We start from the raw sequence: 47458 nt of genomic DNA on the forward strand, positions 1-47458 counted from the left end.
CTTGTGTTTTTATCTGGCCGGTGTAAAAACTCGAGGATTTTATCTAAATTTGCGAAAAGCATCTTTAATGGCGGCTACAAAATACCAAATCAGTAAACCCAACGCATTTCTACGGAAGTATATAGATTATTTCTGGGCAGGGGAGACAGACCAATATTTTCACTATTTTTCGCCTGCGTCCACACTTACCGATTTGGTTTTCTTTTGCGAAGGAACGATGAAAAATGTTCAAAATCGGGAAGAGTTATCTGAGAGCGGAATGGTTTTCGGTCAAAAAACGATCGTTGACAACTATGAAGCTGTTTTTCCCAAAGCTAAACTTTTTGGGGTTCGCGTGCGTCCGTCTATTTTTCTCTTGACTCACAAAATTCCCGCAACGGTATTGGGTGGGCAACGCATCTCTTTGCAAGAATTATTTGGTTACGAGGGCGAACAGCTCACGGAGAAAATACTCAAATCCCATACCTTGTCGGAATTTATCCGGATTTTCTCGGATTTTCTGATGCAAAAAGCAACGGATTTGCCTCTGAAATACCAATCTGTCGAAAAATGGTTACCAAAAACCAATTTCCTAAGTCCCGATATTTCTACGAGGAATATTTGCCTTTCCCAGCGACAGTTCGAGCGAAACTTTAAAGAGTTTACGGGCTTTTCTCTACGAAAATACACTAAAATCAAGCGGTTTGAGCAGGCATTCCAATACTTGCAAAACACCAAAAATCAAGAAAACTTCACCGAAATCGCCTGCCGATTTGGTTACTATGACCAATCCCATTTCAACCGAGATTTCAAGGAGTTTACGGGTATTTCTCCAATGAAGTTACACAACCGGATATAAGAAAAACGTCGTTTCGGTACAATTTCAGTATATAAATTTGGGGTAGTTTTGCCTCGAATTTTAATTTACAGAAAAGTGACTGAAAAAGTAAATATTCCTCAAGGGAGTCATACCGTAAACGCTCTCATTGCCACACAAGATACGCGTGCATTAATCGCCTTTCTCGAAAAAGTTTTTGATGCTCAGGAAGATAAAAACGCATTGGCAATCAGTCAATCCGATGGGAAGATTTTCAATAGCAGTGTAAGGATTGGCGATACTTCGATGATTATTTTCGACCGAAAAGAAGGTTGGAAACATACGCCCTCACTACTTCAAATCTATGTGAATGATATAGATAGAAAACTCGCAACCGCCGAATCACTCGGAGCCACTATTGTTACCCAGCCTACCGATTTTTATGGAGGGAAATTAGCTCGCTTCATCGACCCGCAAGGCAATTTATGGTGGCTTTTTGAACTGTCGGAGTATGACGAATCGGATTGGAGTTCTTCGGAAGAGACGTCTGATGAAACGGACGCTGTGTGGGAATTAGAGTCTGATTCGGATATGACTTACATACACGATTCACTTGTAGAAGCAATGAAAAAAACTCAATGATTTTCAATAACTCTAAAGATAAAAAAACGGCACAGAGTTTAGATGAATACGTTTTGTTTCCACTCGGAGGAATTGTTTTAGGAGTTCATCCGTTGGAAGATTTGCAAAAAGATACTACTTTGCTGTATGAATTTTATCAATTTTCGGGATTGACCATTTCATATAATGCAAAATCGGAAGCAGAAGAGGATGAAGTCCTCAAAGAAGTCGAAAACTTGGGAGGAAAAATCGTTAAACCCGCTCAGAGAGTGTATTGGGGTGGATATAGTGGTTATTTCAAAGATTTAGATGGCTACCTGTTTGAAGTTGCCTACAATCCTTATTGGGAATTGGACGAAAATGATAATCTTGTTTTGTGATGGTTGTTGAAAAATAATATCGAAATAGGGCGGTGTGTCATAAAAAAAGCTAAAGCGGTCAAAAACCTTGCTCTAAGAACAAGGTTTCTGATTTTTAAGGGTTACTTTTCGGCTTTTTCGGCTTGCACTTTCCAGAAAGCATCTTCCTCCTCAATTCTTTCGGAAAAGAGCCAGACCTCTTTGATAAGTCCGTCCTCCAAACGAAGTAAATCCACGCCTCTCATCGCCATAGAAACTCCATTTTTATCCAACGCAAAACGGATAGAAGCCACCACCATAGCCCCATTGTCGGCAAGGTAATCTACTTTAATACCCAAATCGCCACCGCTCCATTTGGCCAATTTCCCCAAGTGGGCAAAGACAGCTTGTTTTCCGGTGAAAGTACCCGACTGAACGCCCTTGCCAGGCTGATGCCAAACCAAATCATCGGCGAAAAGCGACGCCACTTTTGCCATATCGCCATTTTCCAATGCAGAAAAATACTGCTGTACAATTTCTAAATTTGTCATTTTTAAATCTTTATTTTTAGATGAATTCTTGTTTTCACCGAATCGACAAGATGCAAATCCCATCAAAACAACTGCTAATAAAACTATCTTTCTCATTACCGATTGATTTTTATTTGAAAAGTTGAGTTTTTGATGGCAAAATTATATCTTTGCTCTCTATTTGTCAAGTACCTACAATATTGTATGATACTTACCATATTGTTAGATTTGTTGATAATCAATAAGAAAAAAATTGCTATGGAGAGAAAAAATTCAGACAACGAATGCCCTGTACGAAAGTCGATGCAGATTTTTGCAGGTAAATGGACTTTACTCATTATTTATCAAATCAACAGCAGAATAGTCCGCTATGGAGAGCTTAAGCGTGCCATTCCGGGGATAAGCGAGAAGATGCTCATAAACGAATTGAAATTCCTATGCGACAAAGGATTGATTGCCAAAAAACAGTACCCGGAAGTGCCTCCACGTGTAGAGTATTCGCTTACACCATTGGGCGAGAAGGTGCTGCCAATTATCGATGAAATTGCCAGATTCGGAATGGAAAATCTGTGAATCTTTGTTCTAATAGCACTCTCTGCTATATGCAGGTCATTTACCTTCGTCAAGTACTTCTCTTAATGCATTCATCCCGTTGATGGTGGATGGGAAACCCGAATAAACCCAAATTACGCGATACACTGTTCGGCGTTTACCATTAATAATGGATGTACGAATGTACGACGATGATTATGTCAGGCTTACAGCCCTCCGCCAAGATGCGATGCCTTTTTCCCCAACGCTTCGCATTGGGCTGAATTAAGGCGCCCTTTCAGGGCTTTTACAGCAATCAGCCTTCAGCCGGCCAACAACTCAAGGCCCGCAGGGCATACAAGGGCTGAAAGCCCGGATTATTTCAGCCCCATCCCGCAAGGGTGGGGGATCGACATCCGGACCTTGTTCGGAGGGCTGAAAGCCTGAATGAAATTCATTCTTATACTTTCTATTGCGGAATCCGGGATAAACAGTCATCAAAAGCATAATTTCCTTGATGCTTTCTTCGGAAAGTCCGACATTCAAGCCTGCTTTGATATGAAACTTCAACTGGGGTCGGGCATTACCCAAGGCTGTCAACGCTGCAATGGTGGCTATTTGACGATATTTTCTATCCAAATTTTCTCTTGAGAAAATATCTCCATATCCGTATTTTCGATAGCATTTGTTTCGTTTTATGCAATTTTTTCTGTACCGGCATCGTCTCTACCAGCTGAATACTTGACTCGTGACTACAGACAGGCCAAAACACGGCGAAGACAAGCACCCTCATCACCCCAATTGAGTCTAATACTTTTCGTTTCATGTATCTTCCTTTCTCTTTTTAGTGTATCATCCATTTCAGTCCTGCTCCGAATTGCGCATGAAACCGTCTGGTAGATGTGCCCCACAGCACCTGTTCACAGGCAGTCGGAGGCAGCACGATGCGGTTAGACAGATTCTTTTTATCCTATTTGCTTTAAAGATTAGCATAGTAGAGGCAACTGAAAGCTGCTCTTACAATCTCACGATTTATTGTAACTTTGCAAAAAAACGGCTCAAAATACATGACTACAAAATGCCCAATCATTAACCCCAACGTATTTCTACAGAAATACATAGACTATTTTTGGGCAGGGAAAACAAATGAATATTTTCACTATTTTTTGCCTGCGTCCTCTCTTACCGATTAGGTCTTCTTTTACGAATGACTTTGTTGCAACGGTATTGAAAAGTAGGAGTTATTGGAATATTTTTTGTATTTGCAAGTAGTTGTTTTTCAGTGGTTTGCTTCCGATTGTCAAAAGATATAAGATGTAGGTGTATATAAAAAACAACCTAAGAGAATCAGTCGTTTGATAGTCAGCGATATAGCAAGTCTGATGTTTTATTGCAGGGAAAAATATATCATTGTTTTTTAGGAATTTATCCGTTGTTACAAAGTCTTATTGCTTTATAAACATGATTTGCTAACAAACTCATTTATTCTTCGTTATTTTTTCAGACACCGCTTCTATCTTCTGCCGTGAATTTCGTACTTTTGCCTCCCGGAATGATAACACCTCAACACATACATATCGACGATTATGCCTATCCGCTCCCCGACGAGCGGATTGCCCGATACCCGTTGCCGCAACGTGACCGGTCGAAATTACTCGTCTACCGCAGCGGACAGATCGGCGAAACGGTCTTCGACCGGCTGCCCGACGAGCTGTCGCCCGACGCCCTGCTCGTTTTCAACAATACGCGCGTCATACGGGCAAGACTGCTCTTCCATAAAACGACGGGCGCACAGATCGAAATCTTTTGCCTCGAACCGGCCGAACCGGCCGACTATGCGCAAATATTTCAACAAACGGAGCAGTGCAGCTGGCATTGCCTCGTCGGGAATCTGAAAAAATGGAAAGACGGCACGCTGCCCCGTACGGTACACGTTGACGAGACATCCGTCCGCCTGACAGCCGAGCGGACAGAGACGCACGGAGCAAGTCACCTCGTGACGTTTCGGTGGGATAATCCGCGGTATACGTTTGCCGAAGTGCTCGAAGCAGCCGGAGTACTCCCGATCCCGCCTTACCTGCGGCGCGAAACGGAACCGACCGATCTGCAAACGTATCAGACGGTCTATTCGCGCATCAAAGGCTCGGTGGCCGCGCCTACGGCCGGGCTTCACTTCACGCCCGAAGTGCTGGCCGAATTAGACGCCCGGGGTATCGGACGCGAAGAGGTCACGCTCCATGTAGGAGCCGGCACGTTCAAGCCTGTCAAGAGCGAAACGATCGGATCGCACGAGATGCACACGGAGCATTTCGCCGTCAGTCGCCGAACGATTGAGCGCCTTATGACCGTGTCAGGATCTGTGATTGCCGTCGGTACCACGTCGGTACGCACGCTCGAAAGCCTCTACTACCTCGGTGCCGGGCTCTCGACAGCAGAACCGACCGACCAGACCGTCCTTCCGACCGTCGGGCAATGGACTCCCTATACGGGTGAGGCAGCCGGCATCTCCGTCCGCGAAGCGCTGCAACATCTCCTTACTTATCTGGATCGTCAGGGAACCGACCGGCTCGTAGCAGCCACCCGGATTCTGATCGCTCCGGGGTATGAGTTCAAGATCGTGCGGGGTATGATCACCAACTTCCATCAGCCGCAGAGCACGTTGCTGCTGCTCGTCTCGGCCTTCGTCGGAGGAGACTGGAAAGCGATCTACGATTACGCGCTCGACCATGACTTCCGTTTCCTCAGTTACGGCGACAGCTCTCTGCTGCTATAACACAATAAGATGGATACTGATCCGTTACCCATTAAGATGGTTCGATTTTTCAAAAGATACAACGTACTGCTCATGCTGGGCTGCCTGCTTCTCGGGCCGCTTGGCGCGTGCAAAACGGTCAAGCTCAAAGACGCCGAAGAGAAACAGCGCCTCGGCGAATACCACAGCGCGGCCGAGATATATCGCAAGCTCTACACCAAGGCGAAGCCCGAACAGAAAGACTTGCGCGCCTACATCGCGTTCCGTATGGGCTACTGCAACCAGCGCATCAGCAACACGGCACGCGCCATCAGCGCCTACCAGAATGCGCTGCGTTATGACTATCCGGACAGCATGCTCTTCCTTTACCTCGGACAAGTATATCAGAAAGACGGACGATACAGCGACGCCATCCAATACTACCAACAGTATGTAGCGCTCGATTCGTCCGACATGCGTGCGGCTAACGGCATCGCAGGATGCGAAATGGCCACCGGATGGTGCGACCGACCGACCCTCTATCAGGTGGGACGGATGGATATTTTCAACTCACGCCGCAGCGAATTCAGTCCGATGTTTTACGGCGAAAAGCACGACCAGCTCTATTTCTGCTCGTCACGCGGCATCGTACACAAAGACTCCATCAACGGCATCACCGGGCTCAAGAACAACGCGCTCTTTGTTTCGAACAAAGACGAAAACGGCGCGTGGCAAAAACCGGTCGAGGTAACAGACCCCGTTACGACAACGTATGACCAGGGCACCCCCTCGTTTTCGAAAGACGGCTCGACGATGTACTACTCCTACTGTGCCGAAGACGCCGTTGACCCGCGCACCTCCGAAATTTACGTCTCTTCGCGCAGCGGGGCGGCTTGGGGCAAGGGACAGCGCGCCAACATCGTCAAAGACTCGATCACGTTGCTGGCGCATCCGGCCGTCTCGCCCGACGGTAAATTCCTCTATTTCGTAGCCGACGCGGTGGGCGGATATGGAGGGAAAGACCTGTTCCGCACGCGAATCGTCGGAGCAAGTGACTTCGGCGGGATGGAAAACCTCGGTCCCGCGATCAATACCGAAGGCAACGAGCTCTTCCCCTATGTGCGCGATTCGGTGACGCTCTACTTCGCTTCCGACGGCCATCCCGGCATGGGCGGACTGGACTTGTTTAAGGCCACGCTCGACAGCGCGGGACAGTGGCATGTCGTCAACATGGGTGTCCCGGTCAACTCGGCAGCCGACGATTTCGGCATCACCTTCGAAGGGGAGAAAGAGCGCGGCTTCTTCTCCTCAAACCGAGGCGACGCGCGCGGATGGGATCACATCTACTCGTTCGAGTATCCGACGATTACGATACAAATCGAAGGCTACGTGTCCGACGTCGAAGAATACACGATCGAGAACGCCATCGTGCGCATCGTAGGTAAAGACGGTCTGAACGTGAAGGTTCCCGTCAAGCCCGACGGTTCGTACAAAGTGGAGTTGGCACGCGACGTCAGCTACGTAATGATGGCCGAAGCGCCCAACTTCCTGAACCAGTACTTTGAACTTAAAACAAGCGACGAAGAGAAAAACGAAACGTATTACGTCGATTTCTTCCTCTCACCCATCGACAAGCCCGTGGTGGTCGAAAACATCTTTTACGACTTTGACAAGGCTACGCTCCGTCCCGAATCGAAAGAAGCGCTCGACCAGCTCATCAAAATCCTGAACGAAAATCCGAACGTTACGATCGAGCTGGGAGCCCATACCGACCGCAAAGGAACCGACGCATACAACGAAAAACTGGCACAGCGGCGCGCCCAGTCCGTAGTGGATTACCTCATCGACTCAGGCATTGATGCGGCGCGACTTACCGCTAAAGGATACGGCGAGACCGTACCCAAAACAATCACCGCAAAACTTGCGGAGAAACACCCCTTTTTCCCCGAAGGAACCGTATTGGACGAGGCTTTTGTCAACACCCTCCCGCCGGAGCAGCAGGAAGTGGCCGACCAGTTGAACCGCCGCACCGAATTCCAAGTGACCGGACTCGATTACGAGCTTCGATAACGGATGACGAATTACGAGGTTTGAACACGAATGGCGCAAATCAACGTAAATACATTTTTTGTGTGATGTTAAAACAATAATGCACCACGCAAATCGGCGGTGTGTCATAACGGGCAAACTGCTTCGTTGCTTGCGGAATGAGAGCTCGGTCACATCCCTTAGTATGCTCCCTTACCCTCATTCTTAGCGCCTTGCTTTTTATCCATTCTTACACACCTAAAGAGGGTGTGCCCAGACATTGCATTTTGACACACCCTCATATTCATATCAACGCCATGGCGGGCGAACACAGAGGTTCGCCTCTACGCGGCAGACAACTCAACAATCAAACAACTCAACGCCCGAAAGGCATTCAACGCCTGAAAGGAGAGACACGCTACTTCTTCCGAACGTCAATGCCGATGCCCGGTTTATCGGTAGGTTTCATGATGCCGTCCTGCAATGTAGCGCCGCGGCACCAGTCCGATTCGGGCTTGATAAGCAGGCTGCCGTCGAGGTCGCAAAAATCGACGGCCGGAGCGAGTTGTGTGGCTGCCGAGATGGCGCATGAGCTTTCGGTCATGCAGCCGATCATCACCCGCATGTCAAGCGAGCGGGTCAGATTGGCCATCTTCCACGCTTCGCGCAGTCCGGTACATTTCATCAGTTTGATGTTAATACCGCTGTAAACGCCTTTCAGTCGCGGAATGTCCGTCAAACGTTGCACGGCTTCATCGGCAAAGACAGGCAGCGGACTATGTTCCGTAACCCACGCATTATCGTCAAGTTTCTTCTTCGACATGGGCTGTTCAACCATCACGATGCCTTTTTCTTTCAACCACAAAATCATATCGAGCGCATGATGCTTGTCTGTCCAGCCCTGATTGGCATCGACGGCGAGCGGGATGTCGGTTACTTCGCGGATCGTCTCGATCATCGTTTTATCATGCTCCGTTCCGAGTTTAACTTTCAGGATACGGAAATCGTTGAGGTACTCTTTCGTCTTTCTGCGAACGATATCAGGCTCGTCGATACCGATCGTGTACGTCGTCGGAGGAATATGATCGGGATTCAGTCCCCAAATCTTGTACCACGGCTGCCCCATAAGCTTGCCCACGAGGTCGTGCAGTGCAATATCGACGGCAGCTTTCGAAGCCGTATTGTTTTCGCCGAGACGATCGACATACGTCAGAATATCCTCCATTTCGAACGGCGTGCGGAAACGATCTAACTTCACCCGCTCCAGAAAAGCGCATACCGAAGCCTGCGACTCGCCCAGATACTGGGGCATGGAGGCTTCACCGTATCCCGTCACGCCGTCGTATTCGATCTTTGTGCGGACGGTAGGTGTCATGGTGCGCGAATAGGTAGATACGGTGAATGTATACCTCAGTTGTAAATCGACCGGTTCGAACGTCAGTTTCATTTTACCGTCGAGGGCTGCCGACTTCATCAGAGCGAACGGCGCGGCATGCGATGAGTCGAGCGACAGGCTGCCTGCCGCTGCCGCCAGCGCTGCCGTTTTCAAAAAATTCCTGCGATTCTGTTTCATTGTTTGTTCCATGTGTTTTGGTAATACGAATTATTTTTAATCGTGCTGATTCCGGGCCATTCACGAGCGCCGATGATACGACAGGCACGCACAAACTCCGACGCGTTCAGCGCATCGTAGTTCGAAGCGGACGGGTTAAGGCTGCCGACCTTTACCTGTGTAGCCTCATGGATAAATTCATCGTTGCCCATATAAATCCCGACATGACGGATACGGTCTCGGCTCTTTCCGAAGAAAAGCAAATCCCCCGGACGCAGATTCCCGTATCCGTTCGTGATATCAATCTGTTCGCCGGTGACGCATTGCTGCGACGCATCGCGTTGGAGAATAAGGCCGTGAAGGAAGAAGACCGTCTTGACGAGTCCGCTGCAATCCATCGCTTTCGACGACGTGCCGCCCCAGAGGTAAGGCACCCCCATAAACGACTGTGCGGTAGCCAGGATACTCTCGGCCGTCAGGTTGATACGCTTCAGCCATTCGTCGACCGGCTGCGCTTCGCCTTTCAGGACAAAAGCCGTTCGCCCGTCAGGATATGAGATGCGATAGAACGCACCCGTTTTACCTTCGAGACGGAGCATATTGCCCGCCACTAAGTCCGAAACAGGAGGCGACTTGCGGTCGGCACGCGAATAAGCAAAGCCGTGATGAGCCAGAAAAATGATCTTCGGAGTGTCTGTCCACGCAGTAAAGGTGGCGGCATTCATCTCGGTCACGTTGCCGGACTTCGTATATCCCGTATAATTGTCGGGCGTTTGAATACGCAGCCAGCCGTCGTGCCGTTCCAGAATACGGACAGGGGTGCCCAGCAGCGCCTGTGTCGCCATTTCGGCCGGATATCTGCCCTGCGTGCGGATACTGGCAACCGAAAGCGTCACCACGCCATACGTCCGTTCGCCCATCGCCACGGATGGTTCGAGAGGAACAGGCAGCGTTTGAAGGCTCAGTCGGCGTACGGGAACCGTATCTTGAGGCGTTTGCCGTACCGTATCTGTAGTTGCGAGGAAATTTCCCTTCGCCGTTGTCAGCGAAGCGAAGCATAGAAGCGAGAAAACAGCATATAAAAATCGTTTCATGATAGAATGAATTAAAAAAACCGGATAAAGATAAGGCATATTTTACGAATACAAAAAATGAAACTCCGGCTCTCCTTTCACCATATAATCGCAAATAAATGGGATAGAAAAGATAACAAATTTTCAGAAAAGCGATTATTTTTCTATCGATCAGGAAGGATGTCCCCATTCGTCATACGATATCCATCCCATAATAACCCATCTTTTTTTAACTCGCGATGCAGCGTTTTGGATGTTTTTTGCATCATGCTTTATATAAAGATTGGAACACTGTATTTAAAAGCAATTGTATCATGAAAAAAAAGCTACTTTTATTGTTCGTTGTGTCGGCATTGACCGGAGCGATGCACCTCCTGCAGGCACAACAGGATTACAGGCCCAAAAAGGGCTACGTGCATCTGAAAAACGGAACCGTACTGAAAGGAAAGTACGTCTATGCGCCTGCTCTCGACAGAATCAGGGTGATCAGCGGCGGCGAAACCGTCGTTTTCTCCACGGACGAGATTGAAAAAGTATCGAACGGCAAAGGGCCGGACATTGTTCGGGTGGAAGGAGGTGAACCCTTTTCCTACAAGCCGCAGCGGTTGTTCAGTCTGAATGAGCTGGGCATTCTCATAGGCAACGCGGACAACGAACTGAAAGCGCCTTTTATTTTCAACACTTCTCTTCATTTCCGCCTGTGGCGAGGACTGTCTGCCGGCGCAGGCACAGGGATCGAGATTTATAAGGAAGCCTATCTGCCCGTCTTCGCGCATGCGATGTACACGTTCGGGAACGACCGTCGCGTCTCGCCTTTTGTATCGCTACAGGGAGGATATGAGATTCCGCTCGAAGGTTCGCGCCTGAAGTATGCCGACATTCGTCCAGAACGATATGATTGGATCGGGCCTCCGCCGGAAGTAACCGATACAAAAGCGAAAGGAGGCTGGCTCATTCATCCGTCCGTCGGATTCACTTACCAGCTGAGCGAAGGCTTTGCCATGGGGCTCTCGGTAGGCTATCGTCATCATGCGTTACGCTACAAAGCGAACGAAGATTATTCGATGGATGTGAAATATGACCGTTTGTGTGTGAAATTAGGATTTATCTTCAATTAAAAAAAACTGCTTTATGAAACGCTTTCATTTTATTCTATCCGCATTCTGTGCGCTACTGTTTCTGTCGGCCTGTGTCGACGAATACTCCGAAACGTACACGGCCTATACTCCGGTGTATCTGTCGTACGGCGATTTGCGAAGCGCCGTCAAGCCCTCCTCTCCCCGTTCGATCGAGAAACCCGGGAAGATTTACTTCAAGGGAGAGATGTTATATATCGTCGAGCGTCTAAAAGGTATTCACATGGTCGATGTGTCCGATCGTTCCCATCCGCAAAACGTGCGGTTTATAGAACTTCCGGGCTGTGTAGACCTGGCCGTTAAGAACAATACGCTTTACGCCGACAGCTACGTCGATCTTGTGACGCTCGATATCTCCGATCCGAAGCAAGTAAAAGAAATCGGACGCATCAAGAACGCTTTCCGCTACACTATACCGCCCACCGAACGGCCGCTTCGCACGGACCGTATCGATCAAGAGAAAGGCGTCGTGATCGACTGGACAGAGCAAAGAATTACCCGTAAGCTCGAAGAAAGACCCCGCGTTTACTATCCCATGCGTCCGTGGGACAACTGGCACAAAAGAAATGAGTTCTTGAGCCTCGGAGGAGGCTCCGGTTCTTCGGGATCTACCGGATCGACCTTCGGAAAAGCCGGCTCTATGGCACGCTTCGGGTTGTACGACTCATACCTGTATGCCGTCGACGAGACGAGCGTTCAACGGTTCGATGTCTCGGAAGAGCGTTCTCCGAAGACGCACGGTGGCCCGCAGCATGTCGGAGGTGGCATCGAAACGATGTTTATTTACGATAAGCACATGTTTTTCGGTACCCGCTCGGGCATGCTGGTCTATTCGCTCGAAAATCCCGTCATGTTGCAACGCAAGGCGAGTTACTGGCACATCACCGCCTGCGATCCTGTGGTGGTCGAAAATGGATACGCCTATGTTACGCTCCGAGCAGGAGTACAATGCCGGAATCAAAGCATCAACCGGTTGGATGTGCTCAAACTGTCGGACGACTACCGGGCGATTACCCCCGTAAACATGGTCAATCTGACCGAGCCTTACGGTCTGGGAATCGATAAAGAGATGCTGTTTATATGCGACGGAAAGGCCGGTTTGAAAGTATTCGATGTCACCGACAAAAAGAAGATCGAAAATAACCTGATCGCCGGGTTTCCGTCGATTCAGGCTTTCGACGTCATCCCCGTCAACGGTTACCTCTTTATGATCGGGAACGACGGATTCTATCTCTACGACTATTCAAACCCGAAGCAAATTAAACTGACCGGAAAAATTCCGGTCGTCAAAAAAGAGTAAAGAATGTAAGCCCAAAAAGGACATACGAAAAAGAAAAATCCCTGCCAAAACGTCGGGAACCGGATTTTCTATGTAAATTTGTGAGCGAATCATATAACAAGAAGAAATATGTTAACATCTAATGACCTTCAGCTATTGGCTGAAAAGAAGATTACGGAAACCGGGTTACAGGAGCAACTGGAACGTTTTGTGCAGGGATTTCCATTTCTGGAGATCAAAGCATCGGCATCGGTGACGAAAGGAATCCGCGCGATTTCGGACGAGGAGTGCCAACAATACATCGACCGCTGGAAAGCATATCTGGCGCAGAATAAGAAAATACTCAAATTCGTACCAGCTTCGGGAGCGGCCAGTCGCATGTTTAAAGACTTGTTCAGCTTTCTGTCGGCCTCGTATGAAGTTCCTACAAGCCCGTTTGAGAAGAAGTTTTTCGACAAAATCAGGCGATTCGCCTTTTATCAATCGCTCGATGCCTGTTGCCAACGAAACGAGGGACAGGATATTTCATCGCTGCTGGCAGCGGGCAAATATAAGGCCGTCGTCAGCAATCTACTCGAAGAAAAAGGACTGAATTACGGAGCACTGCCGAAAGGCTTGCTGCAATTTCACACTTACGCCGACGGCGCGCGGACAGCGCTTGAGGAACATCTCGTCGAAGGTGCGTTGTACGCGAAAAACCATGCGGGCGAGGTGAATATTCATCTGACCGTTTCGCCCGAACATCAGCCGTTGTTCGAGCAATTAGTCAAGGAAACGACGCCGGCCTACGAAAAAGCGTTCGGAGTGCGTTATGCGATATCGTTCAGTACGCAGCTGCCCAGCACCGACACCGTGGCCGTGGATACGAAGAATCAGCCGTTCCGCGATGCCGACGGACAACTTGTTTTCCGTCCGGGAGGCCACGGGGCGCTCATCGGGAATCTGAATGCGACGGACGCCGATGTCGTATTTATCAAAAACATCGACAACGTGGTACCCGACCATTTCAAAGACGCAACGGTCACGTACAAGCAGCTTCTGGCGGGAATACTCGTCGACCTGCAATCGCGAATCGCCGACTACCTGAAACTGATCGACAGCGGTCGCTATACACCGGAGCAGGTGACGGAGATGATCCGCTTCGTCGAAGATGAACTGTGCATCGAGAACCCCGAGCTGGAGTACCTCGAAGATGTCGAAGTGATACTTTACATCAAACGAAAACTACTGCGCCCGCTGCGCGTATGCGGTATGGTGAAGAACGTGGGCGAGCCGGGCGGAGGGCCTTTCTTTGCCGTCAACCCCGATGGAACGGTCTCTTTGCAGATTCTCGAAAGCTCACAGATTGATATGGACCGACCCGAAGCCCGTCAATTCTTCGAGCAAGGAACGCACTTTAACCCGGTCGACCTTGTTTGCGCCTTGAAAAGCCCCGACGGAACGAAATACAACCTGCCGGATTTCGTTGACCGGAATACGGGATTTATCTCGCAGAAGAGCAAAGACGGACGCGAGCTGAAAGCGCTCGAGCTGCCGGGTTTGTGGAACGGCGCCATGAGTGACTGGAATACGGTATTTGTCGAGGTACCGATCGAAACGTTCAACCCCGTCAAAACCGTCAACGACCTGCTGCGTCCGCAACATCAGTAAAAGCGGACGGACGGTTTTTTTCGGACTGCCGTATGGCTTTCAAACTTTTTATGTATGTTTGCAACACGAATTTTAAAATAAAGAACGATGAAAAAGATTGGGTTATTGATCTGTGTGCTGGCCATGGTACTTACTTCGTGCGAAGGTCCGATGGGCCCTCCCGGAAGAGACGGAGAAGCGCTGAACTGGAAAATCGTATATTATACGGTGAAGGCTGAAGACTGGAAGCTCCTTGGAAAGAAGGATGAACTCGGTTCACATTTTATGTATGAGTTTAAGGAAGAGGCCCTGACCAAAACGATTTATAAGGATGGCAAAATTGTCGGCTATCTGATACAGGACGAGGGAAAGAGTTCGGAAGTACAGACTCCGCTGCCTTATACCATTCCGTTGGGAAAAGAGGTGAACGGCAAAACGGATTTATGGTCTGAAATCTATACATTCGACTTTATGCCCGGCTCCATTGCTTTCCATTTATTCTACAGCGATTTCTACACCGGAAATCCTCCGCCGACATGCACGTTCCGCATCGTCATGAACTGGTAAGACGATGACAGACGGATCATTCGAGATGATAGCCAAGACGCTCTACGGGTTAGAGGATGTCTTGGCCGAAGAATTGACGGCGCTCAGCGCCGGGAACGTGCAGAAGGGGCGACGCATGGTATCGTTCACGGGCGACAAAAGCATGCTCTATAAAGCAAACTTTCATTGTCGTACGGCGCTGCGTATTCTCGTACCGATCGCGCGCTTTCGGGCGAACAACGCCGATACGGTATATCAGGAAGTGAAACAAATCGAATGGGAGAAGTATCTCTCGCCCGAAAAGACATTTTCGGTCGATGCCGTAATCTATTCCGAAGACTTTCACCACTCCAAGTTTGTCGCTTACCGCACGAAAGACGCGATTGCCGATTATTTCAGCGAACGTGTGGGAGAACGGCCGTCGGTACGTTTAAGCAACCCGGACCTGTATATCAATATTCACATCTCACACAAAGATTGCACGCTGTCCATCGACAGTTCGGGCGAGAGCCTTCACAAGCGCGGTTATCGAACGACACAGGGCGAAGCGCCCCTCAACGAAGTGCTTGCCGCCGGCATGATCCTGAAAACGGGATGGCGGGGCGAGTCGCATTTCGTCGACCCCATGTGCGGATCGGGCACCCTGCTGATCGAAGCGGCCATGATTGCTCTGAACATCGCCCCGGGTATCTACCGCAAGGGCTTTGCCTTTGAGCGATGGCCCGATTTCGACCGCGACCTGTTCGACGAAATCTACAACGACGACTCCTCCGAACGCGAATTTTCGTTCAAATGCTACGGGTCGGACATCTCGCCGGTAACCGTCCAAAAAGCCGAAAAGAATATCCGGAGCGCGGGCCTGACGAAATACATCGAATTGCAAACGCTGCCTTTTCAGCAATTCACCGAAGCGCCGCAGCCGGGTATTCTCATCACCAATCCGCCCTATGGCGAACGTATCACGCCCGACAATATCAGCGAATTGTACAGTATGATCGGCGAACGGCTGAAGCACGTATTCACCGGATACAGCGCATGGATACTCAGCTACAAAGACGAGTGTTTCGACCGTATCGGATTGCGTCCCAAACACAAAATAAAATTACGGAACGGCGACCTCCAATGCGAGTACCGATGCTACGAGCTGTTTGCCGGAACGAATAAAGCGTACAAGAAGGCTGAGGGCGAAAGAAAAAAAGCAGCGCCTCGGGCAATCGCCGAAAAGCAAAACCGGAAGGAAATGGCTTCGGGCAATTACCCGAAAGCAGAAAACAAAGTGAAACAGCCTTCGGGCGGTTACCCGAAAGGTGAAAACAAACGGAAACGGCCTTCGGGCAGTTACCCGAAGGGCTACCGAAATATCTCGGAGCCGTAAAAACCGTACAGCGACGTCAGAAAAAAGACGAACGACATGAACTCAACCCTAAAAAACAAACCGATGAAAAAGATTTACGTATTGCTTTGTCTCGCATTATTCGCAACGCAAATGAGCGCACAGGAAAAGACATTAACATTTCAAGACCTGATTCCGGGCGGTAGAAATAACCATCGATTCGTGCCGAAAAACATCCGGCAACTTCAATGGTGCGGTGATTTTTACACGTATGTGAAAGGTGACAGCCTGCTGATGGCCAAACCGACCGACGCTTCGGAGCAAGTCGCTTTCACCCGTGCGGGACTAAACGATCGGCTCGTTGCAGCCGGTCTGCCCGAAATTTCGTCCATGCCGGCGTTCTTCGTGCCGGATGCTTCCGCGCCTGTAATGGCGTTCCGCTACAAAGGCAATCAGGTACATTACGACCTGCGGAACGGAGAGATCGTGGCGAAGTATACACTGGACCCGACAGGAAGTCGTTGGGAATACGACAAGGCAAACGGACGCATCGCGTTCACACGCGAAAATAAGGTCTGCATTCTTTCGCCCGACGGGACGACCGAAACGGTAACGAATGAGAGGGATAAAGGCATCGTTTGCGGCACAGCCGTGCACCAAAACGAGTTCGGTATTCACAAAGGGCTGTTCTGGTCGCCCGACGGCGCAGCGTTGGCTTTCTACCGCATGGACGAAACGATGGTTGCGGATTATCCGATTGTTCATGTCGATGCACGCATCGCCCGGGCCGAACCGTTCAAATATCCGATGGCCGGGATGAAGAGTCACGAAGTGACGGTCGGCGTCTATCATCTCTCCACGAAACAGACTGTCCGGCTGAAAACGGGTCTGCCGAAAGAAAAATACCTGACGAATATTGCCTGGAGCCCCGACGCGAAAAGCATTTATCTGGCCGAACTGAACCGCGGACAAGATACCTGCCGGCTGGTGCGCTACAATGCCCGTACCGGACAACGCGAGGCCGAGCTTTTTGTCGAAACGAACGCACGTTACGTCGAGCCGCAAGCGCCCGCGCTGTTTCGTCCCGGCAACCCGCGTCAGTTCGTCTGGCAAAGTCAGCGGGACGGATTTAATCACCTTTGTCTCTACGATACCGACGGCAAATTGCTCAAGCAGCTGACGTCGGGGCGATGGATCGTGAAAGAAGTCCTCGGTTTCGATGCCAAAGGAGAAAATCTGTTCTTCACCGCCACAGCGCCGCGGGACGTCCATTCAAAGGAAGACGGCAGCGCGCTCGAAACGTATGCGTGGCGACTACACCTGAAAACCGGCAAACGTTTTTGTCTGACCGAAAAGAAAGGCATGCACGGTATTTCGGCCAACGCCGCATATACTTACCTGATTGACCGGGTTTCGTCGCCGGAGATACCGCGCGACATCGACCTTGTGCGTGTCAATGACGGACGAACCGTTAAATCCCTCCTGTCGGCCAAAGACCCTTTCGCCGGCTACGATATGCCGACGATCCGTACCGGTACGCTCACCGCGACCGATGGTAAGACGCCACTGCATTATCGCCTCGTGACGCCTCCGGGCATGGACGAGATGAAAAAGCACCCGGCCATTATCTACGTCTACGGAGGACCGCACGCGCAGCTCGTCACCGGCGGATGGATGAACGGCGTCGGCGGATGGGACCTGTATATGGCGCGCAAAGGCTACGTGATGCTCACGATCGACGGACGCGGATCGGCCAATCGCGGCTTCGAGTTCGAGAGCGTCATTCACCGGAACCTCGGCGAGGCGGAAATGGCCGACCAGATGAAAGGCGTCGAACTACTTAAATCGTTACCCTATGTAGACCGCGAGCGTCTCGGTGTACACGGCTGGAGTTACGGAGGGTTCATGACGACGAACCTGATGCTGACGCATCCCGACGTGTTCAAAGCAGGGGTAGCCGGAGGGCCTGTGATCGACTGGCACCGTTACGAAATCATGTACGGCGAGCGGTATATGGATCATCCGAAAGAGAATCCCGAAGGATATGAGAAGGCGAACCTGCTACGCAAAGCCGGTAATTTAAAAGGGCGTCTGCTGCTTATTCACGGCACCACCGACCCGGTTGTCGTTTGGCAACACAGCCAGCTCTTTCTGAAAGCCTGCATCGATGCCGGTACCTTCCCCGACTACTTCGTCTACCCCGGTCATCCGCACAATGTCGTCGGCAAAGACCGCCCCCATCTTTACGAAAAGATAACGAGGTACTTCGAGGATCATCTCTGAGAACGAATTACGAGTAACAAATTACGAATTACGCCAGTTGAATGCTGACAGCTAACGAACCATTAAATTTGTGAAACTTGTAAAAAACTCGTGCAACTTGTGGTTAAATCTGACCGCTGACTGACAATTGACAATAGCTTTGTTGCGACGCCCCGAAGATTCGTACGCCCCGACGCGAAGCCTGTTGAAAACAACGCGGCATTGGCCGGATGCCAAAAAACATCGGGTGAAGCGCGGGCGATTTCAGGCCCTGTGAGCCAATGTTCCGTTGCCTTCTACCGGTCTTCCGTTCCTTCCAACCGAAGCCCGGTTGAACGCAACGAAACTTTTTGGCGATCCAACACAACTTCTGTTCCTTCCCCCGATGTTTCGGGGAGATTGCCCCGAAGAGCCGGAACATTCCCCCGAACTCCGGGGGAGACCAACGAAACTTGCGTGGAAAGAACGGAACTTTTCCGGGGCATCCCCCAAACATTCGTTCCTTCCAACCGAAGTTCCGTTGAACGCAACGAAACTCTCGTGCGATTATACGGACGCCTCGTTGGTGAGAACGAATGCTCCGTTGCTCCAACGAGCCTTACAAAGAAGAGCATCTCTCAACCTAAAAAACACCCTGTATAACAACATACTAACCCCTCTTTCAGCCAGAAGAACAATATAGAATCGATCTAAAAGAGAGGCTCGGATGTCGTTTTTTTCCATTTATTCTTGTCCGATCGGAAAATACTGATTTCCTTTGCCCCGTCACAGGTGATTCATCATCCGTTCATGGATGATGGGTTGAAAAGGGAATCCGGTGCGAGTCCGGGACTGTACCCTCAGCTGTAATTTCAATAGAATGGTTTTGCATTCTTTTTTGATCACTGTATGCCCCGTCAAGGCAACGGGAAGATCGCAAAACCTTGAAAAAGTCAGAAGACCTGCCTGGGCGACTTTTTTTCATTCTTGGGGAATAGGGAATGGAAAAGACTACAACGTATTTGAATAGATGTAATTGATCAATCTATTGCAAGAAGACAGGTTCGTGGTGTGTACACGAGGTCTTCGGAAGGGTGTGTAACGTACAGGCCTTGTACTGTGTCGGCGTATGGAGGTACGCGCCGTTGCAGGAATGGGAATGGGGGCGTGAAGTACATCCGTTCCTTATCTTCTTTGCAGTAGAAAGAGCCGGATGAGTTGGATATTTATTAACTATAAAAAGAAATATACATGAAGACAAGAGAAGAGTACGTGGAAAGCCTCAGGAAGTTGAACCTGAAGGTGTATTTTATGGGTGAACGGATTCATAATCCGGTCGATCATCCGGTAATCAGGCCGTCGCTTAATTCCATCGCCATGACGTATAAACTGGCAGAGATGGAAGAATACAAAGATATCATGACGGCCACATCGAATCTTACGGGTAAGACCGTCAACCGGTTTTGCCATCTGCATCAAAGCCCCGAAGACTTGAAAAACAAAGTAAAAATGCAACGCCTGCTCGGACAAAAGACGGCCAGTTGCTTCCAGCGATGCGTCGGGATGGACGCCTTCAATGCCATCTATTCAACGACCTACGAGATGGATCAAGCCCTCGGCACGGAATACCACAAACGCTTTGTGGAATACATGAAATATGTACAGGATAACGACCTCGTCGTCGATGGAGCGATGACCGACCCGAAAGGCGACCGGGGTCTTTCGCCCTCGCAACAGGAAGACCCCGATCTATACGTTCATATCAACGAAGTAAGGCCTGACGGCATCGTAGTGACGGGTGCCAAAGCCCACCAGACGGGAGCCGTAAACTCGCACGAGCATCTGATCATGCCCACGATCGCCATGAAAGAGGCCGACGCCGACTATGCCGTATCGTTTGCCATCGAGAGCGATGCCGAAGGAATCACGATGATCTACGGCCGTCAGTCGTGCGACACGCGCAAGATGGAAGAAGGCGCCGATATTGACTTGGGGAATCCCGAGTTCGGCGGACACGAAGCGCTCGTCGTCTTCGACCATGTATTCGTCCCGAACGAACGAGTATTCATGTGTAAGGAATATCAGTTTGCCGGTATGATGGTCGAACGTTTCGCGGGTTACCACCGCCAGTCGTACGGAGGATGCAAGGTCGGTGTAGGTGATGTCCTGATCGGTGCGGCCGCTCTGGCTGCCGATTACAACGGCGTACCCAAAGCATCGCATATCAAAGACAAGCTCATCGAGATGATTCATCTGAACGAGACGTTGTATGCCTGTGGGATCGCCTGCTCGTCAGAAGGTGTAAAGATGCCGGCCGGAAATTATATGATCGACCTGCTGCTGGCCAATGTCTGCAAACAGAATGTGACCCGTTTCCCGTACGAAATCACCCGTCTGGCCGAAGATATTGCCGGAGGGCTGATGGTCACCATGCCCTCGGAACGGGACTTGCACTCGAAAGAAACGGGCGATATCGTCCGCAAATATCTGGCCGGTGCAAAAGGAAAAGACACCACCAACCGGATGCGCATCCTGCGTCTGATCGAGAATTTAACTTTGGGAACGGCCGCCGTCGGCTATCGTACCGAGTCGCTGCACGGAGCCGGATCGCCGCAGGCGCAACGCATCATGATTGCGCGTCAAGGCGATCTGGAAGCCAAGAAGAAAATGGCGCGAACCATCGCCCGTATCGACGAATCATTAGATCAATAAGAACATGAAGGAAACGGAACGATTCATCGAAAAAGAAACGATCGCCGCCGTACTGCGCGAGAAGGTCAGCCCTCTCTTGCGCAGTCACGGAGGAGATTTGACCTTGACGGGAATCTCCCGGTCGGTTGTCAAAGTGTCTTTCACCGGAGCATGCCAATATTGTCCTTCGGCCTGCGAAACGCTCGAACACGTCGTGCAGAAAATCCTTCGCGAAGCACTGGGCGACGAAACCATCCGGGTGGAAACCGACTATGGTGTCAGTCAGGCACTGCTCGATGAAGCCAAACGAATCCTTCGGAAAACCTATTAATCGAATATAACAATGGAATGGAAAACAACCTATCGTAACAAAATCGTCTCGGCCGACGAAGCCGTCAGACAAATTCGCGACAACGAGTTGGTATCGTTAGGTCATGCGGCCGGAGTGCCGCAGCAGTGTGTCGATGCGATGATACGGAACTATCAATCGTTTAAAAATGTCGGTATTTACCACATGCTCGTCTTGGGCGAGGCAAAATACACGGCGCCGGAGATGAAAGGACATTTCCGACACGTCGCCAGTTTCATCGGCGCGAATACGCGGCAGGCGATTAAGGAGAAGCGAGTCGATTTTCTTCCGGCATTTCTCTCGGAGGTGCCCCTGATGATGCGTGAGCGACTGCTTCCTGTCGATGTCGCCATCGTACAGCTCTCACCTCCCGACAAGGACGGAAATTGCAGCTTCGGTATATCGTCGGATTATTCGAAGCCATCGACCGAGCATGCGCGGTTAGTAATCGGCGAAATCAACGAGCAGATGCCGTATATCGGAGGAGATAACCTGATTCATCTGTCGAAGCTCGACTATATCGTCGAAGCCGACTATCCGCTTTATACGATTGCCCCTCCTCGCATCACCGAAGTAGAAGAAGCCATCGGAAGAAATTGTGCCACGCTGATCGAGGACGGAGCAACGCTTCAGTTGGGTATCGGCGCGATTCCGGATGCAGTGCTTCTTTTCCTGAAAGACAAGAAAGATTTGGGCATTCATTCGGAAATGTTCTCGGACGGGGTGCTGGAGCTGGTCAAAAGCGGCGTAATCAACGGAAAAGCGAAAACGCTACATCCGAATAAGATGGTGGCAACCTTCCTGATGGGGACGCAGGCGCTGTATGACTTTTTAAATCACAACCCGGACGTGGAGATGTATCCGTCGGATTATGTGAACGATCCTCGAGTAATCGCGCAGAACGACCGGATGATTAGTATTAACAGTTGTATCTCGGTCGATCTTGCCGGGCAGGTGGCATCCGAAAGCATCGGCTTGCAACAAATCAGCGGCACGGGAGGTCAGGTCGACTATGTACGTGGCAGCAATTGGTCGAAAGGAGGAAAAAGCATCATGGCCATGCCTTCGACGGCGAAAAACGGCACAGCCTCCCGCATCGTAGCCACACTGACCGAGGGCACCACCGTCACGACCTCGCGCAACGATGTGGATTATGTCGTAACCGAGTACGGGATCGCCCGTCTGAAAGGCCTGTCGCTCCGTGAGCGTGCCAAGGCGTTAATCAAGATTGCTCATCCCGATTTCAGGGAAGAATTGGAAGCATTTTATCAACAACGATTTCATTAAGTCAGATACGTATCATCCAAATATTACGAATATGCAACTATTCAAATTAAAAACAACGATTCACCGATTCGAAACGTTCGGTGATTTTGCGAAGGCATTCGCCCTCGGCGAGAATGACCTTGTTATTACCAACGAGTTTCTGTATGAACCGTACATGAAATCGTGTAATCTTCCCTGCCGCTTTATCATGCAGGAGAAGTACGGCTTGGGAGAACCCTCGGACGAAATGATGAACCGTATGCTGAAGGAAGTAGCGAACCTGCGTTATACGCGCGTCATTGCCATCGGAGGCGGCACGGTGATCGACATCTCGAAACTCTTCGTGCTGCAAGACCTCAACGACGTGTCGGATGCATTCGACCGTAAGATTCCGCTTATCAAAGAGAAGCAGTTGGTCATCGTTCCTACGACTTGCGGAACGGGCAGCGAAGTAACGAATCTCTCCATCGCCGAGATCAAAAGCCGTCATACGAAAATGGGACTGGCCGACGATACGATCCTGGCCGACGACGCCGTCATCCTGCCGGAATTACTGCGGGGGCTGCCGTTCAAGTTTTACGCGTGCAGCGCCATCGATGCGTTGATACATGCCATCGAATCTTATGTTTCTCCCAAAGCGAACCCGTACACCCGGATTTTCAGCGAAGCCGCCTGGAACATCATCCTCGATGTGTTCCAAGAGATTGCTGCCAAAGGGCAGGACTACCGTTTCGAGAAAATGGGCGAGATGATCATGGCCAGTAACTTCGCGGGGATCGCTTTCGGGAATGCCGGAGTAGGCGCCGTACATGCGCTCTCGTATCCGCTCGGAGGCACATATCATGTACCGCATGGAGAAGCAAACTACCAGTTCTTCACCGAAGTATTCAAAACGTATCAGGCGAAGAATCCGGACGGAAGCATTGCTGAGTTGAACCGGAAAATCGGGGAACGGCTGAACTGTAGCCCCGGCGAGGTATTTCAGGAGTTAGATAAGTTATTGGGTTGTCTGATCGAGAAGCGGCCACTTCGGGAATACGGCATGAAACCCGAAGAAGTAAAAGGCTTCGCCGAATCGGTCATGAAAACACAACAGCGTCTGCTGGCCAATAACTATGTGGCACTGACACAAGACGAAATAGCAACCATTTATCAAACGTTATACTAAATCAATAACACTATGGAAATTAAAGAAATGATCGCTCTCGCCCGCGCGGCGCAGAAAGAGTATCAGGAAAGATTTAATCAGGACACGGTCGACGAAGTTGTAAAAGCAGCGACCAAAGCCGTGTATGACCGCGCCGAATTATTGGCTCAGATGGCCATTGACGAAACGCAGATGGGCGTGTACGAGCACAAAGTAGCCAAAAACAGAAACAAGGCGAAAGGCGTATGGAGCAATCTGCAAGGCAAAAAGTCGATGGGCGTCATGGAAATCGATGACGAAACGGGACTGATCAAAATCGCCAAGCCCGTAGGGGTCGTAGCGGCTATCACACCGATGACCAACCCGATCGTGACGCCGATGGCCAATATCGCCTTCGCATTGAAGACGAAAAATGCCATTATCGTAGCGCCGCACCCGAAGGCTAAAAATTGTTCTACGTACACGGTAAATAAAATCGTCGAGTGTCTACTGAGTTATAACGTTCCCGAAGGACTGATTCAGATCATCGAAGAGCCGAGCATCGAAAAGACACAGGAACTTATGGCCTCGGTCGATGTCGTGGTCGCTACAGGCGGCATGCAGATGGTACATTCGGCCTATTCGTCGGGCAAACCGTCGTTCGGGGTGGGAGCCGGCAACGTGCAGGTAATCTTAGACCGTTCCATCGACTACGACGAAGCGGCCGACAAGATTATCACCGGACGCGCTTTCGACAACGGTATCATCTGTTCGGGCGAACAAAGTTTCATTTATCCTGCGAAAGATAAACAAAAAGTATTCGAGGCTTTCGTCAGACACGGCGCCTATTTCGTACCCGAAGAAGAGCGCGACAAAGTCGTGAACGCCATCTTCAAAGACGGAGCACTCTGTCGAGACATCGTAGGACAAAGTGTCGAAATGATCAGCCGTAAAGCGGGTATCTCCGTGCCCGAAGCAACAAGGGTACTCGTTGTGCAGGCTCAGGGCGTCGGCAAGGAAGACATTATTTGTAAAGAAAAAATGTGTCCCGTGATGGCGTGTTTCTCATACAATTACTTTGAAGAAGCTCTCGATATTGCCAAAACGAACCTGAGCCTCGAAGGGAGCGGCCACACGGCAGGTATTCACTCGAACAATCAGGCGAATATCATTAAAGCCGGAATGGAAATCTCCGTATCGCGCCTGATCGTCAACGCCTCCTGCTCCATCACGGCCGGCGGATCGATTCAGAACGGACTGTCGGTCACTACCACGCTGGGATGCGGAAGCTGGGGAAACAACTCCATCTCGGAGAACTTCACCTATAAACACTTGCTCAACATCACACGCGTAGCACAAGTGTCACCGCATATTCACGTTCCTACCGACGACGAAATCTGGGCGATGAAATAAAACACGTAACGAATCGATCAACAAGAAAAATGTATGGATTTTAATCAGACACGTGAGGAGGCCTTGTTTCTCCAGATGATTCGCGCCTTTGCCGAGAAAGAGGTGAAGCCGCTGGCTGCCGAAATCGATGATCAGGAGCGTTTCCCGATAGAGACCGTGCGTAAGATGGGGAAGATCGGGCTGATGGGTATTCCTTTTCCGGTAGAGTACGGTGGAGCGGGAGCCACGAATCAGATGTACTCCATGGCGGTCGAAGAACTGTCGAAAGTATGTGCTACTACAGGCGTCGTACTGTCGGCGCATACGTCGCTGTGCACCGCCCCAATCTATGAGCACGGGACCGAGGAGCAGAAACGAAAGTATCTGCCTAAACTCTGCTCGGGTGAATGGATCGGTGCCTTCGGACTCACCGAGCCGAATGCCGGAACGGATGCAGCCGCACAGCAAACCTTCGCTGAGGAAGAAGATGATCACTACATCCTCAACGGGAATAAAATATTTATCACCAATGCCGAGTATGCCCATGTATATGTCATTTTCGCCATGACGGATAAAAGTCTTGGCACGAAAGGAATCACGGCCTTTATCGTCGAGAAGGGGATGCCCGGGTTCAGCATCGGAAAGAAAGAATTGAAAATGGGAATACGGGGTTCGGCCACATGCGAACTGGTTTTTGAGCATTGCATCGTTCCGAAAGAAAATATGCTCGGCACTGTAGGCAACGGTTTCAAGATTGCGATGAAGACGCTCGACGGAGGACGTATCGGGATTGCTTCGCAGGCGCTAGGCATTGCGCAGGGCGCCATGGACGAGACGGTAAAATACGTGACCGAGAGAAAGCAGTTCGGTAAGTCCATCGGTCAGTTTCAGAACACGCAGTTCCAGCTCGCCGATTTGGCGACGCGCATCGAAGCGGCTCGCCTGCTGGTACGAAAAGCCTCGTGGAAAAAAGATCAAAAGATGAATTATACGATGGACTCGGCCATGGCCAAGCTGTATTGTGCCGAGATCGCGATGGATATGACCATCAAGGCCGTCCAGTATCACGGCGGATACGGTTATACCCGCGAATATCCGGTAGAACGGATGATGCGTGACGCGAAGATTACTGAGATTTACGAAGGCACATCCGAAGTACAGCGACTTGTGATTGCCTCCAACCTATTAAAAAAGAAAAAATAGTACTATGAATATCGTTGTTTGTATCAAACAGGTTCCGGATACGACGGAAATCAAACTCGATCCGGTGAAAGGAACGCTTATCCGCGACGGGGTACCGAGCATCATGAACCCGGACGACAAGTGCGGACTGGAACAGGCCCTGCTCCTGAAAGACAAGTACGGAGCGCATGTTACCGTTTTGACGATGGGACCGCCGCAGGCCGAAGCGATTCTTCGCGAGGCATACGCCATGGGCGCAGACCGTGCCATCCTGCTTAGCGACCGGAAATTCGGCGGAGCCGACACGTGGGCGACATCGTACACGCTGGCTGCCGCTCTGCGAAACATCCCTTTCGATGTCATCTTCTCCGGACGGCAGGCGATTGACGGCGACACGGCGCAGGTAGGCCCGCAGATTGCCGAGCATCTCGGATTGCCGCAGGTTACGTATGTGGAACACGTGGAATATGACGGAAACGAGACGTTTACCGTCACCAAAAGCACGGAGGAAGGGTACGAGATACTCGAAGTTGGCCAGCCTTGCCTGTTCACCGTTATCTCGTCAGCCGAGCCTCCGCGTTATATGAATGTACGACTGATTATGAGCACCTACGAACGGGAAATCGAAGTATGGGGCTTCGATCATATCCGTGTGGACGCGGAACAGATCGGCCTCAAAGGCTCCCCGACACGGGTGGCCAAATCGTTCACCAAGGGAGCGAAGGCGATGGGAGCGCTACATGAAGTATCTCCCGAAGAAGGCGCACAGATTATTTTTGAGAAGTTGCAGGAAAAATTCATCATCTAACCCCGCTATTGTGATTGCATCATGAACAAGGAAGAATATAAAGGAATCTTCGTCTTTGCCGAACAACGGGAAGGCGAAATCAAAAACGTAGCTTTTGAACTGATTGGGAAAGCACGCGAGTTGGCCGAAGCAGTGGGTGAAGACGTCACGGCTCTGTTGCTCGGCGATCAAGTATCCCCCTTGGCACAGAGCCTGATCGAGGCAGGCGCCGACAGGGTGCTGGTCATCGACTCGCCCGAACTGAAAGATTATCTGACGGAGCCTTACACGCAAGCCGTTACTCACCTGATCAAGACCTATAAGCCGGAAGTCCTGCTTATCGGAGCATCGACGATCGGGCGCGATTTGGGCCCGCGTGTTTCGGCACGAGTAAAGACCGGGCTTACAGCCGACTGTACGGCGCTGGCTGTTTCGGACGACCGCGACCTGCTGATGACACGTCCTGCGTTCGGCGGAAATCTGATGGCGACGATTGTCTGCAAAGAACATCGTCCGCAGATATCGACCGTTCGTCCCGGAGTGATGCGCCGCCGGCCGGCCGACAAGAGCCGTACAGGAGAAATCGTAAACGTAGACATGCAGTTTGATCCGTCGGCGTTCAAGGTACGTTTAGTCAGAAAAGAAAAAAAGCAGAAGAGCCTGGTAGATATTACCGAAGCGAAAATCTTGGTATCCGGCGGACGGGGCGTAGGCAGCAAGGATGGTTTTTCACTGCTCGAAGCTCTGGCTTCGTCGATCCGTGCGGAGGTCTCCTCGTCGCGTGCGATGGTCGATGCCGGCTTGATTGATCATGAAAGGCAAGTCGGACAGACGGGCAAAACTGTTCGCCCTGACGTGTACTTCGCCTGTGGCATATCGGGTGCCATCCAGCATCTGGCGGGCATGGAAGAGTCGGATTACATCATTGCGATCAACAAAGACAAGTTTGCGCCGATCTTTCATGTGGCCGACCTCGGTATCGTGGCCGACCTGACCAAGGTCGTACCGTTACTTACCCAGAAGCTGCAAAAGGCTCAGATGAAAACGTAAAAACCGTAGACTTCTTTATTTATTTGGGTTTTGCCTCGGGACGGCACACGAATTTACGGATTCGTATCTGCTGCTTTCGGGGCAAATACTTTTCAAGAGTTCGGCGGCAAGGCAACCGAGACCATCTGTGCTTTGACGGTGACCACGTCGGCCGCTGTGAGCCACAGCTCCATGCGGACCTTCCGGGCAGTGACTTCGAGGATTCGGGCGTGGAGTTCGAGCGTCACTCCCATGGGAGTAGGCTTCACGTAATCGAGGTGAAGAGAGGCCGTCACATAGCGGAGTGCGGGCTGACTGCCCATCGCTCGTCCGTGAAAGCGGTAACCGGCAGCTGCTGCCGTTCCGTTGCCGTGACAATCGAGGATGGCGGCAATGAGTCCGCCGTACACATACCCCGGATAGCCACCCGTATGATACGGTTCAGGGGTGTAGAAGGCGATGGTTTCATCGGCCGCATTGTCGTTCCAGTAACTTTTGATATGCAGCCCGTGCGGATTTTCCGCGCCGCAACCAAAACAGTGCCCGAAAGCTTCGGGGTAATAATCTTGAAATGCTTTGAGGTTTGTCATGATAAAGTCGTATGATAGCATACGTGTTGATACGTATGATTTACGGCCGAAAGATACAAAAATATTCTATCTTTGCAGCGGGTAAAAAACAGAACCGATGGATGAACAACAAATGATGCTCCGCACCGAAGATTTGGTGAAGAAATACCGCACGCGCACGGTCGTGAATCACGTATCGATCAACGTCAAGCAGGGGGAAATCGTCGGGTTGCTCGGCCCCAACGGGGCAGGTAAAACGACGACATTCTATATGAGCGTGGGGTTGGTGACTCCCAATCAGGGCAAAATCTTTCTGGACGATACGGAAATCACCGGTTATCCGGTCTACAAGCGCGCCCGTCTCGGTATCGGTTATCTGGCGCAAGAGGCTTCGATCTTCCGCAAGATGACGGTCGAAGACAATATCCGTTCCGTTCTCGAGATGACCGACAAGCCGAAAGAATATCAACGGGAGAAGATGGAAAGCCTGATCGAGGAGTTCGGTCTCCAAAAGGTGCGCAAGAATCTGGGCGACCGCCTGTCGGGTGGAGAGCGCCGTCGGGCCGAGATTGCCCGCTGTCTGGCCATCGACCCGAAATTTATCATGCTCGACGAACCGTTTGCCGGCGTAGACCCTATCGCCGTGCAGGACATTCAGACTATCGTCGCCCGACTCAAACATAAGAACATCGGCATCCTCATTACCGACCACAACGTGCACGAAACGTTAAGCATCACCGACCGCGCCTACCTGCTGTTCGAAGGAAAGGTGCTTTTTCAAGGCACGGCCGAAGAGCTGGCGGCCAATGAAATTGTGCGCGAGAAGTATCTGGGACGAGACTTTGAGTTACGCAAGAAAAACCTCTGAAACCTCTGCGAGCAGCAAAAGCAAAGTGCTTCTCCATACAATCATTTTCGTTTTCATACAGGTATAAGTATTACATTATTTAATTCGTACAAACCTCGTTTTGTCGATGGACATTTGATAGGGGGCAACGATGCAATAGTAAGCCGTATCCGATTTTTTAATACGCAGATTGGGACTGGGATCACACAGCGGACAGGCATTGTATTCAACATATAAATATTCGTATGTTCCGGATGGTATATTTCCGGCATGGCCTGTTACCGTAAGCGTATTGTCTTTTTTGAATTCATAATACACATTCTTGCATGATACGTCGAGGGTATCGAAAACAACGGCATTGCCCTTAGCACCCGCAGCCGACCACGTTTGTATCAATTTCCATGTACCGATAACATCGCCTTTCGCTCCCACGATTGGAACAGGCGGACATTTTAAGTAACCGAAATTTTCGACTTTTAATTCTTCTTTCTCACACCCCGCTACGCCTAACAGTAGAAGCAGGGTACTCATCCATACAATCCTTTTCGTTTTCATATTCTTTCTGGTTTTAAATGTTGATATTTCGTTCCGTGTTCCCGATATTCCTTGCCGTTACCTGCCCTATATGATGCAAAAAAGACCGAAAACGTTGTATCGCGAAATGTTAAAATGACAGGAGAATGAAGAATTACGAATATTGACGGCTGATTATCGAAACGCAAATAGCTGCATTGGGATTTAAACTTACGTACTCCCGAGCAGGTACATTCCTCAAAATTAGCTTGAATCATGAAAGAAGAAATAAACGAGAGATAAGAAAAATAACTGTCAACGTTTTTCAAGACATGTAATTTCATTCGTAAGTGCTCGTTAGCATTCGGCCGTCAACAAACGCCCACAGGGCAGAAGGGCTTCAAGCCTGAACTCGTATGAGTTGTTCATAGCAAAGGGAACCTTAACAGCGGAGCGACACGAGTTGAATAGAGCGAGCTCGCATCTCGCGTTTTTGTCTGACCTCATCGCGGTTACTATCTTGCGCACATTTTGCATATATACAAAAAGGAATTATCTTTGTGAAAAATAAAAAATGAAAAGTTATGTTAGCAGACACCAACCAAATCATCAAAGATGCCGAGACGAAGATGTCGTCGGCTATTCGTTATTTAGACGATGAGCTGGCACGCATTCGCGCCGGCAAGGCAAGTCCGCGTATTCTGGACAATGTCAAAGTCTCTTATTACGGCAGCATGGCGCCGCTCGCGAATGTGTCGTCCATCACGACGCCCGACGCCAAAACGATTATCATCACCCCGTGGGAAAAACCGATGTTGAAGGAGATTGAGAAGGCGATTCTCACGTCCGAAGTAGGCATTACGCCCGAGAACAACGGCGAAGTGATCCGCCTCGGCATTCCGCCACTCACCGAAGAACGCCGCCGCTCGCTCGCGAAGGGTGCCAAACAACATGCCGAAACGGCAAAGATCAGCATTCGTAATACGCGCAGGGATGTGATCGAGCACCTCAAAAAAGCCGTTAAGGAAGGGGTGCCCGAAGACGCGGGGAAAGACGCCGAAGCGACCGTACAGAAGATTCACGATAAATACATCAAGCAAGTGGACGAGCTGTACGCGGCGAAAGAAAAAGAAATCATGACCGTTTGATGCATGGCCTTGTCGTAAAGAATACCGGTAGTTGGTATACGGTTCATACCGACGACGGGCGGTCTGTCGATTGTAAGATTAAAGGCTCGTTCCGGCTGAAAGGCATTCGAAGTACGAATCCGATCACCATCGGCGACCGGGTCGAAATCGAAGAGAACCGCGAAGGCAGCGCGTTCATTACGGCAATCGGCGACCGCCGAAATTATATGATCCGGCGGGCATCGAACTTGTCGAAGCAGTCGCATATTCTTGCGGCGAATATCGACTTGGCCTTGCTCGTCGTTACGATTCATTATCCGCAGACGACAACGACTTTTATCGATCGTTTCCTTGCCACGGCCGAGGCTTACGGGATTCCGGCTTTACTCGTCTTCAATAAAATTGACCGTTATGACGCCGACGAGCTCGAATATCTGGAGGGCTTGATGACGCTTTATCGTACCATCGGATACGACTGTATGAAGCTTTGTGCTACGTCGGGCGAAGGAATCGACGCGTTGTCGGACAAGATCAGCAATAAGATTACGCTGTTGTCCGGTCATTCGGGCGTCGGGAAATCGACGATTATCAACAAGCTGTTGCCGCATGCCAAGCTTCGGACGAAAGATATTTCCGAATACCACAAAGCGGGTGTTCACACCACGACGTTTTCCGAAATGATTCCGCTGCCGAACGGAGGCTATCTGATCGATACGCCCGGCATTAAAGGCTTCGGAACGATTGAAATGCAGGGAGTAGAAGTGGCGCATTATTTTCCCGAGATTTTCAAATACTCGGCCGACTGCCGTTTCAGCAACTGCACGCACACGAATGAGCCGGGCTGCGCGGTGCGTGAAGCGGTCGAAGCGCATTACATCAGCCAGTCGCGCTATAAAAGTTACCTCAATATTCTCGAAGATAAGGACGGCATGAAATACCGTGAGGCCTATTAAGCGTCGTTAATCAGACAGCCGGCAGACTCATGCCTGTAATCTTGCGATACAGGTCGAGGGCGTAGACGTCCGTCATGCCCGAAATATAATCGAGCGCGCATTGTATCTTCCCGTACGTGGTAGGCGCTTTGATGTCGTACTGACCCGGTACGCGGCTAAGGAGTAGCTGACTGTATGCGTGCTCGGGATGGAGCACGGCTTCAATGACGGTTTCGAGCAGGTATCCGAAGATGTGATAACCGGCCAGTTCCACGTCGACTACTTCATTCGCGACATAAATTTTCCGGTAAGCCATCTCCGAACACGCTTTATACGCCTGACGCGCCTGCTCGTTGATGCAGTCGATCAGCGGCGCATGGAAACTTCCGTCGAGCAATCCTTCCTCGTTTTTGATAAATACCTGCGTGCATTCGTCGACCAGCAGTCCGATGATGCACGAACGGAGATAGGCGATCTGCTCGTTCGTGTCGTCTACCATGGCCATCGTATGTTGAATATCATTCAGGCGTTTTCCTCCGAAAAAGCCGAGCAGCAGCCCGATGGCCTCTTCGCTTGTCAGCAGACGCAGCTTGTGGGCGTCTTCGATATCCATGATTTGATAGCAGATATCGTCGGCGGCTTCGACCAGATAGACTAACGGATAACGGACATACGCGTCGGAAGCGTCGGGCTGTTTGGGGATGCCCAGTTCTTCGGCGATGCGAGAATACGTTTCTTCTTCGCTCTGGAAGAAACCGAACTTTTTCTTCGCGGCAGCGTGTGTCGAGGCGTAAGGATATTTGACGATGGAAGCGAGCGTGCTGTATGTCAGGGCAAATCCGCCTTTTCTTCGCCCGATAAACTGGTGCGTGAGCAAACGTATGGCGTTGGCGTTACCTTCGAAGTGTACAAAGTCTTCCCATCGGCCGCCTTCGGCACGTACGCGGGCTTCGAGCTGCCGGCCCGCCCCTTCGGAGAAGAACGCCGAGATAGCTCGCTCGCCCGAATGCCCGAACGGAGGATTCCCCATGTCATGCGCCAGACAGGCGGCCGAGACGATCGAGCCGATTTCTTGCAGGTTGGCGGTCTCGTCTCCGTATTTTTGCATCAATCGTGTTGCTACATTCGTCCCGAGCGATCGCCCGACGCACGATACCTCTAAGCTATGCGTCAGCCGGTTGTGCACAAAGATGCTTCCGGGCAAGGGGAAGACCTGCGTCTTGTTCTGTAACCGCCGGAAAGGGGAGGAGAAGATCAGTCGATCGTAATCGCGCTGAAAGTTTGTCCGTTCATGCTTCCGTTCGTGGTAAGCCTCGATGCCGAGGCGCTTACCGGATATTAATTTGTTCCACTGCATATTTGTTCTGGTTTAATCGCTCCGAAATTTGGCTTTATTTTTTTGTTTCGAGCATGCAAAAATAACATAATCCGGGCTATTTTCAGACAGATATTGTTCGGAAAACACTATTTCGCACGCGGGAAGGCTGAAAACGAAATTCTGCTGTAAAGATTTTTTGGTAAAACAAACAACACCTTTCTATCCGTTTGTGATTTGTTGAAGCGGATGTAGAGAAATCCGGATTGATGATTACCTCAGGCTTTCAGCCCTCCGAGCAAGGTCCGGATGTCGATACCCCACCCTTGCGGGATGGGGCTCAAATACGTCGGGCTTTCAGCCCTTATAAACCCCGCAAAGGCGGTGAGATGTTGAATTGTTGAGTTGTTGATTCGTTGACATGCTGATCGGTTGGCTGACCGCTGATTTCTGAGTGCTGACCGCTGAAAGAGCCCTGAAAGGGCGAAATAATTCAGCCCAATGCGAAGCGTTGGGGAAAAAGCAATACTTCGAGAGAGGGCTGTAAGCCTGGCATAATTGTAAGTTGTCAAAAATATTTGCATTAAAGGCTGACAAGCGGTATGAGTTCTTAGAATCATCGCCTTTGGGGGCTGACAAGCAGTGCAAGTTATCAAAATCACTGCTTTTAGGGGCTAACAAAGGGTGTGAGTTGTTAAAATCATCTTCATTCAGCCTGTGCAGTCTTGAAAGTTCCGAAAATCATTGCTTTTAGGGGTTAGCAAGCAATGAAAGCGACTAAAATCATCTTCTTTAAGTCTGTGCATTGATGAAAGCTCCTAAATTCAATGCTTTTAATAGTAAACAAGTGGTGCAAGCCCTTAAAATCATCTTCTTTAAGTCCGTATGATTGTGAAAGCTTCTAATGTCATCTATTTTGAGGGCTAACAAGCAATGAAAGCTATCAAAAGCACCTGCTTTGCGCATTTGCAAGCAGGTAAGATGTTCGCGCAAGCTTCAGGCAGGCTCGAGTGAAGATGGTCGATGCTGAAAAACGAATATTTTGACGAACTAAAAATGTGTGCAAATGCTAAAACTCATAATGAGTACGAAGCGAAAGCAGGCATGACTCTCGATGTGCTTTCGGATTGCTATGTAAAAGAACGAATAACTTGAATCCTGATATTTCTTTTTGTATCTCAATGACAAAATGACATTTCGTTGTAAAAAGAGCAGCTTTGAGAGGCTTAAACGAATTGTTAAAGGCAAGACAAAATGACATAAGATTAAAAAATGAATCTATCTTTGCGTGGTTTTTAAAATAAGTACATAATTAAAATTAATCAAAAGATCGTATGAATAAACAACTATTTATGTTTGTGCTATTCTTCTTGTGCACAAACGTGCTGCTGGCGCAGAAGAAAGTGAGCGGCGTAGTGAAAGAAGCTGACACGAACGAGCCGCTGATCGGTGCGACCGTTCTGGTCAAAGGAACGACGAATGGTGTGGTTACGGACTTGGACGGTCATTATACCATCGAAGTCAATGCGAACGATGTATTACAGTTTGCTTATGTGGGCCTTGAAACTCGTGACGAAACAGTAGGAGAGCGTACGGTGATCAACGTATCGCTGGCTTCTTCGTCCATCAAAATTAACGAGGTGGTGGTTACGGCCATGGGTCTCGAGCGCAAAGCGAAGAGCTTGACTTACGCGACGCAGCAAGTAGGAGGCGGCGAATTGACCCGTGCCAAGGAAACGAACCTGATCAACAGCTTGCAGGGTAAAACGGCAGGTCTGGTCATCACCCCGAACTCTACCGGTGCGGGCGGATCATCGAAACTGTTGATCCGCGGTAACAAATCGGCGCAGGGTAACAACCAGCCGCTGATCGTAATCGACGGAATTCCGATGGCCAACTCGACAACGACACAGATGGAAGGCGAGTATGGCGGACGTGACGGAGGAGACGCTCTGTCGAATCTTAACCCCGACGACATCGCGAGCATCAACGTCTTGAAAGGTGCTTCGGCAGCGGCTTTGTACGGAAGTATGGCGGCCAACGGCGTGGTGATGATTACCACTAAGAAAGGATCGGTAGGAAGCATGCGTGTGGACGTATCGAGCAATACGACGTTCGAAACAACATTAGACGCTCCGAAGCTGCAAAGCACGTATGGGGCTGTCGTATCCGGATCGGGCGCGCTGGCTCAAGACAGCTGGGGCGAGAAAATCAGCGGCGAAGCCAAAGGAGCGAACCGCCTTGATGAGTTTTTCCGCACGGGGATGACTACGATCAATTCGGTATCGATTAGCGGAGGATCGGAAAAGACCCAAAGCTATATTTCGTATGCCAACACGTCGGCAAGCGGTATCATGCCGACTAATACGTTTACTCGCCATAACATGATGGCCAAGGAAACCTTTAAGCTGTTTAACGACAAAGTTGTCGTAAATGCATCACTGAATTATATTATCCAAAAAGGTCGTAATCGTCACGAACCGGGACAATATCGCAACCCTCTGACCGGACTTTATACGTTCCCGGCTAATGGTGACTTCCGTCAATACAAAAACGAATTTGAAAAATACGATGATGTAAAGGGTTATCCCGTTCAGCAATGGTATCGCGAGGTGAATCAGGACTTCAGCGCGAACCCGTATTGGGTGCTGCACCGCAATCCGCATACCGAGAAACGCGACCGTATGATGGCTTCGGCAAGCATCCGCTACAATATTACGGACTACCTGAACGTTCAGGGACGTTTGAACTACGACCGCATTGCCGATCTCTATGAACGGAAGATTTACGCTTCTACTTCGACCACATTGCATAACGTAAACGGCGAATACCGTCAGGAACGCGACGACAGCCGCCAGTTCTACGGCGACTTGATGGCCAACTTCAACAAGACTTTCGATGCTTGGAGCGTGACAGCTTCGGTCGGAACGAGCTTTACGGACCTTAAAGAAACAGGAATCATCGCAGCCGGTGGCGGCGACATCTACATCCCGAACTACTTCCAGATCGCCAACGGATCGAAGAACGGATCGGAAAATAAACGTTGGAAAACGCAGAAGCGTCTCAACAGCGTGTTCGGTACGGCACAGATCGGATACAAAGACATGATTTATCTGGATGTGACGGGACGTAACGACTGGTCATCGACCCTTTCGTACACACCGAATGTATCATATTTCTATCCGTCGTTCGGATTGACGGCGTTGATCAACGAAATGATCGCTTTGCCTGAGTCTGTCAATCTGTTGAAGGGACGTGCATCGTACTCCGTAGTAGGTAATGACATGCCCGCTTATATCACAAACCCGACACATAAATTCCGTAATGGTTCGGTCGATTTCAACACAAGCGTTCCTTTTACCGAGATGAAGCCTGAGAAACTGAAATCGATGGAGTTCGGATTCGATCTCTCGATGTTCAATAACCGCTTCGAGATGGATTTCACCTATTACAAGACGAACAATACGAACCAGTACTTCAGTATGGAAGCTTCGTCCGCAACCGGATACAGCAACTACTACTTCAATGCCGGCGACATCCAAAACACCGGTTTCGAAACAACCATGAGCTGGAGACAACCCATTACAGCGGATCTCTCATGGAAAACTTCCTTCAACCTCTCATACAACGACAACGTCATTAAGAAGCTGGACGACCGTCAAGACGTAGCGAAAGAAAACCGTCTGACTCACGTATGGCTCGGAAGCTTGAGAGGATACGACATGCGTCTCGTAGAAGGCGGATCGTACGGTGACTTGTATTCGAAGACCGTCGTACGCGATGAAAACGGCGTGATTAAAGTAGATGAAAACGGAGCTCCTCTGGTTTCGAAAGATAAAGAGTTTGTCGGCAACGTGAATCCGAAGTGGAATCTGGGATGGAGCAACTCATTCAACTATAAAGACCTGCAACTCTACTTCCTCATCGACGGACGTATCGGCGGAAACTTCGTAGACCTGACGCAAGCTACGCTCGACGCATACGGTGTATCGCAGAACTCGGCCGACGCACGCGATAACGGTGGTGTTGACCTTGGTAACGGTACAAAAGTGGATGCAGCTAACTTCTATCGTTCCATCGGACAAAGAGAGAAAGGTGGAGCTTACTACGTTTACTCTGCTACGAACTTCCGTCTGCGCGAATTGTCAATCGGTTATGCTTTCCGCAATCTGCTGGGCGCCGGCAAAGACCTTGGCGTAAGCTTGATCGGCCGTAACTTGTTCTTCCTCTACAAAGACGCGCCGTCCGATCCCGAAGTGTCGATGTCTACCTCGAACGGTTATTCCGGATCGAACTACTTCGCGCTGCCGGCTACACGCAGTTTTGGTATTAATTTGAAAGCAACATTCTAACATAAAGCAATCGTATATATGAAAACAATCAATAAATTCAATCTGAAGAACGGTCTGCTGGCTGCCTCCATCATGGTACTCGGCACAACAGCATGTACCAACAATTTTGAAGAACTCAATACAGACCCGACCGGACTGACCTCTTCGCAGGCTCAGCAAGTCGGCTCCTTCATGCAGGAAGCGCAGCGTTCCATCTATTACAATCAGACAAACGGAAACTGGGAATATCAGCTGATCCAAAACCTCAATGCCGACTTGTACTCCGGCTATCTGGCGATCCCGACTCCCTTCGCTTCGAACAACAACAACAGCCAGTATGTGATGATGGACGGCTGGAACAATCAGGGATTCAAAGATTACTTCCTGCACGTGATGAAACCGTGTGTGACGCTGCTGGAAACACAGACGGCCGACGATTACGTGGCTATCGCCAAAATCCTGAAAGTGGCGGGTATGTCGAAAGCCGTCGACACATATGGCCCGATGCCTTATTCGAAAGCCGTTAAAGGAGGTATCTTTATCGAGTACGACTCGGAAGAGGCCATCTACAAATCGTTTTTCGAAGATTTGGCCGATGCGACACAACGCTTGACCGCGTTTGTTCAGAAGAGCGGTGATGTGCCCGCCCGTTTGAACTTCGACCTGATGTGTGGCAAGAGTCACACGACTTGGTTGCAGTTCGCCAATACGTTGCGTTTGCGTCTGGCTATGCGCGTCGTAAAAGTTGCGCCCGATCTGGCAAAGAAAGAAGCCGAAGCAGCCGTAGCCAACCCTTATGGCGTATTGGAGAAAGTCAATATCGAAGTAAAAGACGAAAATACACGCAACCCGCTGATGGTAATCTGCCGCGATTATAACGACTGCAGCATCGGCGCTTCGTTCGAGTCGATCCTGAAGGGCTACAACGACCCTCGTCTGGCTAAAATGGCCTTGCCCGTAGGCTGGATGAATAAAGGAGATATCAAGGACAAGAGCGGCAAGGAAACGAACTCGATCGGTAAAATCTATGGCGTTCGTAACGGTTTCGAAGTGCCGACGGCCGGTGAATATAAGATGTATTCGATCCCGATGGTTAACACAGACGGCAAAGACCCTATGTCGACCGACTATCCTCTGCCGATTATGAAGCGTGCCGAGTCGTATTTCCTTCGCGCCGAAGGCGCTTTGCGTGGTTGGGCGATGAAGGGAACGGCCGAAGACTTCTATAAGGAAGGTATCCGCGTTTCGTTCGATGACTATAAGGTTTCGGCCGATTATAATGCCTACATTGAAGGCACCACACTGGCTGCCGACTACGTAGATCCGCATAACCCGGCCTTGAACATGAAAGGAATGAACGACGTTCCCGTGAAATTTATGACCGGCGGAACCAACGAACAGAAGCTGCAACAGATTATCACGCAGAAATGGATCGCCGGCTTCCCTGAAGGCTTGAACGCATGGAGCGAGTATCGTCGTACGGGCTATCCGAAGCTCTTCCCGATCATTGCGAACAAAAGCGCGTTCCCCGAGCTGACAACACTCGGTATCCGTCGTCTGCCGTTCTGCCAGAGCGAGAAAAGCTTTAACAGACAGGGCTATGATTCGGGTGTAAAAATCCTCGAAGCACGTGGCGGCAAAGACAATATTGCTACGCGTCTTTGGTGGGATACCCCTGCAGGAAACTTCTAAACCTCTTTTGGAAGTATCAGAAAAAATAAGAGAGCTGTCTCAAAAGGAGGCGGCTCTCTTTTCTTGGTTCACCCTTTCATGAGTCTCTATTCTAATCCGAAGGCAGGAAATGGATTCGGACAGGCCAAGCAGTGAGTGAGCGATTGATGTTAGACTCATTTTAAACCGACCACGTTAGGTCGAGACGATCCGAAGCACGTTCAGCAGGTCGCGGTTAATCGGTTTGTCTTTCTTGATGGCCTTCACGAAAGGTACCAGTGTCAGTTCTTCATTCTGAATACCGACCATGGCATTTCGTTGTCCTTCGATCAGCGCATCGACGGCGGCCACTCCCATACGGGTAGACAGGATACGATCCTGCGCCGTCGGTGAGCCTCCGCGCTGCAAATGTCCGAGAATCGAGACACGTACATCGAACTCGGGATATTGCTTTTTTACGCGTTCGGCCACACCCATAGCGCCGCCTGTCACCTCGCTCTCAGCTACCAGCACGATGCTGCTGTTCTTCGACTTCCGGAACCCCATCCCGATCATTTCGGCCAATTGGTCTTTCTTCAGGGAGATTTCCGGAATAATCGCAGCCTCCGCACCTGACGCGATCGCGCCGTTCAGCGCCAGAAATCCCGCGTCACGCCCCATCACCTCGACAAAGAACAAACGCTCGTGCGACGATGCCGTGTCCCGTATCTTATCGACGCATTCCATAATCGTATTCAACGCCGTATCATAACCGATCGTCGTATCCGTTCCGTTCAGGTCGTTGTCGATCGTTCCCGGCAGACCGATAATGGGGAAGTCGTATTCCTGCGCGAAATCGCGAGCGCCGCGAAGACTTCCATCTCCCCCGATAACAATCAAAGCATTGATGCCATGCTGAAGAATCACGTCATGCGCCAGTTTGCGTCCTTCGGGTGTCTGAAACTCGGCACAGCGAGCCGTTTTCAGAATCGTCCCGCCACGTTGTATGATATTGCTGACGCTCTGCGTCTTGAAGTCTTCGATTTCGTTCGTGATCAATCCTTTATATCCTCTGTAAATCCCTTTTACCGCCATCCCGTTATAAATCGCGGCGCGTGTCACCGCGCGAATGGCCGCGTTCATGCCGGGAGCATCGCCTCCCGACGTCAGTAAACCGATACATTTGATCTTTGTCGACATATTGCTTATTATTTAAAACCTAAACTGGGGGGCAAAGATAATGATTACCCTCCAATATTGGAACGTATGCCTCAACCATTGCATCAAACAAAAAAGACAGGTCGTCGGTCAAAACAATGAAATCCGATAAGCATCGGTTTCAGATCCGATAGGCATAAAAAAAAATCCGATAGGCATCGCTTTTAGATCCGATAGGCATCGGATCCGCAACTTATGCCTAAAGGGAAGCCGGACTATAGGCACTACCCCTCATCCTTGATGCGGTTGTGCTGATCCACCCGAATCAATGGCGCATCATTCATTTGTTACCAGTCGAAGTAACGCTTGGCATTGTAGTAGCAGATGTCTTCGACCATTTGATTGATAAACGAGATCTCGGACGCCGGCAAGATACCGCGTTCCACTTCGTTCCCGATGATGTTGCACAAAATACGTCGGAAATATTCGTGACGCGGATACGACAGGAAGCTGCGGGAGTCGGTCAGCATGCCTACAAAACGGCTTAACAGACCGAGCGACGAGAGGCTGTTCAACTGCTCCTCGATGCCCTTGTATTGATCGAGAAACCACCACGCCGCACCGTATTGCATCTTGCCGGGGACGCTTCCGTCGTTGAAATTATAGAGGTTGCTTACGATCAAATCATTATCGCGAGGGTTCAGGTTGTACACGATCGTTTTGGCCAAATGTTCTTCTTCATCGAGGCGACTGAAAAAGCGGTTCATCGGAACTGCTACCGTTACATCGTCGATCGAGTCGAAGCCCGTATCAGGTCCAATCTTCTTGAACATGCGGGCATTGTTGTTGCGTATGGCTCCGATATGGAACTGCTGTACCCACCCGGAGCGGCTGTCCATCACCGCCAGATCGTACAGCAGGGCCGAGCAGAAGCGATCATGCTCGTCTTTGCCGACCGTCTGTCCGGCACGTACTTTCCCGAAGATCGTTTCGACTTCGGCATCGGTATACGGTTCGGCGTAGAAGGTCGTCAGCCCGTGGTCGGAGAGCGCGCAGCCTTCCCGTTCAAAATAGTCGTGTCGTTTTTGCAACGCGTCGATAAGCTCTTTGTAAGAGCCGATGGACTGATCGGCCGCTGCCGACAGCTTGTCGAGGTACTCGTTATACGCCTGCGGGTTTCCGATGGCCATCGCCTTATCGGGTCTCCAAGTGGGCAACACTTTCACCCCGAAGCTGTTTTCACGGATTTCCCGGTGATATTCGAGGGTATCGGCCGGGTCGTCGGTCGTGGCCACGACTTCGACACGCATCCGTCGCATAATCGCTTGCGGACGATATTCGGGCGTTTGCAGCTTGGCCGTGCATTCTTCATAAATATGCCGTGCGTTCGAAAGCTTCAACGTTTCCTGAATCCCGAAGATGCGGTTCAGCTCCATGTGCGTCCAGTGATAGAGCGGGTTTCGCATTGTGTAAGGTAAGGTTTCCGCCCATTTCTCGAACTTCTCGTACGACGTTTTGTTACCGGTGATGTACTCTTCGGGTACTCCGTTGGCACGCATGGCGCGCCACTTGTAATGGTCGCCGGACAGCCATATCTCGGTCAGATCGGCGAACTGGTAGTTCCGCGCGATCATTTTCGGGTCGAGATGACAATGATAGTCTATAATCGGCAGCTTTTCGGCATGTTTGCGAAAAAGCTCCGCAGCCGTATCGGTCTGCAACAGGAAATTGGCATCCAGAAATGTTCGTCGCATCATAATTTCTTCTCAATCATCGCTTGTACCACATTCAACACATAGTCGCCCAACTTCTCGCATTCGGAGATGATGTCCATGTAGAAGATGGCATCGGAATACTTATATAATTTATTGTCGATATTGTCGATATTGCTCTTCTTTAACAGGTTCCGATACGAGTTGATCTCGTTCTCCAGATTGTAAGCAAGTGTCACGTCTTCGCGGGTACCGATCTGACGGTCCAGGATGTCATTCATGTGAACGATTGCGGCATCCGTCAAGGCCATCATATGTTCAATGTTATGATTTTGTTCGTCGGTAAAGCGTCCTTTCGCGTCGTTACGCCGTTTGATGGTCTTCGCGATGTTATTGCATGAATCGGCGACACTTTCGATTTCGGACACGGCGCGGAGCATCACGCGAATGTTATTCTTTCCTTCGGCGCTGAGTCGTCCTTCGAGTACACGCGTCAGATAGTCCGCAATTTCGACCTCCATGCGGTCACTGATCTGCTCGTATTTCTCGATGCGGTTAAAGGTGGCCAGAAATTTCTCATCATCCGTTTCGTAGAGGATTTCTTTGACCATCCCCATCATCCGGTACACACGCTGTCCGTAGACAGCCATCTCCTTCTTCGCCTGCACGAGCGAGAGCTCGGAGGTGGAGAGCATTCCGGACGAAATATATTTGAGCTGGAATTCTTCTTCTTCGGTCTCACGCGGCGATTTGATGATGACCGAACAGATACGGACGTACATGTTCGTGAACCAGATCATGAGGGCGATGTTGCACAAGTTGAATAATGTGTGGAAAAGTGAGAGGCCGTAAGATACGGATACTTGCAATGAGAACAAGTGCTTCTGCAACGCGATCAGCTTCGGGTCTGTCAATTCTTCGCCGGAAGTAATCTGTTTGACGGTTTCCGGATCGAGCGTGCTGATAAAGTTCGTTATCTCGTGCGGATCGCCCGGGCCGAACTTCGTAACGATTTTGGCGACCATTTCGGAGAACGGGTAGAAGAGAAGCAGCATCCAGCAGACGCCGAACAGGTTGAACATCAAATGCGCCAGGGCCGCGCGGCGGGCCGATGTGTTGGCTGAGATCGCGGCGATGTTGGCCGTGATCGTCGTGCCGATGTTTTCGCCCAGCACCATGGCGGCGGCCATCTCGAACGGAATCCATCCCTGCGTACACATGATCAGCGTAATGGCGACGGTGGCGCTCGACGACTGCACGATCACCGTCAGCACGGAGCCTAAAAGCATAAAGAGCAGCAACGAGCCATACCCCATCGACGTGTAGTCACGGATAAACGAAAGGACTTCGGGATTGTTTTGCAGGTCGGGAACGGATTCTTTCAGGTAAGCCAGTCCGAGGAAGAGGAAGGCGAAACCGAGAATAAATTCACCCCACGATTTGTTTCGGCTTTTTTTGGCGAACATGAGCGGAATGGCCACCCCGATAAGCGGGAGCGAGAGGATGCTGATGTCGACCTTGAATCCGAAGATGGAAATGACCCACGCGGTGATCGTCGTTCCGACGTTGGCTCCCATGATGACACTGATGGATTGCGCCAATGTAAGCAATCCCGCGTTGACGAAACTGACGACCATGACCGTCGTAGCGCTCGACGACTGAATCATCGCGGTGATAAGAAGCCCCGTCAACACGCCTGTGAAGCGGTTCGTCGTCATGACGGAAAGAATGTTTCTGAGTTTGTCGCCGGCTACTTTCTGAAGGCCTTCACTCATCGTTTTCATTCCGTAGAGGAACATACCCAGCGAGCCGACGAGCGTCAGAAAGTCCAAAAAAGAATAGTCCATAGAAAAGATTGACTTGTATAATTTTTTTGTTACTTTGCGGACAAAAATACAAAAAAAGAGAATTATGACAAAAACAGATAAAGAATCGATTACCGTCTACTGCAAAAACAACGACATCTATAAGGAAGTACCTATCGGCTCGTCGTTGAGTGAGATTTACGCCATGGTGGGTGCTCCCCTGCGCTATCGGCCGTTGGGCGCGCGCGTCAACAACCGGGTCGAAAGCCTGACCTACCGTTGCTGGAGTCCGAAAGACATCGATTTTGTGGATTATACGCATCCGTCGGGGTATCGGATTTATCTGCGCTCGCTTTGTTTTATCCTCGTCAAGGCCGTGTACGATCTGTATCCCGAGACTCCGTTCAACCTCGAGCATCCGGTATCGAAAGGGTTTTATTGCGCCTTCGAGAACCGCCGGAAGTTGACACAGGAAGATGTTGCCCGGATTAAACGACGGATGCAGGAGCTGATCGACGCCGATCTACCGTTCAAGATGCGCGATGTACGGACTTCCGACGCGATGGCGACGTTCTACGAACGAGGCATGAACGACCGCGCCCTGCTGATCGAGACGGCCGGCATGGCTTACACGTCCTATTACGAGTTGGATGGTTATATCGATTATTTTTACGGCAGTCTGGTGCCCTCGTCAGGCTACATCCATCTGTTCGATCTGGTGCCCTACTCCGACGGCGTACTGTTGCAGATTCCGCAGCGTACGAACGTGCACGAGCTTTACCCCGTAGTGCCTCAGGATAAAATGTTTCACGCCTATAAAGAGCATCTGGAGTTGCAACGCACCATCGGCGTCAATTACGTGGGCGACCTGAACCGCGCCATCGCCATGGGAGATGCCCGCAAGATCGTGATGGTCTCCGAAGCCATGCAGGAGAAGCAAATTGCGCATATCGCCGAGGAGATAGCTTCGCGTTATGATGACGGTGTGCGTGTAGTCCTGATCTCCGGCCCGTCCTCGTCGGGTAAGACGACTTTCTGTAAACGCCTCGAGGTGCAGCTCATCACCAACTTGCTGCATCCGGTGGGCGTCTCGCTCGACGACTATTACGTGAATCGCGAAGATACGCCGAAAGACGACGAGGGCGGGTATGACTTCGAGTCGCTCTACGCGATCGACCTGCCGTATTTCCACAACGACTTGCGCAAGCTGATCGCCGGGGAAGAGATCGAGATTCCTTCGTTCGACTTCGAGCAGGGCAAGCGCGTGTTTCGAGGAGACCGTTTGCAGATGCAGAAGAACTCCGTCTTGATTCTCGAAGGGATTCACGGGCTGAACCCCGAACTGACGTCGCACATCCCGCCCGAAAATATTTACCGTATATATGTCTCGGCTCTGACGACCATCTCGCTCGACGGGCACAACTGGATCCCCACGACCGACAACCGCTTGTTGCGACGCATCGTGCGTGACTACCGCTCACGCGGTTACTCGGCGCGCGAAACGATTGCGATGTGGCCGAAGGTGCGTCGCGGAGAAGACAAATGGGTGTTCCCGTATCAGGAGAATGCCGACGCGATGTTCAACAGCGCCATGATTTACGAGCTGGCCGTATTGCGTAAGTTCGCGGAACCGATCCTCAGCGAAATCCGCGAAAAAGACACGGAGAGCGCCGAGGCGTACCGGTTGTTGCGATTCCTGCGCTACTTTAACTATATCCCGCTCGAAGAGCTGCCCGTCACTTCGCTGCTGCGCGAGTTTCTGGGCGGGGGCATCTTCCGGTACTAACGCGAGGCGATTCCCAGCCGGTGTTCGATATCGGCCACGAGGCTGCTGGCCCCGATGCGGAAGCATTCTTTCGTCAGCCATCCGTCGCCCAGCAGTTCTTTTACGATCGTGTAATATTTCACCGCGTCTTCGGCCGAGCGTATGCCGCCCGAGACTTTGACGCCCACCTTCCGTCCGCTCAGTTTGTGGTATTGTTTGATCGCGCGGCAGATGGTGTAGACGGCTTCGGGCGTGGCGCCGGGGTAGCTTTTTCCCGTCGACGTCTTAATGAAGTCGGCGCCCGAATAAAGGGCGAGGACCGTAGCCCGGCGTATGTTGTCCGGCGTCGACAAGGCGCCTGTTTCGAGGATGACTTTCAGTTTGGCGTCGCGGCAGGCGTCTTTCAGCTCGGCGATTTCGTCGGCCACCTCTTCATAAGCGTCTTCCATCAGGCAGCCGAGATTCATCACCACGTCAATTTCGTCAGCGCCGGCCATGACGGCCAGGGCAGTCTCGGCCACTTTCACTTCCGTGAAGGTCTGCGATGAGGGGAAGCCGGCCGATACGGCGGCGATTTTTACGTCCTGTGCCGTGAGCGCCTGCTTTACCGTCGCGGTAAACACCGGATAGGTGCAGATCGCTGCCACGTTCGACATGTCGGGCGAGACTCCCTCGAAGGCATTTACTTTTTCGACCATCTGCCAGACGGTTTCTTTCGTGTCGAGGGTCGTCAACGTTGTCAGGTCGATCAATCCGTAGACCCGTTTCAGCGTTTCGCTGTTGAAATTCTCCTGATAAGCTTTTTCGAGCAGCTTATTTACCTTGTCCGTGACGGCATCGGCCGAAAGCGTCGGTTCGAAGTGCTCGATACATTCGTGATACTTGTCGGCATGCGAATGATTGCATGCCTGTCCATGTTCTTCCATCTTACGTTATGCGTTTAGTTTCTGATTATTCTTATGTCGTTCGGAGTCTCGCTCCGTTTTTTTGCGCAGGTTCTTTTCGAAAGCATCCGTCAGGTCGACTCCCGTCTGATTGGCCAGACAGGCGAGCACCCATAACACGTCGGCCATCTCATCGGCCAGTTGGCGTGCCTCGTCGGTCTTTTTAAACGACTGATCGCCATACTTACGGGCGATGATACGGGCTACTTCGCCCACTTCTTCGGTCAGGATCGCCATATTCGTCAACTCGCTGAAATAGCGTACGCCGTACGTCTTGATCCAGTCGTCTACCCGCTGCTGAAGGTCTCTTAGTGTTAAATCGTTCATCGGATTGTGTATTGAAGCAGCCGCCTGAACAGCCTGCATGTTGTGTGCAAAAGTAAACATTAAAAACGAAAAGAGCATATAAATGACGAATTACGAATTACGATGTTCGAACGCAAATAACACAAATACCTTTTGCATCTTTTGCATGTGTTAGAGTGTTTCAATTACATAAATATTGCCTCACACTGTGGGTGGATACGAACGGTTATATCCGAAATTTTCATACCTTTCCTCTAAAACGTATTTTGTGAGTTTGCTTACATTGCTGCCCAATCCC

Annotated in this window: 39 protein-coding genes and 1 riboswitch; of the genes, 26 read left to right on the top strand and 13 right to left on the bottom strand. The window is 50.5% G+C overall.

Translation table 11 applies throughout. The features are described 5' to 3' along the window. From Q4A89_RS03490 to Q4A89_RS03500, 3 genes are all read left to right on the top strand, one after another. Positions 1–838: AraC family transcriptional regulator (locus Q4A89_RS03490; RefSeq protein WP_303183809.1), on the top strand; the 838-nt coding region annotated here is incomplete at its 5' end. 75 nt (positions 839–913) lie between these two features. Then, positions 914–1438 carry a VOC family protein gene (locus tag Q4A89_RS03495; RefSeq protein WP_303183810.1) on the top strand — a complete coding sequence of 175 codons (525 nt, stop codon included), beginning with the start codon at positions 914–916 and terminating at the stop codon, positions 1436–1438. Next, positions 1435–1797, top strand: coding sequence for a VOC family protein (locus Q4A89_RS03500; RefSeq protein WP_303183812.1), 363 nt, complete (start codon positions 1435–1437; stop codon positions 1795–1797). The genes Q4A89_RS03495 and Q4A89_RS03500 overlap by 4 nt, the downstream gene beginning before the upstream one ends. Positions 1798–1898: 101 nt before the next feature. Here Q4A89_RS03500 and Q4A89_RS03505 read toward each other — a convergent pair whose 3' ends face one another. Next, the gene (locus Q4A89_RS03505; protein WP_303183814.1) at positions 1899–2402 is read right to left on the bottom strand and encodes a nuclear transport factor 2 family protein; all 504 of its coding nucleotides are present in this window, start codon (positions 2400–2402) and stop codon (positions 1899–1901) included. Positions 2403–2543: 141 nt separating this feature from the next. Between Q4A89_RS03505 and Q4A89_RS03510 the strand changes: the two genes are divergently transcribed. After that, positions 2544–2858, top strand: coding sequence for a helix-turn-helix domain-containing protein (locus Q4A89_RS03510; RefSeq protein WP_039427985.1), 315 nt, complete (start codon positions 2544–2546; stop codon positions 2856–2858). A gap of 297 nt (positions 2859–3155) precedes the next feature. Here the strand turns inward: Q4A89_RS03510 and Q4A89_RS03515 are convergent, their stop codons facing one another. Further along, the gene (locus Q4A89_RS03515; RefSeq protein WP_303183864.1) at positions 3156–3515 is read right to left on the bottom strand and encodes a carboxymuconolactone decarboxylase family protein; all 360 of its coding nucleotides are present in this window, start codon (positions 3513–3515) and stop codon (positions 3156–3158) included. Positions 3516–3660: 145 nt separating this feature from the next. Further along, a complete protein-coding gene (locus tag Q4A89_RS03520; RefSeq protein WP_368389492.1) occupies positions 3661–3774 on the bottom strand; it encodes a conjugal transfer protein TraO in 114 nt (37 codons plus the stop codon). Between the two features lie 594 nt (positions 3775–4368). Here Q4A89_RS03520 and Q4A89_RS03525 point away from each other — a divergent pair. Together Q4A89_RS03525 and Q4A89_RS03530 are read left to right on the top strand one after the other, a co-directional pair. After that, positions 4369–5589 (top strand): S-adenosylmethionine:tRNA ribosyltransferase-isomerase, encoded by a 1221-nt coding sequence (locus Q4A89_RS03525; RefSeq protein WP_303183819.1) that lies wholly within the window; start codon positions 4369–4371, stop codon positions 5587–5589. A 9-nt stretch (positions 5590–5598) separates the two neighbouring features. After that, entirely contained in the window at positions 5599–7617 is a 2019-nt protein-coding gene (locus tag Q4A89_RS03530; RefSeq protein WP_303183820.1) for an OmpA family protein, read from the top strand. Between the two features lie 376 nt (positions 7618–7993). Here Q4A89_RS03530 and Q4A89_RS03535 read toward each other — a convergent pair whose 3' ends face one another. After that, complete coding sequence (locus Q4A89_RS03535) at positions 7994–9148, bottom strand: dipeptide epimerase (protein WP_303183867.1); 1155 nt, start codon at positions 9146–9148, stop codon at positions 7994–7996. Then, positions 9145–10221, bottom strand: a complete 1077-nt coding sequence (locus Q4A89_RS03540) for a C40 family peptidase (protein ID WP_303183822.1) — start codon at positions 10219–10221, stop codon at positions 9145–9147. Before Q4A89_RS03540 ends, Q4A89_RS03535 begins: the two co-directional genes overlap by 4 nt. A 293-nt stretch (positions 10222–10514) precedes the next feature. Between Q4A89_RS03540 and Q4A89_RS03545 the strand changes: the two genes are divergently transcribed. From Q4A89_RS03545 to Q4A89_RS03610, 14 genes are all read left to right on the top strand, one after another. After that, positions 10515–11318 (top strand): hypothetical protein, encoded by an 804-nt coding sequence (locus Q4A89_RS03545; protein ID WP_303183824.1) that lies wholly within the window; start codon positions 10515–10517, stop codon positions 11316–11318. Positions 11319–11331: 13 nt separating this feature from the next. Then, entirely contained in the window at positions 11332–12636 is a 1305-nt protein-coding gene (locus Q4A89_RS03550; protein WP_303183826.1) for an LVIVD repeat-containing protein, read from the top strand. A 108-nt stretch (positions 12637–12744) separates the two neighbouring features. Then, a complete protein-coding gene (locus tag Q4A89_RS03555; RefSeq protein WP_303183827.1) occupies positions 12745–14265 on the top strand; it encodes a DUF4301 family protein in 1521 nt (506 codons plus the stop codon). Positions 14266–14352: 87 nt separating this feature from the next. Next, complete coding sequence (locus Q4A89_RS03560) at positions 14353–14811, top strand: hypothetical protein (RefSeq protein WP_303183829.1); 459 nt, start codon at positions 14353–14355, stop codon at positions 14809–14811. Between the two features lie 4 nt (positions 14812–14815). Next, complete coding sequence (locus Q4A89_RS03565) at positions 14816–16165, top strand: class I SAM-dependent RNA methyltransferase (protein ID WP_303183830.1); 1350 nt, start codon at positions 14816–14818, stop codon at positions 16163–16165. Positions 16166–16228: 63 nt separating this feature from the next. Beyond that, positions 16229–18406, top strand: coding sequence for a DPP IV N-terminal domain-containing protein (locus Q4A89_RS03570; RefSeq protein WP_303183832.1), 2178 nt, complete (start codon positions 16229–16231; stop codon positions 18404–18406). A 731-nt stretch (positions 18407–19137) separates the two neighbouring features. Further along, positions 19138–19349, top strand: a riboswitch (cobalamin riboswitch). A 266-nt stretch (positions 19350–19615) separates the two neighbouring features. Then, the gene (locus Q4A89_RS03575; RefSeq protein ID WP_303183834.1) at positions 19616–21076 is read left to right on the top strand and encodes a 4-hydroxyphenylacetate 3-hydroxylase family protein; all 1461 of its coding nucleotides are present in this window, start codon (positions 19616–19618) and stop codon (positions 21074–21076) included. A 4-nt stretch (positions 21077–21080) separates the two neighbouring features. Then, positions 21081–21386: a NifU family protein gene (locus Q4A89_RS03580; protein WP_303183835.1), complete on the top strand. Its 306-nt coding sequence runs from the start codon at positions 21081–21083 to the stop codon at positions 21384–21386. A 12-nt stretch (positions 21387–21398) separates the two neighbouring features. After that, positions 21399–22691, top strand: a complete 1293-nt coding sequence (locus Q4A89_RS03585) for an acetyl-CoA hydrolase/transferase family protein (protein ID WP_303183836.1) — start codon at positions 21399–21401, stop codon at positions 22689–22691. A 31-nt stretch (positions 22692–22722) separates the two neighbouring features. Then, on the top strand, positions 22723–23838 hold the full coding sequence (locus Q4A89_RS03590) for a 4-hydroxybutyrate dehydrogenase (RefSeq protein WP_303183838.1): 1116 nt from the start codon (positions 22723–22725) through the stop codon (positions 23836–23838). A gap of 12 nt (positions 23839–23850) precedes the next feature. Further along, positions 23851–25209, top strand: coding sequence for an aldehyde dehydrogenase family protein (locus tag Q4A89_RS03595; RefSeq protein ID WP_303183840.1), 1359 nt, complete (start codon positions 23851–23853; stop codon positions 25207–25209). Between the two features lie 33 nt (positions 25210–25242). After that, positions 25243–26391: an acyl-CoA dehydrogenase gene (locus tag Q4A89_RS03600; protein ID WP_303183841.1), complete on the top strand. Its 1149-nt coding sequence runs from the start codon at positions 25243–25245 to the stop codon at positions 26389–26391. A gap of 4 nt (positions 26392–26395) precedes the next feature. Continuing rightward, complete coding sequence (locus tag Q4A89_RS03605; protein ID WP_303183842.1) at positions 26396–27178, top strand: electron transfer flavoprotein subunit beta/FixA family protein; 783 nt, start codon at positions 26396–26398, stop codon at positions 27176–27178. Between the two features lie 21 nt (positions 27179–27199). Further along, positions 27200–28207: an electron transfer flavoprotein subunit alpha/FixB family protein gene (locus tag Q4A89_RS03610; protein ID WP_303183844.1), complete on the top strand. Its 1008-nt coding sequence runs from the start codon at positions 27200–27202 to the stop codon at positions 28205–28207. A 92-nt stretch (positions 28208–28299) separates the two neighbouring features. On the opposite strand, the gene Q4A89_RS03615 is transcribed toward Q4A89_RS03610, so the two are convergent. Next, a complete protein-coding gene (locus Q4A89_RS03615) occupies positions 28300–28776 on the bottom strand; it encodes a hotdog domain-containing protein (protein WP_303183845.1) in 477 nt (158 codons plus the stop codon). A 97-nt stretch (positions 28777–28873) separates the two neighbouring features. Here Q4A89_RS03615 and lptB point away from each other — a divergent pair, with 97 nt between their 5' ends. Then, positions 28874–29623, top strand: coding sequence for an LPS export ABC transporter ATP-binding protein (gene lptB, locus Q4A89_RS03620; protein WP_303183846.1), 750 nt, complete (start codon positions 28874–28876; stop codon positions 29621–29623). A 75-nt stretch (positions 29624–29698) separates the two neighbouring features. On the opposite strand, the gene Q4A89_RS03625 is transcribed toward lptB, so the two are convergent. Next, entirely contained in the window at positions 29699–30157 is a 459-nt protein-coding gene (locus Q4A89_RS03625; RefSeq protein ID WP_303183847.1) for a hypothetical protein, read from the bottom strand. Between the two features lie 542 nt (positions 30158–30699). Between Q4A89_RS03625 and frr the strand changes: the two genes are divergently transcribed. Both frr and rsgA read left to right on the top strand, forming a co-directional pair. Then, positions 30700–31263: a ribosome recycling factor gene (frr, locus tag Q4A89_RS03630; protein ID WP_303183848.1), complete on the top strand. Its 564-nt coding sequence runs from the start codon at positions 30700–30702 to the stop codon at positions 31261–31263. Further along, the gene (gene rsgA / locus Q4A89_RS03635; RefSeq protein ID WP_303183868.1) at positions 31263–32195 is read left to right on the top strand and encodes a ribosome small subunit-dependent GTPase A; all 933 of its coding nucleotides are present in this window, start codon (positions 31263–31265) and stop codon (positions 32193–32195) included. The genes frr and rsgA overlap by 1 nt, the downstream gene beginning before the upstream one ends. A gap of 10 nt (positions 32196–32205) precedes the next feature. Here rsgA and dgt read toward each other — a convergent pair whose 3' ends face one another. Continuing rightward, positions 32206–33531 (bottom strand): dGTP triphosphohydrolase, encoded by a 1326-nt coding sequence (gene dgt, locus Q4A89_RS03640; protein WP_303183850.1) that lies wholly within the window; start codon positions 33529–33531, stop codon positions 32206–32208. A 1292-nt stretch (positions 33532–34823) separates the two neighbouring features. On the opposite strand from dgt, the gene Q4A89_RS03645 reads away from it, so the two are divergent. Further along, a complete protein-coding gene (locus tag Q4A89_RS03645; protein ID WP_303183852.1) occupies positions 34824–37841 on the top strand; it encodes a SusC/RagA family TonB-linked outer membrane protein in 3018 nt (1005 codons plus the stop codon). 18 nt (positions 37842–37859) lie between these two features. Next, positions 37860–39512 (top strand): SusD/RagB family nutrient-binding outer membrane lipoprotein, encoded by a 1653-nt coding sequence (locus Q4A89_RS03650; RefSeq protein ID WP_303183854.1) that lies wholly within the window; start codon positions 37860–37862, stop codon positions 39510–39512. A gap of 174 nt (positions 39513–39686) precedes the next feature. Here the strand turns inward: Q4A89_RS03650 and pfkA are convergent, their stop codons facing one another. The 3 genes from pfkA to Q4A89_RS03665 all read right to left on the bottom strand — a co-directional run bounded on the left by pfkA (position 39687) and on the right by Q4A89_RS03665 (position 44187). Next, positions 39687–40670, bottom strand: coding sequence for a 6-phosphofructokinase (gene pfkA, locus Q4A89_RS03655; protein WP_303183856.1), 984 nt, complete (start codon positions 40668–40670; stop codon positions 39687–39689). A 305-nt stretch (positions 40671–40975) separates the two neighbouring features. After that, the gene (gene uxaC, locus Q4A89_RS03660) at positions 40976–42382 is read right to left on the bottom strand and encodes a glucuronate isomerase (RefSeq protein ID WP_303183870.1); all 1407 of its coding nucleotides are present in this window, start codon (positions 42380–42382) and stop codon (positions 40976–40978) included. Beyond that, the gene (locus Q4A89_RS03665; RefSeq protein ID WP_303183857.1) at positions 42382–44187 is read right to left on the bottom strand and encodes a Na/Pi cotransporter family protein; all 1806 of its coding nucleotides are present in this window, start codon (positions 44185–44187) and stop codon (positions 42382–42384) included. The genes uxaC and Q4A89_RS03665 overlap by 1 nt, the downstream gene beginning before the upstream one ends. 64 nt (positions 44188–44251) lie before the next feature. Here Q4A89_RS03665 and Q4A89_RS03670 point away from each other — a divergent pair, with 64 nt between their 5' ends. Next, the gene (locus Q4A89_RS03670) at positions 44252–45931 is read left to right on the top strand and encodes a nucleoside kinase (RefSeq protein ID WP_303183859.1); all 1680 of its coding nucleotides are present in this window, start codon (positions 44252–44254) and stop codon (positions 45929–45931) included. On the opposite strand, the gene deoC is transcribed toward Q4A89_RS03670, so the two are convergent. Together deoC and Q4A89_RS03680 are read right to left on the bottom strand one after the other, a co-directional pair. Then, the gene (deoC, locus tag Q4A89_RS03675) at positions 45928–46836 is read right to left on the bottom strand and encodes a deoxyribose-phosphate aldolase (protein ID WP_303183860.1); all 909 of its coding nucleotides are present in this window, start codon (positions 46834–46836) and stop codon (positions 45928–45930) included. The two genes, Q4A89_RS03670 and deoC, sit on opposite strands and share 4 nt — an antisense overlap. Before the next feature lie 6 nt (positions 46837–46842). Further along, positions 46843–47181 carry a nucleotide pyrophosphohydrolase gene (locus tag Q4A89_RS03680; protein ID WP_303183862.1) on the bottom strand — a complete coding sequence of 113 codons (339 nt, stop codon included), beginning with the start codon at positions 47179–47181 and terminating at the stop codon, positions 46843–46845. Positions 47182–47458 lie beyond the last annotated feature (277 nt).

It is taken from the genome of Tannerella sp., from assembly GCF_030528505.1.
In the GTDB taxonomy this organism is placed as follows: Bacteria; Bacteroidota; Bacteroidia; order Bacteroidales; family Tannerellaceae; genus Tannerella.

Bases quoted from the DNA above. Each gene is read 5' to 3' on its own strand.
- Q4A89_RS03500 (WP_303183812.1), top strand. From the start codon at position 1,435: ATGATTTTCAATAACTCTAAAGATAAAAAAACGGCACAGAGTTTAGAT.
- Q4A89_RS03505 (WP_303183814.1), bottom strand. From the start codon at position 2,402: ATGAGAAAGATAGTTTTATTAGCAGTTGTTTTGATGGGATTTGCATCT.
- Q4A89_RS03510 (WP_039427985.1), top strand. From the start codon at position 2,544: ATGGAGAGAAAAAATTCAGACAACGAATGCCCTGTACGAAAGTCGATG.
- Q4A89_RS03525 (WP_303183819.1), top strand. From the start codon at position 4,369: ATGATAACACCTCAACACATACATATCGACGATTATGCCTATCCGCTC.
- Q4A89_RS03530 (WP_303183820.1), top strand. From the start codon at position 5,599: ATGGATACTGATCCGTTACCCATTAAGATGGTTCGATTTTTCAAAAGA.
- Q4A89_RS03535 (WP_303183867.1), bottom strand. From the start codon at position 9,148: ATGAAACAGAATCGCAGGAATTTTTTGAAAACGGCAGCGCTGGCGGCA.
- Q4A89_RS03540 (WP_303183822.1), bottom strand. From the start codon at position 10,221: ATGAAACGATTTTTATATGCTGTTTTCTCGCTTCTATGCTTCGCTTCG.
- Q4A89_RS03545 (WP_303183824.1), top strand. From the start codon at position 10,515: ATGAAAAAAAAGCTACTTTTATTGTTCGTTGTGTCGGCATTGACCGGA.
- Q4A89_RS03550 (WP_303183826.1), top strand. From the start codon at position 11,332: ATGAAACGCTTTCATTTTATTCTATCCGCATTCTGTGCGCTACTGTTT.
- Q4A89_RS03555 (WP_303183827.1), top strand. From the start codon at position 12,745: ATGTTAACATCTAATGACCTTCAGCTATTGGCTGAAAAGAAGATTACG.
- Q4A89_RS03560 (WP_303183829.1), top strand. From the start codon at position 14,353: ATGAAAAAGATTGGGTTATTGATCTGTGTGCTGGCCATGGTACTTACT.
- Q4A89_RS03565 (WP_303183830.1), top strand. From the start codon at position 14,816: ATGACAGACGGATCATTCGAGATGATAGCCAAGACGCTCTACGGGTTA.
- Q4A89_RS03570 (WP_303183832.1), top strand. From the start codon at position 16,229: ATGAAAAAGATTTACGTATTGCTTTGTCTCGCATTATTCGCAACGCAA.
- Q4A89_RS03575 (WP_303183834.1), top strand. From the start codon at position 19,616: ATGAAGACAAGAGAAGAGTACGTGGAAAGCCTCAGGAAGTTGAACCTG.
- Q4A89_RS03580 (WP_303183835.1), top strand. From the start codon at position 21,081: ATGAAGGAAACGGAACGATTCATCGAAAAAGAAACGATCGCCGCCGTA.
- Q4A89_RS03585 (WP_303183836.1), top strand. From the start codon at position 21,399: ATGGAATGGAAAACAACCTATCGTAACAAAATCGTCTCGGCCGACGAA.
- Q4A89_RS03590 (WP_303183838.1), top strand. From the start codon at position 22,723: ATGCAACTATTCAAATTAAAAACAACGATTCACCGATTCGAAACGTTC.
- Q4A89_RS03595 (WP_303183840.1), top strand. From the start codon at position 23,851: ATGGAAATTAAAGAAATGATCGCTCTCGCCCGCGCGGCGCAGAAAGAG.
- Q4A89_RS03600 (WP_303183841.1), top strand. From the start codon at position 25,243: ATGGATTTTAATCAGACACGTGAGGAGGCCTTGTTTCTCCAGATGATT.
- Q4A89_RS03605 (WP_303183842.1), top strand. From the start codon at position 26,396: ATGAATATCGTTGTTTGTATCAAACAGGTTCCGGATACGACGGAAATC.
- Q4A89_RS03610 (WP_303183844.1), top strand. From the start codon at position 27,200: ATGAACAAGGAAGAATATAAAGGAATCTTCGTCTTTGCCGAACAACGG.
- Q4A89_RS03615 (WP_303183845.1), bottom strand. From the start codon at position 28,776: ATGACAAACCTCAAAGCATTTCAAGATTATTACCCCGAAGCTTTCGGG.
- lptB (WP_303183846.1), top strand. From the start codon at position 28,874: ATGGATGAACAACAAATGATGCTCCGCACCGAAGATTTGGTGAAGAAA.
- Q4A89_RS03625 (WP_303183847.1), bottom strand. From the start codon at position 30,157: ATGAAAACGAAAAGGATTGTATGGATGAGTACCCTGCTTCTACTGTTA.
- frr (WP_303183848.1), top strand. From the start codon at position 30,700: ATGTTAGCAGACACCAACCAAATCATCAAAGATGCCGAGACGAAGATG.
- rsgA (WP_303183868.1), top strand. From the start codon at position 31,263: ATGCATGGCCTTGTCGTAAAGAATACCGGTAGTTGGTATACGGTTCAT.
- dgt (WP_303183850.1), bottom strand. From the start codon at position 33,531: ATGCAGTGGAACAAATTAATATCCGGTAAGCGCCTCGGCATCGAGGCT.
- Q4A89_RS03645 (WP_303183852.1), top strand. From the start codon at position 34,824: ATGAATAAACAACTATTTATGTTTGTGCTATTCTTCTTGTGCACAAAC.
- Q4A89_RS03650 (WP_303183854.1), top strand. From the start codon at position 37,860: ATGAAAACAATCAATAAATTCAATCTGAAGAACGGTCTGCTGGCTGCC.
- pfkA (WP_303183856.1), bottom strand. From the start codon at position 40,670: ATGTCGACAAAGATCAAATGTATCGGTTTACTGACGTCGGGAGGCGAT.
- uxaC (WP_303183870.1), bottom strand. From the start codon at position 42,382: ATGCGACGAACATTTCTGGATGCCAATTTCCTGTTGCAGACCGATACG.
- Q4A89_RS03665 (WP_303183857.1), bottom strand. From the start codon at position 44,187: ATGGACTATTCTTTTTTGGACTTTCTGACGCTCGTCGGCTCGCTGGGT.
- Q4A89_RS03670 (WP_303183859.1), top strand. From the start codon at position 44,252: ATGACAAAAACAGATAAAGAATCGATTACCGTCTACTGCAAAAACAAC.
- deoC (WP_303183860.1), bottom strand. From the start codon at position 46,836: ATGGAAGAACATGGACAGGCATGCAATCATTCGCATGCCGACAAGTAT.
- Q4A89_RS03680 (WP_303183862.1), bottom strand. From the start codon at position 47,181: ATGAACGATTTAACACTAAGAGACCTTCAGCAGCGGGTAGACGACTGG.